This is a genomic window from Actinomadura madurae, from assembly GCF_900115095.1.
GTDB lineage: Bacteria > Actinomycetota > Actinomycetes > Streptosporangiales > Streptosporangiaceae > Spirillospora > Spirillospora madurae.
In genome coordinates this window covers 1-55,732 of record NZ_FOVH01000031.1, presented here as the reverse complement: position 1 = coordinate 55,732, position 55,732 = coordinate 1, and the positions used below count along the sequence as shown (strand labels likewise).

The following is a 55,732-nucleotide window of genomic DNA, read 5'->3' as shown; positions in this document are numbered from 1 at the left end:
CCTTCTTCTCGACCCGTCCCTCGGCCTCGGACCCGTGGCTCCGCCAGGTGACCTCGTCCCCCGCCTTGAACTCGTCCTCACGTTTCGTCATGCACGCCCACCTACCCCCCGAGCCGCCGCATCCGACCAAACCCCAGGTCAAAAGCGACAAGCGACAGGGCGCGGCCCCGCCGGGGCCACGCCGTGCCTGTCGGTGCGGGTCGGTGCGGGTCGGTGCGGTCAGTCGCGCGGGCCGGTGTAGCCGAGCCGACCGCGGGTGACGATCAGGAGCACCAGCGCCACCGTCCCGTAGCCGATGCTGCCCGCCACCAGGATCAGCGAGGGCTCGGTGTCCTTGAACATCTCCGGCAGGACGAGGCTCGCGACGTTGTTGTTGGTCGCGTGCAGCAGCAGGGCGAGGGGCAGGCTCTCGTTGGTGTGGTTGAAGACCCAGGTGATGATGAAGCTGATCGCGACGCACATCACGAGGAACGTGCCGACCATGCTCCACCAGCCGGCGGTGTCCGGCCGCGTCCCGCCGAGCGACCAGGCCGTGAAGAACAGCGGAAGGTGCCAGAAGGCCCACACCACACCGAGGATCAGGGTGCCTACGGCGGCCCCGTGGCGGCGCTGCAGCAGCGGGAGGGCGAGGTCGCGCCAGCCGGGCTCCTCGGCGAGGCCGGTCGTCAGGATCTGGACGACGAGAGCGGGGACGAAGGCCACCAGGACCAGGACGGAGGGCGTCCGCAGGTCGCCGGCCGCGCCGGGCAGCGCCAGGGTCCCGCCGATGAGCATCGCCGTGACGCCGAGCACCACGAGCGGGTACCAGTACCAGCCGACCCGCATCCGCAGCAGCCGCCGCTTCCAGTCGCGCAGCCCCGCACGGCCGCCGGTGACGAGCGTGACGAGCAGCGCCGCGCCGAGCGGGCCGACGTACGCGCCGGGGAGGATGCCGAGGAGCTGGGCCTCGTCGGTGAACCCGGGGAAGCGGAAGTCCAGCACCCCGAGGCCCTGAGCGGACAGCAGGTACGGCAGCCAGCACAGCCAGCTCGCCGCGAACGCCACGGTGAAGAACGACAGGAGCGGGTGCCGCTGGACGAGTCCGAGCGGTCCGCGGCGGCGGGGGACGGGCGCCGGGGCGAACTGGACGGTGTCCGGCCGCGTGGGCGTGCTCATCGGGAGCCTCCATCGGGGTGGGGGTCGTGGTGCGAACACGACCTATCGCACCATCGGCGCACCCTCCGGATCACTCCCGTCACCTGCTCGAACGTCCGTCCAGCGCTCTGCCCGCCGGGTGGTACAGCAGGCTGGACCGCGGGCGTCAGGCGTGCCCCTGGGTCTCCTCCAGGTAGCGCAGGACGGCGGCGACCCGCCGGTCCGCGCGGTCGGTGGGCGCCAGGTCGAGCTTCGCGAAGATGTTCCGGATGTGCTTGTGGACGGCCCCCTCCGTCACGACGAGCCGTTCGGCGATCGCGGTGTTGCCGAGCCCTTCGGCCATCAGGGCGAGGACGTCGCGCTCCCGGGCCGTCAGCCGCTCCAGCGCGCTGTCGTGCCGGGTGCGGGTGAGCAGCTGCGTGACGACGTCGGGGTCGATGGCCGTCCCGCCGCCGGCGACGCGGTGCAGGGCGTCCAGGAACTGCTCGACGCGGCCGACCCGCTCCTTGAGCAGGTAGCCGAGCCGTTCGGCGCCGGCGGTCAGCAGCTCGGTGGCGAACGACTGCTCGACGTAGGCGGACAGGACGAGCACGGCCAGCCCGGGATGGCGGCGCCGCGCCTCCACCGCCGCCTTGATCCCCTCGTCGGTGTGGGTGGGCGGCATGCGGACGTCGACGATCGCGACGTCCGGCTCGTGGTCGTCGACGGCCTTCAGGAAAGACTCGGGGTCCTCGGTGGTGGCGACCACGTCGAGGTCCTCGGCGCGCAGCAGCAGCGCGACGCCCTCGCGCAGCAGGAAGTCGTCGTCGGCGATCACAATCCGCATGGCAGCTCCACCTGTACTGTCGTCGGCCCACCGGGTGGGCTGGTCACGGCGAGGGTGCCGTCGTGCGCCTCGATCCGGCTGCGGATGCCGGTGAGCCCGGACCCGGCGCCCGCGTCCGCGCCGCCGACCCCGTCATCGTCCACCCGCACGACCAGCCGGTCGCCCTTGAGGCGCACGGCCACGGACGCGTGCCGCGCCCGGCTGTGCTTGGAGATGTTGGTGAGCGCCTCGGCCGTCACGAAATAGGCGGTGGCCTCGACGGACGCGGCGCAGCGGCCCGGCAGGTCGACGTCGACCTCGCAGGGGACGGCGCAGTCGGCGGCGAGCCCGGCGAGGGCGCCCTCCAGGCCCCGGCCCTCCAGGACGGGCGGCAGGATGCTGCGCACGACCGTCCGCAGCTCGGCCAGCGCCTGCTCGGCGACGTCCTGCGCCTGCCCGATCAGCTCGTCGGCCTTGGCCGGGTCGCGGGCCAGCGCGCGGCGGGTCGCGCCGAGCAGGACGGTGACGGCGACCAGCCGGTTCTGCGCGCCGTCGTGCAGCGAACGCTCGATGCGCCGCAGTTCCGTCGCGTGCGCGTCCAGCGCCGCCGCCCGGGTCGCGGACAGCTGCGCGATCCGCAGGGACAGGTCGGCATCGGCGTCGGGTGTGAGGAGCCGCCGGCCCGGCCACGCCTGCAGCCGGGCCAGTCCGGGCCCGACGATCACGAAGACGACGCCCAGGACGACGCCGAGGACCCCGACGGCCAGCGCGGTGGCCTCGTTGTGCACGTCCCAGAACACGAAGGTCGGCTCGGCCGACTCCCGGGGCAGCACCCGCCACCATGCCGGATAGGTCACGTACTGGAGGGCGTTCACCGACAGCAGCACCCCGGCGCCGCCGGTGAGCAGGCCGAGCGTCGCGTGCACCGGCAGCCACAGCAGCTCGCGCCGGACGGACGGGTCGCCGAGGGCGGGACGCAGCGCGGCGGGCGCGGGCCCCGGCCCGAGGATCTCCGGCCCGGACCGCGACAGCCGCCCCCGCTCCCGGTCGGCCACGGCCCGGACGGCGCGCGGCACGGTCGCCGCCAGCGGCAGGCCCACGACCAGGGCGCACAGCAGGGCGACGATGACGAGCCACATCAGCACGGCGAACGCCAGCAGGGCCGTCCCGAGGCCGCCGACCAGGCGCTCGACCGCTTCGAGCAGGGCGCGCGCCCGTCCCCGCCCGGCGGCCCGTCCACGATTCTTCACGGGCATGCCACCTCCAACGCCCGCGACACTAGGGCGGCGTGCTGATCTCCGTCCCGTGATCGGACGTGAAGTACAGCCTGCTGTACCAAGGAAGACACGCCCGCTGGATCGTCTCCCGCCGTCGCCGTTCCTACCGTGATCAGTGTCGATCGGACCTCTTCACGAAGGAGCATGACATGACGAACACCGGCGGCGTTCCGGCCACCCAGCGCGACGGCGGAATCCTGCGCCCGATTCTGTGGGCGGTGCTGGCGATCGGCGTGGTGGGCAACATCTGCTTCTCCGGCGCCGGCCTGCCGATGGCAGGAAACATCGCGTTCAGCACGGTCAGCCTGGTCGGCACGGTCGGCCTGATCGTCCACCATTACCGGACCCGCCGCTGAGCGCCCTCGCCCGGCCGTGGGTACACCAGGTGGGGTGAGCACGGAAGGAGGCTGTGATGGGAATCGTCTCACGCGGGTTTCACGGCCGGCGGCGCGAGTCCGCCGAACTGCCGCCCGGACAGTACCTGACCGAGGACTTCCCGGTGCTCTCGGCCGGCCCGACCCCGCGGATCTCGCGGGACGACTGGGAGTTCACCGTCACCACGGAGACCGGGCAGCGGCACCGGTGGACATGGCGCGAACTGCTCGACCTGCCGTCCGAGGCACCGCATGTGGACATCCACTGCGTCACCAAATGGTCCAAGCTGGGCACGGACTGGCAGGGGGTCTCGCTGGACGTCCTGCTGGCCGATGTCGAGACCGCGGCCGACTTCGCGCTCGTGTCGTCCTACGGCGGGTACACCACGAACCTCCCGCTGGAGGACCTGCTGGACGGGCAGGCCTGGATCGTCCACGGCTTCGACGGTGACGATCTCGCGCCGGAGCACGGGGGCCCGGCGCGACTGCTCGTGCCGCACCTGTACTTCTGGAAGTCGGCGAAATGGGTGCGCGGCATCGACCTGCTCACCGAGAACGAGCCCGGCTTCTGGGAGACCGCCGGCTACCACGACTACGGGGACCCATGGCGCGAGCAGCGGTACCAGGGCGACTGACCTGGCGCGTCGCGCGGCTCGCCGAGTCCCGCGCCGAGACGGCGACGGCCCGCACGCTGGTCTTCGACGTGCCCGACTGGCCGGGGCATCTGGCCGGTCAGCACGTCGACGTCCGGCTGACGGCCGATGACGGGTACACCGCGCAGCGCAGCTACTCGCTCTCCGCACCCGACCGGGTCGAGTTGACCGTCCAGCGGATAGCGGACGGCGAGGTCTCCCCCTACCTCGCCGACGTGCTCGACATCGGCGACGCGGTCGAGCTTCGCGGCCCGGTCGGCGGCTGGTTCGTGTGGCGGCCGGGCACGGGACGTCCCGTCCTGCTGGTCGCGGGCGGCTCCGGCGTCGCACCGCTGATGGCCATGATCCGGGCCCGCCGCCGCGCCGGGGACGGCACCCCGTTCCGGCTGCTGTACTCAACGCGCACGCCCGGCGATGTGTACTACGCCGACGAGCTGCGGCGCCCCGACCCCTTTCTGGACGTCACCCACGTCTACACCCGGGAGGCCCCGGACGGCTGGCCGCGCCCGCCGGGCCGCCTGACCCCGTCCGACCTGGACGGCGGCCCCGCCGACCCGGACTGCTTCATCTGCGGGCCGACCGCCTTCGTGGAGGCGGCCGCCGACCTCCTCGTCGACCGCGGCCACGACCCCCGGCGCATCAAGACCGAACGGTTCGGCTGAGCGGAGGCAGACATGACCGTGCCCCATCGAGACTCCCCGGGCGCACCCGCCCCGGTGGACGGCAACGCGCTCGCCGGCCCGCTGGGCGAAGTGTTCGCCGTGGACGTCACCGCGGCCATCGGCCGCTGCGCCAACTGCGGCCTGACCGGCCCGGTCGCCGCGCTGCGCGTCTACGACCGGGCGCCCGGCATGGTCGCCCGCTGCCCCGGCTGCGACCACGTCGTCCTACGCCTCGTCCGAACCCCGGACGCCGCCTGGCTGGACCTGACCGGCGCGGTCTCCCTACACATCCAGCTTCCGCCCGCCGAAGCGACGTAGCCCTCAAGCATTCAGGACGCGGACCGGTCGAGGTCGGACAGGTCCAGCACGAACCGGTAACGGACGTCGCCCCGGTCCAGACGTTCCAGCGCCTCCTGGACGCGCGACGAGGGGAGCACCTCGACGTCCGCGGCGATGCCGTGCTCGGCGCAGAAGGCGAGCATCTCCGCCGTTTCCCGGCGGCCGCCCGTGCCCGACGAGGACAGCTTCTTGCGGCCGATGGCCAGCTCCATGATCCGCACCGATGTCGGCATGGGGTAGCCGAGCACGGACAGCGTGCCGTCCAGTCCCACCATACTCAGCAGCGGAGAGAGGTCGTGCGCGGCCGAGACGGTGTCCAGGACGAGGTCGAACCGCCCCCGCGCCTGCCGCGCCCGCGCCTCGTCGGTGGTCAGGAGCAGGTCCGCGGCTCCGAGCCCGCGAGCGTCGGCGGCCTTGCCGGGGATGCGGCTGAGCACGGTGACCTCGGCGCCGAGAGCGGCGGCCAGCTTCACCCCGAGGTGCCCCAGCCCGCCCAGTCCGGCCACGGCGACCCGGCTGCCCGGTCCGACCCCGGCCGCCCGCATCGGCTCCCACATGCTGATCCCGGCGCACATCAGCGGCGCGGCGGCGGCCGGGTCGAGCCCGCCGGGCAGCCGATAGGCGAACTTCTCGCGCAGGACGTACTCGCGGCTGTACCCGCCTCGCGTCTTCGTCCCGTCGACACGGTCGGTCCCGCCGTAGGTGGAGACGGGGCCTTCGTAGCAGTAGTTCTCCTGCCCCACCTGGCACATCGGGCAGGTTCCGCAGGAGTCGACGAGGGTCCCGACCGCGACCCGGTCACCGGGCGCCAAGCCGGTCACCGCGGTACCGGCGGCGGTGACCGTGCCGGTGAACTCGTGGCCGGGGACCACCGCGCCCTCACCGAGCATGCCGCGGATCCTGTGCAGGTCGCTGTGGCAGACGCCGCAGTAGTCGACGCGCACCGCGATGTCGTCGTCGCGCAGATCCCGGCGTTCGATCGCGACCCGCTCCAGGACGGTCGAGCCGTCGTCGACGCTCTGCCAAGCGGTGGTGGGACGCATGCTTCCTCCAAAGACAGACTATTCGGTCTGTTTCGACCGTAGCCTGATCCGGACGCAGAAACAAACCAACTAGTCTGTCTGCTACAGTGGTCCCGTGCCCGAACTGCCGACGACGACGCGCGGCGCCGCGACGAGCCGGCGCATCCTCGACGCGGCCGCCGAGGAGTTCGCGGAGCGCGGCATCGCCGGCGCCCGGATCGACCGCATCATCGCCGCGGCGCGCACCAACAAGGCCCAGCTCTACGGCTACTTCGGCAGCAAGGACGGCCTGTTCGACGCGGTGATCGCCGACCGCGCCGACCGCCTGATGAGCGCCGTCCCGATCGACGCGAACGACCTCCCCGGCTGGGCCGTCGGGATGTACGACGAGAACGTGCGCCACCCCGAGCTGGTCCGCCTCATGGCCTGGCTGCGACTGGAACGGCGCTCCCAGGGCCGGCTGTCCGACGCTTCGGACCACGAGCCGAAGATCGCCGCCATCACCCGCGCCCAGACGGAAGGCCGGATACGCGAGGGCGACCCGTCCGACCTGATCGCCATGGTCGTCGCCATGGCCTGCGCCTGGTCACCGGTCAGCGGCGTCCACGTCGCCACCTCGGACGAGCCGACCGCCGATCACGACCGCCGCCGCGCGCTCCTGCGCGACTGCGTCGCCCGCGCCCTGACCCCATGACCGCTCGTCCTCCCCGGACGCCACACCTCCCTCTCGCCCCCTACGCCGAAGCCCCCGGGGTCGTCGACCTGGCGGTCGCCGGCATGCTCCTCATGGAGCTGTGACCTGCTACAACACCGTCCGCAGAGTTACCGACACGCGTCGGCCGCGGGGCACCCGTCCGTCCGGGCCCGGGTCGGACTTGCGCGCCGGGATGGCGTGCCGCCAGGTGAACCGTGCCGGGCCGGTCATCACGCACAGGCTGCCGGGTTCGAGGCGCACCGGCACGCGCGTCTTGTCCTGCGGGTGGGTGAACTCCATGACGCACCCCGACAGCAGGCTCACCGAGGCGACGACCGGCCCGAAGGCGGGCACGCGGTCGACGTGGGCGCTGATGCCCTGACCGGGCAGGTACTCGTTCACGATCACCTGGTCGGCGGGCCGCTCGAAGTGCCCCTCCTCGTGCAGCCGCCGGACCAGCGCCATCGCCCAGCCGGGAAGCGGCGGGGCCGGGGCGCCGCCCACCCCGCGGCTGCCGTAGTCGTAGCGGTGCCCGTAATGCTGGACGCGCCGCCGCAACTGCGACGACCAGGGCGCGGCATCGACCTCCGCCACCACCCGCCGCTGACCGTCCTCGTCCAACCATCGATCAACGCACACAAGCCCCGGCACCATTCTCGAAAATATATTCGACCATTACCGGCCCGGTCCAGGCTGCCGTGGGAGATCCAGTGGCCCGGCCCGAACCGGACGTGCACCTTTCAATTCTTGAACCGATTCTGCGCGCGGTACGTGGGTGGTGTGACGGCGCCGTCGACGTGCGTCGGCTCGATGAACACACAGGGGAGGTTCCATCATGCGACGACTCGCTCGTGATCGGGTGGCGATCGACGCGGCCATCGGCCTGCTCACCGCCGCGGCCGTGGTCGCGCCCTTATCCGAGGCCGGACCGGCTGACGCGGCAGCCGATCCGAGCCGGGCGACCGAGAACCGGAGCGCCGCGTCCCCTGGCGGGCGCACGGCCTACGTGACGAACAGCGCGAACGTCGGCGGCACCGCCAATGTCACTCGCTTCTCGATCGGCGCGACCGGCGCCCTGACACCGGTCGACGCGGTGGCGCTGGGCGACCGCGGCGGGGCGCGCAGTATGGTCTTCACCCCCGACCTGCGATTCGCCTACCTGGCGAACACCCGGGTCGACCGGGTGGTGAGGTTCCGGATCGGGCCCGGCGGCGCGCTCGAACGCCTCGGTGAGGTCGAGACCCCGGGGCCGTTCGCGATGGCGATCGCCCCGGACGGAAAGACGATCTATGTCAGCAACGCGGGCACCCGCATGCTGTCGCCGTTCACGGTCGGGAGAGGGGGCGAACTCAAGCCGCTGCGCTCGGTGGACACTGGGGCGGAGGTCGCCAAGGGAGTCTCCGTGACGCCCGACGGCCGCTTCGTGTACGTCAGCCACGGCTCGCCAAGCGACACCACGCCGACCGTGATGACCGGCTTCGCCCTGCGATCGAACGGCTCCGTGGGACGCGAGGTCGCACGGAAGAAGATCGGGATCTCCGGCGCGGAGACCGTCATCACCCCGGACGGCCGGTTTGTTTACGTCGTGAACCAGGGCTCGAACAACGTGCACGGATTCCGCATCGGCGTCGACGGCGCGCTCACCCCCGTGCCGAACTCACCCGTCGACGGCGGCGACTTCCCGGAGGGCGCCGGAATAAGCCCGGACGGACGCGGACTGTACGTCGCTGCGGTCGGCGTCGAGGGGAACGACCCGGATGCGCGCGCGGGCCAGGTGCTGAGTTTCACGATCGGCGACGACGGGAGGCTCACCGAAAAGCCTCGGCGCGTCACGATGGCGAGTCCGATCGGCATCGGGTTCTCGGCGGACGGGCGCCACCTGTACGTCAGCGATTACACCGAGAGCATCGTCAACGCGTTCGCGGTAGCGCCGGACGGCACTCTCGACCTCATCCAGACGGCTGCCTCGAATGGCCCGCGCCCTGCCTTCCACTCGATCAACGTGCTGCCCTCGCGCGGGACTGCCTCCGCGCGATAGGCCATCAGAGCATGCCGGCCTCTGGGCTTCTCCCGCTGACGCAAGTGCACGCACAGCGGACCCCAACCGCGGTGAGCACGGTCCTGCGGGCGGCCGTCCAGACCGCCGTCCAGACCCGTACTGAACACGCCGCTGGCTGACCACTCCCACAAGCTACTCACCTCCCTCAACGCGGGACCGCACGGCGGCCTGTCCTTCACCAATCCATATCAAGGGACACCGGAAGACGTGTGACGTGTCCGGCCGGGGTGGGTCAGGGCCTGGTGGGGAGGACGGTGCGGGCGATGGCGGCACGTTCGGCGGCTTCGCGTTCGGCGGCGGCCTTCTCGGCGGCGGCGCGCCTGTCGTAGGCGGAACGGGCCGCGGCGATGGCGTTCTGGTGCTCTTCCGTCCAGACGACGAGGGCGCGGATGGTGCTGTGCAGGGTCGCGCCCATGGGCGTCAGCTCGTAGTCCACGCGCGGCGGGACGGTCGGGTGCACGGTCCGGCTCACCAGGCCGTCGCGTTCCAGGTGCCGCAGGGTCCGGGCCAGCATCCGCTGGCTGACCCCGTCGATCGCGCGGCGGAGCTCGGTGAACCGCAGGCTGCGCTTGTCGAGCAGCGCGATGACGAGGAGCGACCACTTGTCGGCGACGCGGTCGAGGATCTGCCGCACCTCGCAGTCGGCGCGCTGGTCCCACTGGAGAACGTCCTCGTCGAGGTCGGTATCCCCGCAGTAACCGGGGGACTCGAAAGTTCCGTCTTCCATGGTCACCGATGGTGCCTGACGATGCTGTCGGTTACAAGAGGGAACCGGCAGGCACTCGGGGAACCATCCCGGGGCCGGTTCCCGATGGAGAGGGTCGGGCACCGATGTCCAATTCCGTCACCGGACCCGCCGGTGGGTCATCCCACCTGACGGGCCGCTCGCTGGGTCTGCTGCTGGTCCTGTGCGGCGCGATCTTCCTGGAGGGGATCGACGTGGCGATGCTGAACGTGGCACTGCCGTCGATCCGCGCCGACCTGGGCCTGTCCACCGGGATGCTCAGCGGCGTCGTCAGCGCCTACGTGCTCGGCTACGGCGGGTTCATGCTCCTGGGCGGACGCGCCGCCGACCTGCTGGGCCACCGCCGGATGTTCGTGCTGTGGCTCGTCGTCTTCCTGGTCTTCTCCGGGTTCGGCGGGCTCGCCACCGAGGGCTGGATGCTGCTGGCCGCCCGGTTCGTCACGGGCGTCGCGGCCGCGTTCATGGCACCCGCCGGGCTGGCACTGATCACGTCCAACTTCCCGGAGGGGCCCGCGCGCACCAGGGCACTCGGCGTCTACGCGGGGACGGCGGCGGGCGGCTACTCGTTCGGCGTGGTCGCGGGCGGCGCGCTCACCTCGCTCGGCTGGCGCTGGGTGTTCTTCGCACCGGTCATCCTGTCGGCGCTGATCCTGGTGGCGGCCCTGGCACTCGTCCGCGACACGGGCGGCGCACGTCCCTCGGGGGGCTTCGACCTGGCGGGGGCCTTCACCATCACCGGAGCGATGCTGCTCCTGGCGTACGGGGTGGTGCGGCTGGAGCATCCCGGCGACGGCACCGGCCTGACCGCCGGAGTGTTCGCCGGCGGGCTGGCCCTGCTGGGGCTGTTCCTCGCGGTCGAGCGGCGATCTTCGTCACCGCTGCTGCGGCTCGGGATCCTCCGCTCGGCGCCGCTGGTGCGCGTCAACGTGGCCGCGCTGCTGTTCCTGGCCGCGTTCGCGGGCTTCCAGTTCCTGGCGACCCTGTACTTCCAGGAGTTGCGCGGCTGGAGCGCGATGCAGACCGGCCTGGCCCTGCTGGTGATCAGCATCGACGCCGTCCTCGCGCCCGTCCTGACACCGCGCCTGGTGAACCGCTTCGGCAACATCCGCGTCCTGTTCTGCGGCCTCACGCTCGCGGCGGTCGCGTACGCGCTGTTCCTGCCCCTCGGGATCGACTGGGCCTATGCCGCCATGCTCCCGGCGCTGATCCTGCTCGGGCTGGCGTTCTCCCTGGCGTACGGGCCGCTCACCATGGCCGCCACCGACGGCGTCGCCGAGGACGAGCACGGCCTGGCGGGCGGCCTGCTCTACACCTCCATCCAGTTCGGCACGGCGCTCGGCCTGTCGACCGTCACCGCCGTCAGCGTCTCGGCGGGCTCGGGACTGGACGCCCTGCGCACCGCACTGGTCGTGCCCGTGACGGCGTCCGCGCTCGGCGCCGTCGTCATCGCCTTCGGCCTCCGAAGCCCGCGGCGGCCCGGCGACCCGATCCAGGAGCCCCGGGCCGAGGCCGCGACCACCGTCTGACGGGCAAAGAAGAATTCGCCGTCCGTCATCCGAGCCTTTCCGAACTTAAGGTTACGAGTTTCCGCGCAGGGGGGAGGGAGTTACGGGTTTGGTGTGGCGAGTTGCGAACTCCGGACGGGGCCGAGGTGTGCTACGGACTCGGACGAGACCGGCGGTGTCCCCGTATCGACCCGCCTTTCGCAGGGAGCAGATGCCATGAGCACGATCAAAACGCGCGACGGTACAGAGATCTACTACAAGGATTGGGGAAAGGGCCCGGTCGTCACGTTCTCTCACGGCTGGCCGTTGAGTTCTGATGCGTGGGACGGCCAGATGCTGTTCCTCGTCCAGCACGGCTACCGGGTGATCGCGCACGACCGGCGCGGGCACGGCCGGTCCAGCCAGGGCTCCACGGGAAACGACATGGACGGGTACGCCGACGATCTGGCCGCGTTGATCGAGGCGCTCAACCTCGACGATGTGACGCTGGTGGGCCACTCCACCGGAGGCGGCGAGGTCGCCCGCTACATCGGCCGGCACGGCACGAGCCGGGTCGCCAAGGCGGTCCTGATCGCCGCCGTGCCCCCGATCATGGTGAAGACCGCGGACAATCCCGAGGGCCTGCCGATCGAGGTGTTCGACAAGATGCGCGAGGACCTCGTCAACGATCGTTCGCAGTTCTACAAGGATCTGGCCGTCCAGTTCTACGGCGCCAACCGACCCGGCGCCACCGTCTCCCAGGGCGTGCTCGACCAGTTCTGGATGTGGAGCATGCAAGCGGGTCTCATCAACGCCTACGAGAGCATCAAGGCGTTCTCCGAGACCGACTTCCACGACGACCTCGCCAAGTTCGACGTGCCGACGCTGGTGCTGCACGGCGAGGACGACCAGATCGTCCCGGTCAAGGACTCGGCGGTCAAATCGGCCCGGCTGATCAAGGGCGCCAAGGACGTCTATTACCCCGGGGCCCCTCACGGGCTGACCGCCACCCTCCAGGACCGGGTCAACGCAGAACTGCTGACCTTCCTGCAAAACGGCGCCGAGGCCTGATTCGAGACCGGTCGGATACGAAGGAGGCGCGCTATGGCGTCCATTTCCGAAAGAGAGAACCGGGAGATCGAGGCGGCCAACGCCTCGGGCAAGACACCGGTCGTCTTCATCCACGGCCTCTGGCTGCTGCCGAGCAGCTGGGACAAGTGGGCGGACTTCTTCGAGCAGGCCGGCTACGCGCCGCTGACGCCGGACTGGCCGGACGATCCGGAGACAGTGGAAGAGGCTCGGGCGAATCCGGATGTCCTCGCCAAGAAGACCTTGAAGCAGATCGCCGACCACACCAGGGAGGTCGTCAACGCCTTGGACAGGAAGCCGGTGCTGGTAGGGCACTCGACCGGCGGCCTGCTGGCGGAGATGCTCGCGGGGGAGGGCCTCTCGGCGACCACGGTCGCCATCGACCCCGGGATCTTCCGCGGTGTTCTGCCGCTGCCGGCCTCCGTGCTCCGAGGTGTCGGCCCCTTCCTGATCGACCCGCGCACGCGGGGCCGTGCGATCACGCTCACGTTCGACCAGTTCGTCTACGGCTGGGCGAACGCGCTGGACGAGGAGGAGGCGCGGAACCTCTACGACACCTTCCACGTCGCCGGTTCCGGGATGGCGCTCATGCAGATGGGCAACGCGAACCTCAACCCGTGGACGGAGGCGAAGGCGGACACGAGGAACCCCGACCGCGGTCCCCTGCTGATCATCGACGGGGAGAAGGACCACACGGTGCCCTGGGCGATCGCGAACGCCGCCTACAAGCGGCAGAAGCACAATCCCGCCGTGACGGAGATCGTGAAGATGCCGGACCGAGGCCACTCCCTCACCATCGACCACGCCTGGCCCGAGGTAGCCCAGACCACCCTCGACTTCGTCGAGCGCTGCGCCTGAAGGGCCGAAGTCTGGTTAGCGCGGCTTCCGCGCCTCGAACAAGGTGCGGGTGCTGTGCGCCACGAAAGGCCCTTCCGCCACGATCTGCTCGTGCAGCTCCTTGAGCTGGGGAAGGTAAGCCGCCACCGTGAAGCCCGGCACCATCCAGATCACCTTGCGCAGGAAGTGGACGACCGCTCCGACGTCGTAGAACTCCATCCGCAACCGTTCCGTTCGCACGTCTACGACCTCCAGCCCGGCAGCGTCCGCCCGCGTCCGCTCCAGATCCGGGTGGCGGCTGTTCCTGGTCTCCTCCGGCTGCGGGCCGCGGAAGTACTCGACGAGCTCGAAGACGCTCGCCGGGCCGACATGCTGGGCGAAGTACGTCCCACCAGGACGCAGGACGCGCGCGATCTCCTCGAAGTAGGGCTTCACGGGATGCCGGCTGACCACCAGGTCGAACGCATCGTCCGCGAACGGCAACGGCGGCTCCTCCGGTGCGGCGACCACGACCGTACCGAGCGGGTGCAGCAGAGCCGTGGCCTTGGCGACGTTGGGCGGCCAAGCCTCGGTCGCCACACACAGCGGCGGCCGCTCGGGCACGCCGGCGAGCACTTCACCCCCACCGGTCTGGATGTCCAGCGCGGCACTGGCCGAGGCCATGCGCTCCCCCATCGACCGCTGATACCCCCAAGAGGGCCGCGCCTCGGTGGCCCGCCCCTCGAACCACGAGAAGTCCCACCCCTCGGTAGGGACGGCCTCAGCCTCCGCGACCAACTCCTCAAACGAACGCACGTCACCCATGCCCCCAGAGTCCCAGGGTGGTGAGGCCCCTCCCACAGGTTTTCGAGCTCCAGCCGACCACGTGGCCGCACCCTCCCCCCACCATCTGCTGACCCGCGCGACCCTCGGTCGGCCACCCGACCCACCGGCGGCAGGGCAGCCCGCCGCCGGTCTTCAAACTGGGTTGAGGACGGCGAAGACGACCTTGCCGACGTTGCCCGCCAGCGGCCGGACACCCCAGCACCGGCAGAACTGATCCACGATGAACAGCCCCCGCCCCGCCTCGCTGATCGTGTCGGACTCCTGCATGTGCGGCAGGTCGCAGGTGGCGTCCTGAACCTCCATCCACAGCGCACCGTCCTCGGTCCGCCCCAGCCGGAACCGCACATCCTCATCCGACGCCGACGCATACCGCAGGGCATTGGTGACCAGCTCACTCGCCACCAGGCACGGGACGAAGTCGTCCATGCCCCACCGCCCGATCACCAGCCGCACGAACCGCCGCACCTCCGCGACGACCTTGAGGTCCTGCTTCACCACCATCTCGTCCTCGCCCTCTGCCGCCTCGCCCACGATCTCTCCTCACCATGTGTGTTCGACGCCACACGTTTAGCAAGGTTCCGGGGTATCTTGGTGTTACCAAGAACCTCTGGTGACTTCTGGCGACAGGCAGCTCTTCCAGGCGAGATACCGAGGAGAGGAAACTCCGCGCTAATGTCCCCACGACCCCAACGCCCCAAGGAGTCGCCCGCCCTTGTCGCTTTCGGTGGCCAGATGCGCCGGATGCGCGAGGCCAAGGGAATCACCCAGCAGTCCATCGCTGATCACACCAACATCAGCAAGGCTCAGGTGAGCCGCATCGAGAACGGCACCCGGCGCGCCACCAGGCCGTTCGTGGAGCAGGTGGACCGAATCCTCAGAGGCGACGGGGCACTGATCAAACTCTGGGAGGACCTGAACAGGAACGGTCACCCGGTCCCGATCTGGTTCGACTGGCCCAAAATTGAGGCGGACGCGGCGTCGTTAGTCTCCTGGGAGCCGATGCTGATCGCGGGCCTCGTTCAGACCCCTGGTTACGCCTCAGCTCTGCTTCGCGGCAACGCAGAAGCCGTAGAAGCACGGCTCAACCGCCAGGAGATTCTCACAGAGCCCAAGGGACATGTCCCACCGGCCCTGGTGCTCCTGATCGATGAACAGGCACTGCGTCGCCCGGTCGGCTCGCCCGAGACGGTGAGGGAGCAACTGGAACACCTGGTGGACTTGAGCTTGTTGCCCCACATCACGGTTCAAGTAGTGTTAGAAAGCGGCGAGCACGACGGCAACATGGGCGCGTTCACCATCGCCACGATGGACGATCGAAGTGAGGTCGCGTATATCGAGACGGCGATTCACGCCATCACAACCGACGACCCCACGGACTTGTCCGTGCTGACGCGTACTCTCATCGCCCTTCGTTCACGGGCACTCACCGAGGAGATGTCACGCGAGCTGATCAGAAAGGTGGTCCAAGAAAGATGGACCTGAAGAACATCAGGTGGCGCAGGAGCAGTTACACCGGCTCCAACGGCGGCAACTGCGTCGAGCTGGCAGACGCGACCGGGACGACGGCGCGCGCAGTAGCGGTCCGAGACAGCAAAGACCCAGACGGCCCCATCCTCCTACTGACCCGCGCGGCCCTGCGAACGTCCATCCAGTCCATTACCGCCACACACTGACCGCCCGCCACCAACCGCTCCGCCGTCCCCAAGCAGGAAGGTGGTTAAAGAGATGGACCTGATGAACGCCAAGTGGCGCAAGAGCAGCCGCAGCGGCGAGAACGGCGGCGACTGCGTCGAGCTGGCGAAGGTGGCCGGTGCGGTAGCGGTGCGAGACAGCAAGGACCCGCACGGCCCCATCCTCCTACAAACCCGCGCGGCCCTGCGGACGGCCGTGCAGTCCGCCGCCCGGACGCACTGAGCCCGCCCCCTCGCCGTGGCGACGAGGAAGGCCGCCAAGGGCCGCGTGCTGGTTTCCTCGCCACCGCGGCGCCGCGCAGGCGGACGACGAAACCGCGCCCCACACACGCACGCGGCCGTGGTCGCCGTCCCGTCCAGCACCGCCATGGCTGCGTACGGCGCCATCGCCCTCGGCCGTGGCACCCTACGCGTTGGCTCATGACAGCATCCGCAGGTCACGCGCAGCCCCAGCGTTTCGGTCAGCTCAGTGCCGGGGAAGCGCTCATGCCGTGGCTGACGAGCAGCCCGTCCAGGTAGCCGAGCGCCAGGCCAGCGTCGGCGGCGAGCCGCCGCCGACGCTGATCGATGTGTCGCGTGCCCAACCGATCGACCTCATCGCCGGCGCCCAGCGCGGGTCCCGCGCGGCCGGGTGGGCCTCCTGGTTGTACGGGTTGGTCGCGAGTTCGAGATCGGCTTCTCCCCTCGTCCGAGGGCTTGACCCGACCCTGGGGCCGTGACGGTGATCGGCGGCGGGCGGAAGAAGTCCTCAAAGTTTTTCCGCGGCGGTGTCGGATCGGGGTGGTCGTGTTCGTGGAGGTAGTGAAGCCGCCCAACGGGGGCGGCGCAGAAACAGGGAGTTGCGCCATGAGCACCACCTTCACTGTCGACTTCTTCTGCAGCCTGGACGGCTACGGCATGGCCCACGGTTGGCCCGGATACTGGGGGAAGGAGGGTCCCGAGATCCGCGAGGACCGGGTGCGCACCTTCGCGCAGGAGCAGGTGCTCGTCTTCGGCGCGACGACGTTCCGAGAGTTCCGCGAGTTCGTCGTCGAGTACGACGAGCCTTACTACGACAGCCTGAACGAGTTGCCGAAGATCGTGTTCTCCAGCACGCTCGAAGAGCCGCTCGGTTGGCAGAACTCGACGGTTCTCAACGAGGACGCGGTGACGGCGATCGAGCGCCTCAAGCGCACCACGGACGTCCCGATGCGTTCGCACGGCAGCATCTCGCTGAACCGCGCCCTGCTCGCCGCCGGCCTCGTCGACCGGCTCGAAGTCATCATGTTCCCCGCCATCTCCGGCCGCGCCGGCGGATCGGCGCTTCTCCACGACGGAGCGGAGTTCGACCTGGAACTCATCGAGTCGACCGTGCTCGACGGTCGGACGCACAAGCTCGTGTACACCCCGCACCTTCACGGCGAGATCCCCGAGGGTGTCGGGCCGCGACGCCGAGACGTGGGCTAGGTCCCAGGGCTTGCGCTCGACCTGACTAGAGACCACAGGAGACGATCCTCAGATGCAGTACCTGCTTTCCGTGATCCACGACCAGGCCGGCCTCGCCACCCCGGACGAGGACGCGGCGATCGATGTGTTCAATGACCGGCTCCAGGCCGAGGGCCACTGGGTTTTCGCCGGCGGTCTCGCCTCGCCCGACACGGCCACCGTCATCGACAACCGGGGCGGGAAGGCGATGGTCACCGACGGGCCGTTCTTGGAGACGAAGGAGTACCTCGCCGGCTTCTGGGTCGTCGAGGCGCCCGACCTGGACGCGGCGCTCAAGCTGGCCGCCGAGGGGTCGAAAGCCTGCAACCGAAGGGTCGAGGTCCGGCCGTTCCGGGACGCGTAAGCGCGGCCGCCGCCCGCCCGGCGCTGCCCACGAGACGGTTCTGGGGTCAGCGTTCGCGTACGGCCTTCAGTTCGATGTCGATCTCGAACGGCACGCTGACGGTGATCCGGTCATGGTGGACGCCGGTTCCGACGTATCCGCCGGTCGCGTCGTCCAGCTCGTAGGTGTAGATCGCGAATGCCGGCGCGGTCTGGTCGGTTTCGACCCGCCAGAAGTGCCGGATTCGAGCCTCCGCGTACAGAGCCGGCTGTATCCGCCGATCCTTGCGCTTGGTGGACGGTGAGACCACCTCGACGACGAGAGCAACCGAATCAGCAAGTACCGGACGCTCGTTGACATCGTGGTCGACGGAGTACACGACGATGTCAGGGGCAATCTCGACCGGCTCTACCGCGTCGTCGTCCAAGAGAACATCCAGGTCGAGGTCGACCTGCCAAGTGGCGGGGGCCGCGTCCTCGATGCAGTTCGCCAGTCGCCGAGCGATGCGCTGGTGGATCGGGCGAGGACGCGGGTTCACGACGAGTTCTCCATGGATGAGGCTTACACGTACCGGAAGGTCTTCCGGCAGGGCCTCATAGTCTGCCCGAGTCCAGGTATCGCCGGATGGCAATGGGAGAGTCACCGCATGCATGGCTCGTCGCGCCTCCGGTCTGGCGGATATGAGTATGTGGCCAGACTACCTGCAGCGCGATCCCGAGCCTCTGATGGTCGCCATCGAACGTGAACTCCAGCGCCTCGACGACCGGGACCCGTGTGCACGGTGTTGGCCGGCGGGACGGCAGGGGCCCGTGTGCAGGTTAATTGGAAAGAGTCTTGACAGTAGTGGAACGATCCGGGACCTTGGACTACAGCTCCCCTGATACGCGCGTTTCAGACAACGGCAACCGAACCCTCCCCCCGCCAGGAGTTCCCGTTGGTCACCCGCAGATCATTCCTCGCCGCGGCCGGAACGGCCGCTCTCGCCATCCCGTTCGGGCGCGACCTGCTCGGCAGGCCCGCGTTCGCGGCGCCGTCGACGTGCGCGCTCACGCTCGCCAATCACGGTTCCGCCCCGGTCAAGGCCTACATCACCGGCCGCGAGCAGGGCACGAACCGGCTCGTGCTCCTCCGCGCCGACAGCTCGCCGTACTATCCCCCGTCGCCCTCGGCGCCGGTGACCCCGCTGGGCGCGGACTGCTCGATCCCGATCGGCGCCGGCGGCTCGGCGAACCTCACGCTCCCGCAGATGTACGGCGCCCGGATCTACTTCGTGAAGAACGACTCGCTCGACTTCTTCGTGAACCCCGGTCCGGCGCTGGTCGAGCCGGCGTTCGCGAACCCGGCCGACCCGAACTACCAGAGGACCTGGTCGTTCTGCGAGTTCACCTTCAACCCCCAGCAGATCTTCGCGAACATCTCCTACGTCGACCTGCTCACCGCGCTGCCGATCGGGCTCGACCTGGTCGGCGACTCCCGGCACACGGTCGAGGCCGCGCCCGCCGGGGCGGTGCAGGCGGTCGCCGACGGTCTCGTCGCGCAGAAGAACGCGGACGGGCAGCCCTGGGACCAGCTCGTCATCCGCAACGGCGGCGGCGTGCTGCGGGTCGTCTCACCGCAGGGCCACATGGCGTCCAATCCCGGTGCCTTCTCCACGTACTGGGACGGCTACGTCAACCAGGTGTGGGACAAGTACGCCGGAACCGACCTCAAGGTGGATCTCCAAGGCGGGCGCGGCGTCTACACCGGGCGCGTCAGCGGCGGTGTGCTCAGGTTCAACGACGGGAGCACGTTCGCGCGGCCCTCGTCCAAGGACATCTTCACCTGCAACGACGGGCCGTTCGCCAACAACCCGAGCGACTCCGACATCAAGAAGGGCCTGCTCGCCCGCATCGCCGCGGCGTTCAACCGCAGCACGATCCTGAGCAGCGCCGACCAGCCGAACGGCACGCCGCAGTCCGACTACTACAAGGACCCGACCACGAACCACTGGGCGCGGATCCTGCACGCCAACACCCCGATCGGGTACGCGTTCCCGTACGACGACGTGTGTCCCGACGGGGCGCCGGACGTCTCCGGCGCCGCCGCCGACGGCAACCCGCAACGCCTGACCGTCAACGTCGGCTGAGACCTCGCCGCGTCCGTCCGCGCGCGTCGGCTCAGGCCGATGCGCGCGGGCGGGCGCCGGGCGGGGTGAAGGCGCAGGGCAGGCGCTTGTAGCCGTTGATGAAGCCGGACATCAGCCGGTCGGGCTCCCCGGCGGTGATGTCGGGCAGGCGGGTAAACAGCTCGCGGAACATCACGGTGATCTCGCGCCGGGCCAGGTTGGCGCCCAGGCAGAAGTGCGGGCCCGGACCGCCGAACCCGACGTGCGGGTTCGGCGAGCGCAGGATGTCGAAGCGCTCGGGGTCGGTGAAGACCGCCTCGTCCCGGTTCGCGGACCAGTAGAACAGCGTCACCCGCTCGCCCTTGTGGTAGGTGTGGCCGTTCATCTCGTAGTCGCGGGTCAGGTTGCGGCGCATGAAGATGACCGGGCTGCTGTACCGGACGATCTCCTCGACCGCCCCGGCGATGCGTCCGTCGAAGTCGGCCAGCAGCAGGTCGCGCTGGTCGGGATGTTCGGTGAACAGCTTCAGGCCGTGCGCGATCGCGTTGCGCGTGGTCTCGTTCCCCGCCACCACCAGCAGCAGGAAGAACGCGGCGAACTCGCGCGGGCTCAGCCGCTCGCCGTCGACGTTGGCGTTCACCAGGGCCGAGGTCAGGTCGCCGGTGGGCGCGGCGCGGCGCTCCCGTCCGAGCTGGAAGGCCAGCCGGTGCAGCCGCCACCCCGCCGACGCCACGGTGCCCAGCATGCGGAGCGTCGCGAGCCGGCCGAGCTTCGGGCCGTCGCCGCCGTACTCCACGGTGGCGCCCACGTACTCGGGGTCGCTGTAGCCGACGATGATGTTGGTCAGGTCCACCACCCGCCGGTGCTGCCGGACGGGGATGCCGAGCATGTCGCAGATGACCTCGACCGGCAGCCGCGCCGCGGCCTGGGACACGAAGTCGCCGCCGCCGGACTCGATGAGCCCGTCCACGATCCGGGTGGCCCGCCGCGCGATGTCGTCCTCGGCCTTGGCGAGCATCTTCGGGCTGAACGCCCGGGACACGATCCGGCGGATCTTCGCGTGCCGCGGATCGTCCATGTCGATCATCGAGTTGAAGTACTTGTCCATCCAGCGCGGCATGTCGGCCGGGCTGGTGGCGCTGGGCTCGCTGCTGAACACCTCCGGACGGCGGCTGGCCTCGGCCACCTCGGCATGGTGGGTCAGCGCCCAGGACCCCGGGCTCTGCGGAAGGAACGGCAGCTTGGGCAGGGTGAAGAACACCGGTCCCGGCTGGGCGCGGAGCACCGAGAACGCCTCCGCCCGCTCCGGCAGGGGACGGGCCCAGAACCGCAGATCGCTCAGATCGATGTCCGCCGGCTGTGGCGGGTTCTCCGTGGCCACGCGCCTCACGCTCCCCTCGTCGCGACCGCGAATTCTGGTGAAGCGTTGCACCAGAATATCTGGTGATCAGCGTCCCCAGATCTGCGGACGAAGTCAAGGGATGCGGCACAATCGGGCTGTGACCTCCGAGCCCCCGCGCACACGTCCCTACCGCGGCGTGCCCGCCGACCAGCGCCGGGCCCGCCGCCGCGCCGCGCTGATGGAGGCCGGGCTGGAGCTGCTCGGCACCCGGGGATGGGCCGCCACGACCGTCCGGCAGGTGTGCGCCGAGGCCGGGCTCAACGACCGGTACTTCTACGAGAACTTCCCGGACCGGGACGCCCTGCTCCTGGCGATCATCGACGACCAGGTCGCCCAGGGCACCGACGTGATCCTGTCCGCCGCCCGGCAGGCCCCCCGCCGGCCGCAGCCCCGCACCCGCGCCGTGGTGACCGCGATCCTCGACTTCCTGACCGGGGACCCGCGCCGCGCCCACATCCTCACCCACGCGTTCCCCGCCTCGCCCCTGCTCCAGCGGCGCCGCGTCGAGATCATCCGGACCATGACCGCGATCTTCGCCGCCCAGACCCACGAGACCCTGGACCAGGTCCTCCTGCCGGACGTCGACGTGGAACTGACCGGCCTGACCCTCACGGCCGGCCTGTGGGAGCTGTTCACCACCTGGTTCCGCGGCGACCTCGGCATCGACCGCGACCACCTGGTCGACTACACGGTCGCCCTGGTCCTGAGCACCACCGAGCTGGCCACCCCGCTCCACCAACGCCTCCACTAGGCCGGCGAGCGTGCGGGGCGGCATGTCACGCCGCGGCTTCCCGGACCCTGGTGATCGCGGCGGACGTGCTCAGGGTGATACGGCGCCGAGGGTTCGCGCGACGGAGCGGCGGGCCGCCATGCGTGCGGGTACGGCGGTGAGCGCCGCCGTGGCCAGGACCGCCGCGACCGCGGCGGCGAGGAGCCACCACGTGGGCGGCTTGGGCACGTCCCCACGGCTGAAGGACAGGACCAGGGCAATCCCGAGCGGGACACCGGCGAAGGCGCCGGACAGGGCCGGCAGGAGCTGCGCCGCCGACAGTCCGGCCGCGGTCTGCCCGGGTGTGGCGCCGAACGCACGGGCGATGGCCATGGTGGGACGGGCTTCCATGGCGAGGGTCCAGGTCACCGTGATGGTGTTCACGAGGGCGAGCGCGATCACCGCGATGGTGACGCCCAGCAGCAGGTGGCGGTCCTGAGCGGTCCGCGCGTGGGTCGCCATGGCCGAGCCCGGATAGCCCCGGTCCGGCTGGACGTAGACCATCAGCAGTGCGGTGACCGCGAGCAGCGTCGTCGCGATGGTGCACGCGTACAGGACGGCGCGGCCGGGCCGGCGGGCGATCAGGCGCAGCCCGAGCAGGAGCGAGGTCGGCAGCGGCGCCGACACCCTGTTCAGCCAGGCCCGGCGCCTGGGCCGGCGGGCGGTGTCCGCCAGGGCGGAGACGGTGCCGGTGCGCAGTGCCCGCAGCGTCGGGCCCACGGTGGTGAGGACCGCCGCGAAGACGGCGGCGACGGTCGTGAACGCGATCGTGTCGCCGCTCGGGCCGATGGCGGTGCTGACCAGGCTCGCGGAGGGGTTGACGACGGTGGGTGCGGCCAGCCCGGCGATCGCCAGGCCCAGCGCGTCCGCGAGCAGCGCCAAGACCAGGTATTCGGCGAGCAGGACGGCGGCGATGAGGCCGGGTGTGGCGCCGACCGCCTTGAGCAGCCCGACCCTGCGGGTCTGCCTGGCCGCGCGTCCCGCCGCCAGTGTCGCCACGCCGCCGACGGCCAGGAAGCTGAGCAGCCAACTGCCGATGACCAGGATCGGCTGGCTGTTCCGGAGCATGACGAAATCCTGCTCGGCGATGTGCTGCCAGGTCTTCATGTTCACCCAGGTGTTCTCGAACGCTGGAGCCACAGCGGGGTCATGCCTGTTCAGCAGCCGGGCCTCGTCGGGGTCCCGCAGCTTCAGGTTGATGAACGAGGTCACCGGGACATCGGGCGATTCCAGTGCCCGGGTGTCCCGTTCGGCCAGCCAGACCAGGCCGCCGCCGTCGCTCGGCCCGCCGCCCGGCCCGATCCCCAGTGCCCACGGGTAGACCGAGCGGGCCGCGGTCACGGCGACCCCGACGACGGGAAGCGAGCGGCCGGCGACGGTGACGTGGTCGCCCACCCCGGCGCCCATGGCGGCGGCGAAGCCGCGTTCGAGGACGGCGCCTCCCGGACGCACCCAACCGCCCGAGGTCACCAGCGGGCGGTCGACCGGGCCCGGCGTCATGTCGGCGACCTGCACCACCGCGGCTCCCGTGGAGCCGTTCGCCGTGAGGCTCGTGTAGTACTGGCGGTACGGCCCGCTGTGCGCGACCACCCGTGGCGCGTGCTCCAACGACTTCAGAGCCTTGATCGTTTCCGGGTCGGTGCCCGGGGACAGTGCGACCACGTCCGGCCCCGCCGTGACCTCCCGGGTCTGCCAGTAGAGCTTCTCGGTCCCCCCGCGCAACGATAGACCGAGGGCCAGCGCGGCGGTGGCCGCGGTGACCGCGACGACGAGCATCGCGGCCTGGGCGGGATGCCGGCGGACGTCGGCCAGCACGAGGCGGAACACGAGCAGGACGCGGCCCACGGGGTCAGTCCCCCATCTCGATCAGGTCGCCGAGCCGCCCGGCACTCCCCGCCGCCAGCCGGGTGTCGTCGACGAACGCCCCGTCGCGCATCGAGACCAGCCGGTCCGCGGTGGCCGCGATCCGCGCGTCATGGGTGACGATCACGACGGTCTGCCCGGCGGCGCGCAGGCCCTCGAAGAGCCTCAGCACGTCGGCCGTCGCCGCGCTGTCCAGGTTCCCGGTCGGCTCGTCGGCCAGCAGGACCGGCGGCTCGTTGGCCAGGGCACGGGCGATGGCCACCCGCTGCCGCTGTCCCCCCGACAGCTCCCGGGGCAGATGCCGGGCGCGCTCGGCGAGCCCCACCCGCTCCAGCAGGAAGGCCGCGCGGCGCCTGGCCGCACGCGCCGAACGTCCGGCGAGCAGCGCGGGCAACTCCACGTTCTCCGCCGCCGACAGCTCCTCCACCAGGTGGAACGACTGGAAGACGAACCCCACCGACCGGCGCCGCAGCCGGGCCAGTTGCCGCTCGCTCACGGTGTCGATCCGCCGCCCGGCCAGCCACACCTCCCCGCGGGTCGGCCGCTCCAGGCCGCCCAGCATGTGCAGCAGGGTGGACTTGCCGCAGCCGCTCGGCCCCATCACCGCCAGCATCTGCCCCACAGGTACGTCCAGGTCGACGTCGTCGACCGCCCGGACCAGGGCCTGCCCCTGGCCGTGCTCCTTGCACAGGCCACGGACCTGCAGCACGTCATCGTTCATTCGTCATCAGCCTTTGCCCAGACGCGTTCGCAGGTTTCCAGCCAGCGCAGGTCGGCCTGCAGTCGCAGCGCGACGCCTTCCAGCAGCAGCCCGGCGGTCGAACCGTCCGGCTCGGCCAGCGTGGCGCGCTGCACGTCACGCAGACGTCGCAGCAGCTCGCGGCGCTGCGCGTCCACCAGCTCGACCGGATCGGCGAGCCGGGCCGCGGCCGCCGCGGCGAGCTTGAGATGGAACTCCGCCAGGTTCGGTTTCGGCCAGTTCACCTCGGCCAGCCAGGCCGCCACCCGCTGCTGCCCGGACGGCGTCAGCGCGTACACCTTGCGGTCCGGCCGGTCCGGCAGCCCGTCCGCCCGCTCGGAGACGACCAGGCCCGCCTTCTCCAGCCGGTTCAGGGTCACGTAGACCTGGCCAGCGTTCATCGACTCCCCGAGCGGCCCGAGAGCCTCCCGCAAGCGCGCGCGCAGCCGGTACCCGTGCGACGGCTCCTTCGCGAGCATCGCCAGCACCGCGTCCTGCATCCGATCACCCCCTAACGGCTAGCCAAATAGATAGCCGTTATCTATCGGCTCCGTCAAGCGGATCTCCGGCCTCCCGTCGAGAGCACGCCGGGATCGACCGGCGGCGCGGGATTCGGCGTCGCAGGCACGCACCAACGCCCCCAGAAACCAGCGGGGGGCCGGTGTCAGGAGACGGCGGCGGCGAGGTACTCGGCCTGGCGGGCGCGTTCGCGCTTGGTGATCGTGATCGGGAGGTTCAGGAAGCCGTGGGTCGCGTCCGCCACGACCTCCAGCTCGGCGACGTTCCCGGCCGCCCGCCAGCGGGCCGCCATGAAGAGCGAGTCGTCCAGGAGCGGATCCTCGGTGCCGGCCACGAAACGCGCGGGCGGCATGCCGCGCAGGTCGGCGTAGAGCGGGGAGACCGCCGGGTCGCGCCGCTCCTCGGCCGAACGTCCGGGCAGGAGCTGGTCCCTGAACCAGGCCAGCACATCGGTCGGGACGAGCAGCTTGTCGGTGCCGAGCCGCTGGCTCGGCGTCATCGACAGGTCGTACGCGCCGTAGGTGAGCTGCGCGGCGAGGAACGCCCGCGCCCGGTCGCTCAGGCGCACCAGCGTGAGCGCGGCGAGGTGCGCGCCGGCGGACTCTCCGGCGATCGCCAGCCGGTCCGTGCCGAACTCCGCGGACGCCGCCGTGATCAGCCAGCGGGCCGCGTCCTCGACGTCGTCGGCGGCGGCGGGATGCGGATCCTCGGGCGCGCGCCGGTAGCCGACGCTCACGACGGCCAGCTTCGCGGCCTCGGCCAGTTCCCACAGGCGAGTGTCCTGACCGTCTGCGCTGCCGAACGTCCAGCCGCCGCCGTGCACATGCAGCAGGACTCCCCGGACGTCGGCTGGACGCAGGACCCGGACGGGCACGTCACCGGCTCGACCCGGAACCGTCCGGTCGAGGCCCTCGGGAAGCCTCACCGGCACCGAGTGCAGCCCCTCGCCCTGCTCCCGGCGGCGCCGCGACTCGGCCACGCCGATGTCGTACGGCTTGGGCTCGGCGGCGAGAGCCGCGGCCAGCTTGACGTTGAACGCCCGTGTCTCCTCGACGACGTCACTTCCGGTCGTGACCACAGAGTCCGTCATGTCCCCGATTCTCCCGCACCTCCCGGCCGTCGCCACCGACCGCGAAAGCGAGACGACAGCATGTCTGCATGCAGAACGGTTCCGTAGACAACGGCGAGCATTACGCTGGTACGAGAATGGCGCGGGATCCAGGCGTGCAGCCAATCCTGTGTTGCGATCGAGGCCACCGCGGACCCCCAAAGCACCAGCATCCCGATTGCGGGCCCCACCAGGGTCTCAGTGATGGACTCACTCATTTCTCAGCCGGAGTCACTCCCCCCGTGTCGGCGTTCGGGTGGACGCCAATTCAAAAGCGGGACGAGGTCGCCCCTCTGTCTCCGTGCTGTCGCGACGCGTCCGGGAAGTCATCCGGCGACCCTCGTTCGCGAGTGCGTCGGAAGACGCATATGCGGATGATCACCGCGGGTACCCTTATTGCAGACAGACGGTGGTGTTCGACAGACGTGAGGCAGGGCGGATGGCGGGCGCGGGACTCGGGTCGCTCAAGGCCGCCGACCCGGCGAGAATCGGGCCCTACCGGCTGCTGGCACGGCTCGGGGCCGGGGGGATGGGGCAGGTCTACCTGGGCCGCTCCCCCGGACGGCGGCTCGTCGCGGTCAAGGTCGTGCACCCGCACTTCGCCGACAACACGGTGTTCCGGCGCCGGTTCACCAAGGAGGTCGCGGCGGCGAGAAGGATCGGCGGCTTCTACACCGCCCAGGTGATCGACGCCGACCCCGACGCCGACCCGCCCTGGCTGGCGACCGAGTACATCGCCGGGCCGTCGTTGCAGGCCGCCATCGACACCAACGGCGCGCTGCCCGAGGTGTCGGTGGCGGCCCTGGGCGCCGGGCTCGCCGAGGGGCTGCTGGCCGTGCACGACCAGAACGTCATCCACCGCGACCTCAAACCCGGCAACGTCCTGCTCGCCCAGGACGGGCCGCGGATCATCGACTTCGGCATCGCGCGGGCGACGGACGCCACGTCCCAGAGCATCACCATGGTCGGCACGCCCGGCTACATGTCGCCCGAGCAGTACCTGGGCGGGGACGTCGGGACCGCCGGCGACGTGTTCTGCCTGGCGGCCGTGCTGGTCTTCGCGGCGACCGGCCACCACCCGTTCGGGGAGGGGCCGCCCGACGCCCTCGGGTACCGCGTCCGGCACGAGGAACCGGATCTGACGGGCGTTCCGGAGTCGTTACGGCCTCTCGTCGCGGCCGGGTTGGCGAAGGACCCCGACGACCGCCCGCCGGCCCAGGAGTTCCTGGAGCGGTGCTCGGCGCTGTCGGCGGACGAGGGCATGACCCTGCCCGAGAAGTTCAGCCGGATGATCGCCACGCGCGTCGCCGAGACCGAGGTCTTCGCCAAGGACACGGGCGGCGGACGGAAGAGGCGCCCTGAGCAGGCTTCTCCGCCGCCGCCGTCCGGCGACCGGGCCCAGCGGCCCAAGTCCGGTGACCGGACCCAGCCGCCCAAGTCCGGTGACCGGACCCAGCGGTCTCCGCAGCCCTCGCAGCGGCCTGCCCAGCAGAGCACCCGGCCCAAGCCGAACGCCGCGGTCGTCGCCGGGGTCGTGGGAGTCCTGCTGGTCGCCCTGATTCTCGCCATGGCCAACAACGACTCCAACGGCTCTTCCAGTAACGCCGGCTCCACGTCGACGCCGTCCGCGACGCCCCGAACGAGCGGTGGGCCGAGCAGCACGCCGTCCAGCAGCCCGACGCCCGATCCGACCTTCAAGGCCTTCGAGGCCATCAGGCGAGGTGACTGCCTCGACGCGCACAAGGACCCCTACGACTCCGACGGGTGGAGCGAGGAGGAGCCGAACGTGGTCCCCTGCGGCGCCCCCAACGCCTACGTGAAAGTGTTCGGCATCCAGGACTCGGCCTCCGACTGCGGCTACGAACCGCTGGACGGGGAGTCCTACTGGAAATCCCCCGTGCACGACGGGGAGGCGATCTACCTGTGCGTGCGCCGGGAATTCCACATGGGGGAGTGCTTCCTGGGCTCGAAGAAGAGCGGCCAGCCGGGGAGGATATTCATCAACGGGCACGGTCTGATGACCGCGTGGGGATGCAGCAGGGACACCGTTCCGAAGAAGTTCGACTACGTCCTCAAGTACACCGGCTACTACGCGACCAGATGCCCGGAAGGCTCGCACAAATGGAGCGACTTCCGGGAGGGCGTCCTCTGCGCCCGAGTTGCCTGAAAGAGCGATTTGACCGGCTTTGAGGAGGTCGTGGCCGTAGGCTGTCCGCCGTGACGTCTGGGCGGATGGTGATCGACGGCCGTTTCGAGCTGCGGGACCGGCTCGGCAGCGGCGGGATGGGCACGGTCTGGCGCGCGTTCGACCTCGCCCTGGAGCGCGAGGTCGCGCTGAAGGAGGTGCGGCTCTCCGACACCGAGACGGCGGACCTCGATCCGGACGTCGCGCGGATGCTGCGCGAGCGGGTGATGCGCGAGGCCCGCGCCCTCGCCCGGCTCGATCACCCGAACGTCGTGACCATCCACCACATCGTGGACTCGCCCGACATGCCGCATCCATGGCTGGTCATGGAACTCGTCCGCGGGCGGTCCCTCCAGGAGCGGCTGGCGGGCGGGCCGCTCTCGCCGCCCGAGGGCGCGGCCGTCGGGCGCGGGATCCTCGCGGCGCTGCGCGCGGCCCACGAGGCCGGGATCTGCCACCGCGACGTCAAGCCCGCGAACGTCCTGCTGCGGACGGACGGCACGCCGGTCCTGACCGACTTCGGCATCGCCGTCCTCCAGGAGGCGTCCCGCGTCACCGTCACCGGCGGGCTGGTCGGCTCCCCCGAGTACATCGCGCCGGAGCGGCTGCACGGCCAGGAGGGCGAGCCCGCCTCGGACCTGTGGTCGCTCGGCCTCCTGCTCTACACGGCCGTGGAAGGCCGGAACCCGCTGCGCCGCCCCAGCACCGCGGCGACGCTGGCCGCCGTGATGACGGCTCAGATCCCGCCGTCCCACCGCGCGGGTCCCCTGGCGCCCGTGCTGCAGGCGCTGCTGGTGCGGGAGCCGGCCGCCCGCCCCTCCCCGTCCCAGCTGGACCAGATGCTCGCCCAGGTGGCCGGTGCGAGCCCGACCGGCATCGTGTCGCCGCCTCCCCCGATCGCCCCCATGCCGGGCCCCGGGACGAACCCGGTCCCGCCGACCGGTCCCGTCCCGCCGACCGGTCCCGTGCGGCCGACCGGTCCCGTGCGGCCGCCGCGGCGCCGCGGGCTGACCGGGGTCGCGATCGGCGCCATCGCGGCCGGCATGGTCGCCGCGGTCGTCGGGTCGGTCGTCATCGTCCTCCCCAAGGTGCTGGACGCCTTCGCCACGGCGGAGGACAGCGCCGGCCGCCTGCAGACGCCGGAGGACACCCCCGGAACCTTCGACACCGAGGGCGGCGGCGAGTCCGGGGAGGTCAAGAGCCTGCTCGCCCCCGCCGCCGTCCGCACTGTGATCAAGGAGTTCGAGGCGGCGTCCGGCAGCCGGGAGTTCGCCGAGCTCACGGTGCACGAGGACCGCGCCTCCGCGGACGCCCCCGTGTCCGGACGGCGCGGCGCGTTCGACAACTACACCTACGAGAAGGGCGCGGAGGCGGCCGTCCGGAGCCGTCCCAGCATCGCCATCACGACCGGCGACGCCAAGGTGAACATGCGCACCTTCAACTGGGAGGCCCTGCCCGCGCTGATGCGCCGCGCCGAACGCACCCTCAAGGTGCCGAAGCCGACCAGCCGGTACGTCATCGCCAAGGCCGCCTGGACCTTCAACGGCGACCGGCCGACCATGATGGTCTACCTCAGCGACGACTACGGCGGCGGCTACCTCGCCGCGAACCTCAAGGGCAAGGTCGTCAAGACCGTTCCCGCCGACTCGTGACGGGCGGCCGGGCCCGGGTCTCACCGTCCGACAAGGCTGATAGATCCCTGTGTATGAGCGTTGACGAGTTCCTGAGCATCGTGCTCGGCCTGCCCGAGGTCACCCGAAACGACGGGCATCCCGAGTTGACCGGCTTCCGGGTGCGGGACAAGGGGTTCTGCTACCTCCGAGACGCCGACGAGGTCGTCATGCTCAAGGCCACCCGTGAGGAGCAGGCCGCCCTCATCGCCGAAGACCCGGAGACGTTCTCCGCGTCGTGGGCCACCGGCGGCCGTTTCGCGTGGGTCGAGTTCCGCCTGGCGAACGCCGACCCCGCCGAAGTGAGCGAGCTGGTCACGGAGGCCTGGCGCCTCTCGGCCCCCAAGCGCCTCGCCGACACGATCCGCCCGGCGGAACCCGGCTGATCGCCCGCCACCTAAGCGACGCTTGGTTGACGACCGAGCAGGCAGCCGGGCCGCGGGCTCCGGAGCGGGGGTACGGGCCGGCCCGCGCGCCGGGACGCCACGGCCGGGCGGCCGCCGCTATGCCGAGGGTCCGCCCGGCTCCAGCATGGGCACCAGGAACCGCCGGGCCACCTCGGCGACCTGCTCGTCGTCGTCGAGGTCGACGAGCTCGCTCGGGATCGCCAGGAAGGAGGCGGAGACGCGGACCATCATCTCGGCCACGAAGTCGACGTCCAGGTCGTCCGGGACGGTCCCGGCGCGCTGCTCGCGGCGGAGCTGGCCCGCGACGAACCGGCGCACCGTCGCGAGCGTCCGCCCCTCGTCGTTGATCATGGTGGGCAGGACGGTGTCCGGCTCGGTGGCCATCAGCCCGCCGATCAGCGGGTTGCTCCGGATGGCGCGCATCGAGCTGACGAAGCCCAGTACCACCCGGTCCGCCGCGGTCTCGGCCTGCTCGATCTCGACGAGGAACCGGTCGAAGTACCTGCGGAACTCCCGACGGATCACCTGCTCGACGAGCGCGTCCTTGGTGGCGAACCGCCGGTAGACCGTGATCCGCGAGACCCCCGCCCGGCGGGCCACGTCCTCCATGGTGGACCGCTGGATCCCCAGCCGGGAGAACTGGTCGTAGGCGGCGTCGAGGACGCGCGACCGGGCCTCGTCCAGGTCCGCCACCTGTTCGACGGCGTCGACGTAGGCGCGTTCGAGCAGCGACTCCGGGTTCGAGGACGGCACAGGTTCCACGATCTCCTCCTGACGCGACCGATTCTGTCCCAATCGCGAATGTTCGTCACGTTAGGTCTTGTGATGGCCGACACGGTGTGCTGTGATGAAGAGCATCTGATACATGGATGCAGGATGTGTTTCATCGTATCAGAACCGCTCTCGGCCCCGAGGAGGAGCGAAAGCATGGAGAAACCCAGCAGGCGGAACGTGCTGATGGCGGGCGGAACGCTGGGCGCGCTCGGCGCGCTGAGCGTCGCGACGCCCGCGAACGCGAGCTCACTGTGGACGTGGTCGCCGAAGGGGTCGGTCGCGGGCGCGGGGAAGGGCGCCGACCCGAAGTGGGTCTGGGACGAGGAGGCCGACCCGCTCGTCGCCTCACTCCTCGACCGGGGCGCCGTCCCCGAGGTCAACAAGCTGCTGCGGACCTGGACCAAGAACGGCCAGGCCCTGCCCGCGGGCCTGCCGGCCGACCTGCGCGCGTTCATGGAGAAGGCCCGGCAGCTCCCGTCCTGGGCCGACCAGGGCAAGCTGGCGAAGGCGTTCGAGTTCAACCAGAAGCGCGGCCTCTACCTCGGCGTCACCTACGGCTTCGCCAGCGGGATGATGAGCACCGCCATCCCCAAGGAGGCGCGCGCCGTCTACTACTCCCAGGGCGGCGCGGACATGAAGGACCGCATCACCAAGACCGCCAAGCTCGGCTACGACGTCGGGACGGAGAACGCCTTCGACCCTGACGGCGAGATGATCGTCACCTGCGTCAAGACCCGGCTGGTGCACGCGGCCGTGCGGCACCTGCTGCCGAAGTCCCCGTACTGGAGCAAGGTCGCCGACGAGGAGATCCCGATCAGCCAGGCCGACATGATGGTCACCTGGCACAGCCTGCCCACGACCGTCCTGCAGAACCTGGTCAAGTGGAAGGTGCCGATCCCCGCCGCCGAGTCCGCGGCCTTCCTGCACTCGTGGCAGGTGACCGCGCACATGCTCGGCATCCTGGACGAGTACATCCCCGCCTCGTGGGACGAGGCCGACTCCCAGGCCGAGCAGGTCCTGGACCCGATCCTCGCCCCCACCCCCGAGGGCATCAAGCTGGCCGACATCCTGCTCAACCTCGGCTCCGTCATCGACGGCGGCCTGCTCACCAAGCCGACCCTCGGCGCCCTCACCCGCTTCATGCTCGGCGACGAGATCGCCGGCTGGCTGAAGATCCCCAGGGAGCCGCTCTGGGACAACCTCCTGAAGACCCTCTGGCCGCCGTTCATCGCCGTCCGCGAAGGCCTGCTCGACCTCACCGACGCGCCGAAGGCCCTGCGCGACCTCTACTGGACGTTCGACGAGATCCTCCGCCAGGCGGCCCTGATCTTCCTCTCCGAGGGCGACTTCCCGATCAGCATCGAGATCCCCCAGACCAACAACCCGCACTACTGACCGTCCCGCCATCGGGCTCGGAACCCCTCGAATTCCGGGCCCGGTGCGCCCCCGGTCTCACTCGACGGCCGGGCTGCGCCGTTCGAGCAGGACGACGTCCCGCCACCGGCCGTTCAGGCGGCCGATGCGCCGCCGGGTTCCGACGGTTCGGAACCCGGCCCTGGCGTGCATCCGGAGGCTCGCGGCGTTCTCCGGGAAGATGCCGGCCTGGACCGTCCAGATGCCGCCGGCCTCGGTGGCGGCGATGAAGGCGTCCAGCAGCGCGGCGCCGAGGCCCAGCCCGCGGGCGTCCGGGCTGATGTAGACGCTGTGCTCCACCACACCGGCGTAGCAGCGGCGGGCGGACACACGGCCGGCGGCGATCCAGCCGAGCACGTCACCCTCCGCGCCGGTCGCGACATACCGGTACCGGTCGAGCTTGGCGGCATCGAACTCCTCCCAGGTGGGAGCGGTCGTCTCGAAGCTCGCCTCACCGGTGTCCAGGCCGAGCTGGTAGATCTCCAAGACTCGATCCGCGTCCTCGGCCCGCATCTCCCGGATGCCGATGCCGCGGCGCCGGTGATCCGGCCCGGCGTTCCGGTCGAGCGGCCACTTCTTCTCCCCAGTCATCGCTCATCGACGATAGACGGGCGGCGCGCGGCACCGGTTGCCGGCCCGTTCGGGGGACGGACGGTCCTGTCCCTGAGCACACGCACGGTGGGCTCGGGCGAGACAGGAGTCACCCGCGTGACGAGCAACCTGGTGACGGCGAGCGGCCGCTCTCGTGAGTACACGGTGATAGGCGGGGTCGGGGCCGCGATAGCGCTCCTCTACGTCATGACCATGTCGACCTGGCCGTCGAGCGGCACGAACCCCGAGAACCCGCCCCTGTGGGCGAGCGGCGCGGGGTGGGGCGCGGGGACTCTGGCAGTGGCGGCCGCAGTCGGTCCGCTCGTGATGATGGCGGTCAGGGACGTGCGTGGCGTCCGGCACGACGGCATGCCGACACCGGTTCGGGGCCAGAGTCTCAGCGTCGCACTGGGCACGGCGGCGTGGTTCGTCGGCGGTCTGTTCTCGCTTCTCCGGTTCGTCCATGCCCAGGCCGACGTCTGCGTCGGAGGCGGTGCCTGGTCGTTCGGCTGCCAGAACCGGTCGGGTGTGCTCCTCAGCGTGCTCGGCCTGGGGTTCACCGCGTCGGCGACCCTGGTGCTGGTGACCCTGACCATCCCGGACGACCGGTCGCCGGTCTCCAGATGGCTGTCACCGGTCCTCATCCTCGGCCTGTACCTGCTGGCGCTCAGGATGTGGATGCCTCATGTGGGTCTCGGAGTCCCGTCTCGTTACCAGCCGGTGCCGTGACCGGACAGGCGCACCTGGAGACCCGGTCGCCCCCTGTTCCCGCGGACTCCCCGTCGCGCGGACGGACGAAGTGCACGGACGCCCCGTTCACTCCCCCGGTCACCGCCTGGGCCGTCATCGCGGGGATGTCGCACACGTCGCCGATCGGGAAGAGCGACCTGGTCTCGTTGATCACGGCGTGGTCGCCCGCGCGCAGCACCACGCGCAGGTCCGGCACCAGCGCGAGGGCCGCGATGGCCGCTTCGACGTTGTCCAGGTCGTCGGCGCCCATGGCGGCGAAAGCGCGGGCCCGGTGCAGGCTGAGCCGCTGGAGGACGTCCCGGTCCTCGGCGTGCGCGATCAGGACGGGGATCCCGGCCGCCCTGGCGAGCCGCAGGTTGGCGGCCCGCGGGTCGCGTTCGACCGCGAGCACCGGGATGCGCAGGTGCCGCAGTGCCATGCACAGCCGAAGGCTGACCTGCCCCAGCCCCACCACGACCACATGGTCACGGGTGGGAAGCGTACGCGGGCCGACGATGTCGACGCTGCGGCCGGACAGGAACCGGTTCACGATCCCCGCGGTGAACAGGGCACTGAAACCGATGGTCAGCAGCATCCCGGTGCCCGACAGGACGAGGAACCAGCCGGGCGCCGGATGCTCCCCGGAGCCGACCGTCGCGACCACACGGGTAGCGGTGTAGAACGCCGCGGCGGCCGGCTGGTGCAGGACGAGGACGGCCAGCGCCCATTCCAGGAGCAGCGTGACGGCCAGTCCCGCCAGGCCGGTGAGCAGGATCCTGCTGGTCAGGTCATGGGGACGGAGCTGGCGGGTGAAGCCGCGCATGATCCTGCGGGGCAGGCGGTCGGGACGCCAGACGTCGGCGGCGACCCCGTCGGCGGTCTCGACGAACACGGTGGCGGGCGAGCTGCGGACGTCGACGGCGAGGACCGGCGGGCCGAGGCAGGCCCCGACGATCGCGGGCACCGCGATGTCGGCCGGGGAGGTCACCTGGCAGTTGGGGACGGCCCTCAGCAGCTGGTCGGCGACGGTCCGGTCGAAGAGCATGACCACGAGGCGGATGCCGGGGCGCAGATGCTCGGCCAGCAGCGCGTACCGCAGCGCGACGACGTCGCCGCGGACGAGGACCGCGACCGCGTCCACGTCACCTAGCGCGCCGCGCAGGTCGTCCTCGTTGGGCCGGAGCAGATGGGTGACGTCGTTGCCGTGCCGGGTGAGGGACGTGCATGCGAGCCGGGCTATCTCGATGTCGCCGATCACCAGGACGCGTCGCGTTGCGCTCATGCCGCCTACCGTGCGCGTTCGGGCGGGCTCGGCAGCACGTCCGCCTCTCGACGTCCGCCGGCACGCGTCCCGGACACGTGCCGGCGGCCCGGCGCCGGCCTCGCTCAGTCGCCGGCCGTCCGGGTGACGGCGTGCGTGATGACCAGCTGGTCGGCCCGGTCGCCGGCCAGCTCCCGGATCTCGTCCTCCAGGTGGCGCGCGCACCGCTCCGCGCCGGCCTTGGCGAGATGCCAGTGTCTACACGACCGCATGTATTTCTTCTGCTCGCCTCGGACGACGGTGACGGCGGTGGCGGAGGCGGTGTACACGACCCTCACCCCTCGCTCGTCGCGGGGGCGCGGCCGGTGGTGCCGCAGTACTGGTCGCTGCAGGAGCCGGTGGTCCCGCCGGTCAGCCGGTGTGCGCGCAGAAGCCCATCGCACCCGAAGCGACCGCACCGGTTGTAGGTGGCACCGCAGGAGGGGCACTCGAGTTGCGCTCGTCCCGAACTGGCATTCCTGACAACCCCGCTGCACCGGTTCAAGCACTTCATCTCGGTCCTCTCCAGGGAGACTCAACTGTGTCGGGCCGAAGACGACCGTCAGGACCGGATGCCCGTCGGCCACTGCCGAACCGGCCACAAAATGGTCACCGGCCGCCCCGAGGCACTCCCGCACGACGAAGGCGGAACGAGCAGGCCAGAGGGGCTTGCGCTTCCGGAAGCCCGCCGGACTGTCTACTCCAGCGTCGCAGGAGGTGAGCCATGCCCGAAAAGCCGCCGACGCACCTGGCCAGGTCGATCACTCGGCGTCCCCACGCCCAACGATCCCGGCCGCCCTGCAGGAGCGCTCGCCGCCCTCGCACCGGGCGGCGGCCCGGCCCTGCCCACGGCGATCCCGTCGGCGGAGGACGTGACGACCTCGTCGCCTCGAACATCACCTGATCAGGTGTTCGGGGCCATTCGACGCGAGGGCTTCATCTGCCGACCGCGTCCGCCGTTGCGACAAAAGGAGAAACGGGCGATCCACTGCCGGAGGGCAGGGATATGCGTCAGCCATGGCCCGCGATTCATCGGTGCAGCGAAACAACCGTCCGACAGCAGGAACTCAGGACGATTTTCGGTGAGTTCCCCGGCAGCCGGGCGTCATCCAGGAGGTCAGCGTGCGAAGGAACCCCATGGTGTGGTGGTTGCTCACCATGATCTTCGGGAGCGGCACCATGACATTGGTGGTGGTCACCGCGGTGGGCCTGTCGGTCATGTCGCAGCAGATGGGACCACTGGGGCAGTTCGCGATGCAGGCATGTGCTCCGAGCGGCTCGACGGGGAGCACGGGAGTGGTACAGGCGAGCGCGAAGAAGAACTCCATTCCTAAGAACTATTTTGAATACTATAAACGGATCGGCGAAGAAGAGAACATCCCATGGCAAGTGCTGGCCGCCATCGGCAAGATTGAGACCGATCACGGCAGGACCACGCTGAAGGGCATGCGTCGCGGCGAGGAGAACTACGCGGGGGCGGGCGGCCCCATGCAATTCCTCCAGACCTCGTGGGCGGGAGCCGCCGGCGGGAGCGGGTACGGGGACGATGGCAACGGGGATGGAAAGGAAGACCGTTACGATCCGCAGGACGCGATTCTCGGTGCCGCCAACCACCTTCGGGGCAGTATCGGCAAGGCGAACCCCAAGGACGGCCCTCCGCGAGGACCACTCAGCGAGAACGACATAAGAAACGCCGTCCATCGCTACAATCCCGGAAATTACACCCCGCAGAGCAATCCGTACGTGAGAGACGTGCTGGCGGTACGGGACAAGTACCTCAAGGGCGACTACAGCCTGGGAGCGCCCAACTATGTGAACATGCCGCGCTGTGCCGCCGGATCGGGCCTGGCGGCCGGATCGTTCGGCCAGCAGATCGCCTATGCCGCCGCGAGGTGGACGATGGAGGACAGCAGCGCGCCGACGCCACCCCAGCGCGTGGGCGGAAAGACTCCCTACTCGTGGGGCGGTGGCACTGAGAACGGCCCCTGGGACCCGGGGAAGGGCAGAGGCGCGGGCTTCAAGGGGTTCGACTGTTCGAGCCTCGCGATGTACGCGGTCTACCAAGCGTCCAAAAAGAAGATCAAAATCGCCCGGACGACGCAGGCGCAATGGAGCCAGGGCATCGGCAAGAAGATTCCCCGTAGCGGTCCGTTCGCCCCTGGCGATCTACTCTACTTCGGCGGCCCCCCGCCCACGCACGTGGCGATCTACTACGGCCAGGAAAACGGCACGCACTGGATGGTCGAGGCCAAGAAGACCGGCACCTTCGTCATGTTCTCCAAATTCACCCCCGGCAGCAATTTTCTGGGGGCCCTTCGTTTCAGCGGGCAGAAGTCTTCCGGGACCATCCGCGCGATGGCTCCGGCCGGGGCCGGCGCGGACACGGGTGCGGCGTGACCGGGCGACGGGCCACGGCGTTCCGCTCCGCCGGCTGCGTCATCGTGGCCGCGGCCCTCGCCGCCGGCTGCGGCGGCGGCGACGGAGGACGGCCCGATGCGCGATCATCCGGACGAGGTGGGGCGGCCGGCACTTCGCCGTCCGCTGCCGTCTCGTCGGTGCCGTCACCGAACGGGCTGCCCGATGATCTGCCGATCCCCCGCCAGATCTTGGAGCAGGACCCGACGGCACTGTCGAAGGGTGCCCTGACCCTCATGTACACGGCCGACAGCACCGTCGACACGGGATTGCGCGACGCCAAACTGCGCGCGGAACGCTACTTCACCGCCGACTACGCGGCCGAGGTCAAGGCAGAAGTACGGCAGTACGTCCCCGCTGAATGGCGGCGGCACCGAGCCTATCTCGCGGTGCGTCTCGAACCGCTCGCGAAAGAGGAGGGAGCTCCGCCCGATGGACCGACCGCCGCTTACCGGCAATGGGAGATGATCGCGACCCCCACGGGGCGGGATAAATGGCGCGGGGATCCCAGAAGGTCCGTGGTCTATGTGGGGCTTACCAGGTCGTCGGCGGAGGCTCCCTGGCGGATCTCCAGCGTGACCGTAAGCGACGAAGACTAGCCCCGGGCAGAGAAACATCGCGACCGGCGATACAGACTTGAGGAGTCATAGGTGAGCAGTGGAGATGATGACGACGTTTACGCCTTCTTGTTCGGTATCGGCGTCATCGTCGTGCTGCTGGGCGGTGTGTTCAGCTTCCTGATCTGGCTGGCGGGCCAGCTGTCCGGCCTGCTGGCGGGAAAGGGCTGGCCGGATTCGGATCCGCTGGACTTCCCGGAGATCGCTTTCAACTTCATCCGGAACCCCGGCGACCCGCACGCCGCGTGGCCGCCGGCGGCCGCCGCCGCCATGGGGGCCGGCCCGCTCTTCTTCTTCCTGCTGATCCTGCTCTTCGTGCTGGCGTCGGTGGGGGTCTACGCCGGCGTGCGGCTGTTCCTGAACTTCCGGCGGCACCGTCCGGTCCGGCGGCTGCGCCTGGGCTTCGCCTCCGGCTGGGAGGTCCGCAAGCTGCTGAGCGCGCGGACCGTCCTGAGCAAGGCCCAGCAGGTGCGGCCGTCCACCGCGAACCGGCCGGCGAGCGAGGTGAAGCCCGAGGAGGTGGGCTTCTACCTCGGACGGGACATCAGATCCCGGCGCAAGCTGTACGCCTCGATCGAGGACACGGCGATCATCGTCGCGGCGCCGCGGCAGGGAAAGGACGTGCACTTCGTCACGCCCTTCACCATCGACGCGCCCGGCCCCTGCATCGTCACCTCCACCCGGCGGGAGACGTTCGTCAACACCGCGATGGTGCGGGCCCAGTACGGCGAGGTGTACGTGTTCGACCCGTTCAACTGGACCGGGTGGCCGAACCGGATGCGCTGGTCGCCGTTGCAGGGGTGCGAGGACCCGAACGTGTGCGCGGTCAGGTCCGCGACGCTCGTCCAGTCCAGCCATTTCCAGATCGGAGAGGAAGGCACCTACCTCACCGGAGTGCTCACCATCATCCGCTGCCTCCTGCACGCCGGCGCGATCGGCAAGGTCAACTTCCGCGAGGTGATGCGCTGGGTCTACGAGGCGAACGGCGACGAGGCGCTCGACATCCTGCGCCAGGGCGAGCGCGATGGCACAGCCGCCCCGGGATACGCGTCGCAGTTCGAGTTCGTCCGGAAGGACGAGCGGTCCTGGACCAACACGATCCAGATCATGCACTGCTTCTCGCACCCGAACGTGCTGGAGGACTGCTCGCCGCCTCTGGGCGAGGAGTTCGACTTCATCAATTTCCTCAAGGGCCGCAACACCCTCTACTTCGTCGGCAAGCAGCAGCCCGACTGGGGCGGGATCGCACCGGTCGTCACCACGATCATCGAGCAGTACTTCAGGTCCGCCCGCGGTACGGCGATGAAGAACCCGACGGGGCGCCTCGATCCGCCGCTGACCTTCGAGTTGAACCAGGCGACGGACATCTGCCCGATCGGCGGCCTTCCCGTGTACATGGGCGAGTCCGGTGGCTACTCGATCTCGGTGCACGTCTACCTGACGTCGCTGGCGGACGCTCGCGCCAGGTGGGGATCGGACGGCGCCGCACGCCTGTGGGAGAACTCATCCATCAAGATCGTTTCTGGTGGCGCCGGGAGTACCAAGGACCTCGACGACCTCTCCGGTCTCATCGGCAAGGAGAACGGGAGGCACATCATCAGTCCCGAAGAGCTCAGGACCATGCCGTTCGGCCGCGCGGCCGTCGTGGCGGGGACGGCCCGCCCGGTCGAGATGTGGCTCACGCCCTGGTGGAAGCGCAAGGACGCCGACACCGTCGCCCAGGGCAAGCGGATCGTCGAAGAGAAGATCGCGAAGCAAACCGCGGGCGGGTCCGCCGCGACCGCCGCCCCTGATCCAACCGCCGCGGAATGACGTGGTCGGAATTCGTTCGAACGAAAGCCCAACGTGGAAACCGCATTGTTGACCACTACCCGGCTCTCGATCGAGCTCGGTCATCAGCGGTGAGGCGCTCCGTGAGGGCTACGGCGGCTTCATCCTCGCCCGAGGCCTGGCGACGGGCTGACGGCAGGCACGGTCGTCGAGTTGGTCCAGCGCTTGTTGGTGTCGTTGACGTCGCGTTCGACCGAGGTGAGTTCCACTCTGAACGGGATGCCGGGGCGGCCGCCGACCTTGACCAGGAACCGGCCCCGCCCCGGCGGTTCGCTGTCCTCGCGGGCGTCGGGGTTCCAGGACGGCGGGGTGGACCAGTCGACGATCATGCGCTGCTCGATACCCGACATCCGCACCACCTCGTTCACCAGTGGCATCTCCGCCTGCGGCAGCCCGCCGCAGATCACCATCCCGGCGCGCTCGGCGAAGCCTTTGGCCTTGAGCCGGTCGGCCTCGTCCTGCAGCGACAGCAGGTCGGCCATGGTGTGGGTGATCAGCACCTGGCCGGCACCGCGCTGCCGGTTCAGCCGGGTCAGGGCGTCGACCCGGTCGACCAGGCCGCGCCCGGAGCGCAGCACTCGCCATAGCTCGTCCAGGACGACGAAGAAGTGCCGTCGTGGTTCCAGGCCCTCGTCGGCCAGCGCGTGCGCGGCCTCCACCGCGCCGAACCCGTCCGACCAGCAGGCCAGGAGCACGGCGGCCTGTAGTTCGGCGTCGGAGTCGTCGATGCCGCTGATGTCGATGCAGACCCCGCCGGGGTTGTCCAGGTCGATCTTGGTGGTGGTGTGCCGGGCGAACGTCTCTCCCATGGGTCCGTCCAAGACTCCGAGCAGTGAGGCGTGCAGCGGGTCGACGGCGGCGCGGTACTTGGCCTCGTCTCCTCGGGCCAGGGTGACCGAGCGGAGCCGTTCGGGGCCCTCGTCGATCACCTTGATCAGGTCGGGCAGGACGGGCACGCCGGGGTGGCGCTCGTCCAGTACCCGCAGGGCGGCGTTGAGGACGGTGCGTTCGGTGTCGGCGATCGGCCCGCCGCGCAGCACCGTCAGCAGCGCCGCGACCATGTTCAGGCGGCGGCCGTGCGCGTCGGCGACCAGCTTGGTCCGCGCCTGCTCGGGCAGCCGCGCCGCCGCGGCCGCCGTGGCGCCAGGGTCGAGCACGTTCAACGACCCGAGCCCGCGGCCGAGTTTGATGATCTGCCCGCCCAGCGCCCGGATCAGGTCGACGTAGTCGGGTTTGAGGTCCCCCAGCACCATGGGGAACACGCCCTGCCCGACCAGCCCCAGCACCATCCGGCGGATCAGGGTGGATTTGCCCAGCCCGGGTTTGCCCAGCACCAGCGCTGAGGGGTTGTGGATCAGGTTGGCCCGCTGGAACCAGGAGATCGGATCGCAGCACAGCGCGGCGCCGGTGGTCAGCTCCCGGCCCAGCGGCACACCCATCATCGGTGTCCCCGACCCCGCCCCGAACGGCCACAGCCCGCACACCTGCACCGTGGTCCCACGCCACTCAGCCGGCATCTCCACATAGGAGGCACGTCCCCCGCCGCGGCGGGTGAACCCCCGAAGTCCGGGTTTGGGTTCGGGCCGGCCGGACTTCTTCTCCTTATCCTTCTTGCCCTTCTTCTTGCCCTTCTCGTCTTCTGACGGGCCGTTCACAGGGACTCCCTCACCATCGCCGGGACCTGAAGGTGATCGGGCAGGACGATGCCCACCGGAAGCGCGGCCGCGAACGCCGACGCCTGCGACCCGTACATCCGCCGCAACCGCAGGCGCGCGGGAGCCGCGAGCGTGTCGACTGCGGCGGCCGCGACCGGGAGCTGCTCGGCTGTATGGACGGTCGCGGTGACCAGGACGGTGAACCGGGTCACCCCCGCCCCTCTGGCCTCTTCAAGGGCCGATTGGTCGCTCTTCATGACGTCGAGTTCGTTGCGGGCGGCGTTGGTGGTGCCGTCGAGACGGAACCGCGAGTCCCTGCGGTCGCGTTCCACGATCCGGGCCGCCGAGGCCGGATCATGCGGCCGGTAGAGAAAGGTGACGCGCTTGCGGGCGATGTCGTGATGCGGGGACACCAGACTGGTCATCACGCTCGACAGCACTTCGCCACGGGGCGCCTCGGTCATGCCCCAGGTGATGGAACGGCCGCTGTCGTGGACGTAGTGGTCCCATGATTCCTGCGCCGCGACCGGACCGACGTCCTCCCACCGCGCCGGCCCGTCGCCGGTCTCCATGTCCGACTGCGCGCCCGGGTCGTAGGCGGTCCGCACAGCCCGGGCGAGCTGGTCGGCGGTCATCGGACGCGCCGAACCCGCACCGGTCATCTCCAGCCCCGCGATCAGCCCCGGGATCCGCATCCCGATCTCCCGCACCATCGCGTCCTGGTCGCGGCGCTTGCCACCGGGATGCGGCAGTGCCGCGAAGGTGACCGCGATCCGGGTGGAGACCCTGGCGCTGCCCACCGGATAGTTCCACACGATCTCCTCCAGCGCCGCCCGCGCCAGATCCGGAGCGTTCGGATCGGTGTTGGCGTGGACCTCGTCACGAAGGCGGTGCCCGAGGTCGGGGGCCGTCTCGACGGTCGCGCTCGCCGCCACACACCCCGGCTCATAACCGAGCGAGGCCAGCCAGTGCCCCCAATGCGCGACCCACGCATCGACCTGTTGCTGGTCGACCAGCGCCGCCCCGTCGGCGTTGCACTCGAACACGACGGTGTAATGCCTCGTGGACGGGATCACGACCAGGGCGAACGGGCGCCCGTAGGAGTCGCGGCCCTCCACCAGCCGGGACGCGGCGAGCAACCCCGGAAGCTTGTGGGAGCCGCGCGAGACGACGCTCAACGGCCCCGACCGGTACAGATGCCAGCCCTGCGAACGCCCCCACCACCAGGTCAGCCGGGCCGTGATCGCCTGAAGCGCCGTCCGCCCGTTCCGGTCCTGGAGCACCAGCGGCAGCATGACGACCCCCAGCAGCACGACGCCGATCACGGCGGCCCGTGTCGACACCATCGCCACCAAGGTGAGGATGACCAGCCCGAACATGAGGATCAGGGTGCCGACCAGCCCCAGCCGCCCGATCCCCGGAGACACCGGTTTACGCCAGTTCCCGTATGTGGGCTCACGATACTCAGACGCCATTTCAGCTCACCTCATTCCCCGGGCCTACCGGCTGCCGTTCGCTTTTCCATGATCGCTGCTGCTTCACCTGCTGCCGATCGCCGTCACTCGGGCACGCTGTCGTCACGGGGATTGGGATCCGCTCCCGAGGGACCAGTGGAGGGAGGGGTGAGCGGCCGGGTTGCGCCGCCCGAACTGGGAGGACCGCTCGAACCGCCCGGAGCGAACCTGTCGACTGCTCCGGCAGCACCCTTGACAGCTTGATCCGCAGCGCCAGACGCACCTTCGAAGGCCCGTTCGGACGCCAGACCTGCCGCCTGAACGGCACGAGCGATATAGGCGGCCCCCGGCGCACCGCTCGGGTCGCCACCCGAATCGGTACCCGAACCGCCGACCGGACCCGTCCCGGGCCCGCCGCCCCCGGAGCCACTCGGGACACTGGCCGGAGCGCCACTGGCCGGGGAATCACCACCGCCGGTCGTCCACCAGTCCGTGGTACCGCCACTGGCCGGGCTACCGCCGCCGCCCCCGGTACCGCCACCACCGGTCGGGACGCCGCCACCGCTCCCGGTGCCGCCACCACCACCGGTACCGGTGCCGCTCCCGGTGCCGCCACCACCGGTCAGGCCACCGCCTCCAGACCCGGTACCGCCACGGGTCGGAGTACCTCCACCGGCCGGGCTACCGCCACCCGGCCGCCCGACATAGGTGATCGAGTTGCCCTGCCCGGTGCCGCTGCCGCCGCTTCCACGGCGAAGCCGGTTCCTCAGCAGAGACTTTCCGTCGGCGTAATTCATCGCGGAACCGCCGAACCAGAAGTGTCCGGCCTGACGTATGCCGAACGAGCTGGTGTCCTGGGTGATCGCCGGCATGATGGCGGAATTGACCGTGGGATAGACCACGACCATGGCGACGATCCATGCCAGGCCGACAAGGTGGTCTGTCGTGTAGTCGGACTTCAGGAACTGCTTGCCCGCGGCGAGGCCCGTCGCGCCGAGCGGCGCCCACAGGTAGATCGAGACCAGGATGGCCAGGGCCCGCTTGTAAGCATAGTCTCCATATGAGGTGAACCTCGCTGCGGCGAAGGTGGGCAAAAGTGCAACGAGAATCACCATGGCGGCGGAGCGGAAGAGCATGAGCATCCACTGGATCACCGCGGACACCGTGGCAAATACCGCAAAAACCGCAGAGACTACCATCATGCCCATCGTGCCGGGCACATCAGTGCCACCACCGACCGTTTCGAAATCCTTCATGATGTTGTCGGTCCAACTGTCATCGCCCGACAGGATCCACCTGCAGTACCCATCGGCGAGCACGTTCGCCACATGGACCACGGTGGCCAGGCAGAGAACCAGGATCGCCAGCTCGAAGAACTGGGACATGAGCGCCCGAAAAGGTTCGCCACTGCGCTTTATGGCAAGCCGGAAAGCCGCAACGAGAAAGCCGCATCCCTGCGCCATCGCGGTGATCCAGTTGGCATGCTGGCGAAGCGTCTGAAGCACGCCGCCCGCACCGTTCGGGGTGTTCATATTCAGGTCATATGCGCCGTTGATGAACCAGCTCGCGAACAATTTAAGGGCGAACGCCGCAGCTGCCAAGAAGATCTCGCCTACGCCTTTAAGAAGCTCGTCGAGAACCAACGGTCAACACCCCCAAAGGGTAAAACCAACAACATCATGCGTGCGAGCGTCACCGAGCCCGGCCGAGGGCGGACCGAGTGCTCCTTCCCTGGAAGCCCTCAGAGTCAAGAGAAGAGGAGGGAAATGAAGCCGAGGGCCGTGCCTCCGGCCGATACGATGCAGGCGACCATCACCCAGGTCAGCCCCGTGGCATGCGCACCGGCCTCACCCCTCTTGTGCCGGAGCGCCATGTTGCCGCCGACGAGCAAGAACCCTGCGACACAGCCACCCAACGCGAACCAGCGCAACCACCCGAGCAACAACTCCGCCGGCGGAGTGACCTTGGAGACCTCGTCCGCGTGACCACGCAGTTTGAGGGTCTCATCCGGGCGGTCTCTGTAGTTCGCTTTAGGCGGCCTATTTCCGGGAATTTCCGCGTTACCAGGGACACCACCACCGCCAGCCCCAGAAGGGGGAGCGCCAGGAGCGCTGATGATATTGACGCCATAGGAATCACAGTATTGCTTTGCCTTTGCAGGCACGTCGCACTTTTCTATCGAACCCATCATGCAGTAATCATAAGCGGGGCCATCTATAAGATGGCATGAAGACTCCGGATTGGCTTGAGCCTTGAGGCAGTTGACCTTCGCGTCACCGCCCAGCGTCATACAGCCGCCCGCGCTTTTGTCTCCGTCGGGCCATTTGGCCAGGGTGGCCGTGTTGCACCATTCCACCACTTCCCTCGGAGGAGGCACCGGAATGTCCTGTCCTGGGGGGGTGGGATCTTGCCTCTCCAGTTTCTGCGTATAAGCCAAGCAAACCAAGAATCCGTATTTCATCTTCTTGGTCTTCTTGTTCCGCTGGTAAGAGCCAACATCAGGGATCTCGGCCTCGTCGCAGCGGCCCTTGCCATTGGCGCGTAGTGAGATCGTCTTGCTTCCGAGAGATACCTGGGCGAACACGTCGCGGTTGTCGGCCTCGACATCGCACACTCTCGCCCGGCCGCTTTTCGGATCGAACTGGAGCCTGCCGCCGGGATCACCGTCGACGGTGTGGATGTCGCTCATCCGGTCCCAGTACTCGTTGTCCCTCGGCTCGGCGAAACCGGCCGGGACCACCCGCCCCGCCGCCTGGGCCGGAACGGAACCGGCCGAGCTCGCGGGGCGTGCGGCGACTTCATCCACCGATTCCCGGGGCAGAGCGATATCCGCCGCGAGCCGTGCGGTTCCCCCCTTCGGTCCGGGCCCGCCCTGACCGTACGTCCCCGGGGCGACGGCGCCCACGCAGCAGGTCACGCCCAGGACGATCCCTGTCACGATGAGCGCGGCAGCCCTCGGGCCTTTCACGCCAGGCCTCTCATCCGCCTAGGACCCGGCGAATTTCTCAACGAAGAGAACCGCGGACGCCACGATGATGCAGGCGGCGCTTGCGATGGCCAGACTTCCCATGTGGCCGCCCGCCTCGCCCCGCTTGTGCTGGTACCCCATCCGGGCGCCGATGACGAGGAAGCCGGCCACGCAGCAGAAGAGCGCACCCCATTTGGCCCATCCGAGCATGGTCTCGAACTTCTCCGCTCCCGGCGGCCGCACCCCGTTTTCGGGCTGGGGGATGCCTCCTCCTCCGGAGGGCGTCGGCGTGGGATCCGCCTGGACCAGGTCGTGAAGCCCCGAGTGGTGCACCAGGTCGCTCGTCCACGTGATCATCGCGTCAAGCATGTGCGTCCTCCGAGATGATGCGATTGAGGTCTTGGGTCAGCCGTGCGTAAGGGGACGGCAACCTGACCTGCGTCGGGGGGTCACCGAGGCGGAGGGCCTCGACCCAGGGGAGTTCCCAGACCTGCGGGACGCCTCCGGAAATGAGGCGCAGCAGTTCCTTCAGCGGCTTGGGGCGCTTTCCGGGGGCGTCGGCGACCGCGACCAGTCCGAGCAGCCGGACGCCCGGCAGCACACCGGCCGCCCACTGCCGGGCGGCGGCCTGGGCCGCGATCAGGCCGGAGGCGTGAGTGCGCGCGACGAGCACCACGCGGGCTTGCCCCGGAGGCTCGGGCACCGGCCAGTACCGTCCGGCGCAGGTGCCGCCCGGGTAGAGCTCGGCCAGCGTGGAGGCGCCGGTTCCCCCGTGGCAGGAGGTGAACCAGACCGCGGGGCCGGGGCCGTTGAAACGGGCGAGCCCCAGCGAGCTGGTGGGCGGCGGCGCCAGGCGCGCCGGTGTGACCGCCCGCGCCTGGAACCGGCCGGCTTGGGGTCCTGCCTGTCCGGGGCCGGGGGCGTACCCCGCCGGCGGGCCCGGTGGGCTCGGCGGACCCGCAGGGCCAGGTGGCGACGGCGATCGGGCCACGTCCGCCATTTGCATGTGTGTTCGACCCCCTTCCACGAACGGTCGCTCGCCGGCCAGGACTGAACCGGCGGGACGAGCGCCTCGGCATAGCTCTGGCGCTTTGCTCTGGACGGTCCGGAAACCGGCGTGATCGTCAACCGGTCGTTGCGGGAATAAGCCCGGCGGTCCGGGCAGGCCGTCTCGGCATCTGGGAAGTCGCAGGTCATTGGAGTGCTCGACGCTCAGTGATGAAGACGACACCGTGCTGGATGACCGCGCAGGACGAGGCGCGGCCGAAGCGGTGTCAGCGCCGCTTCGCGGCGGACGCCGGCCGGGTCGTTCGCAGGGCCCAGAGCGGTGGGCGGGGGTTCCACCACCAGGACAGGCGGCGGGGCAGCGGGCTGGAGCGGCGCAGGCCGGCGGCCAGCAGGCGGACCTGCTCGAACGTGAAGGCGGCGTCGTCCGCCGTGACCGGGCCGCCGAAGCCGGCCGCGTTCACCAGCGTGTTCAGCCGGCGCAGCCGTCCGGGATCGGAACCCGGCAGCTCTGTCGCGAGGCGCGCCGACACGTCCGTTGCCGTGGCGGACGCGGGCACCGCCGAGCCCGCGAGCCGTAGCGCCACCAGGAGTTCCACCCACGCCGCCAGGATCCGGTCGGCCGGCGGGCCTCGCCGGGACCTGCGCCGGCCCGGCAGCCGCAGCAGCGGCGCCGCGACCAGGAAGAGCAGGAGGAACAGGAGGAGCGCCAGCGGAAGGACGGCCAGAAGCAGGGCGGACCCGCCGCCTTCCGACGACCGCGCGGCACCGCCCGCGCCGCCCGCCGCCGCGCTGGGGGCGTCCTTGTCATAGTGCGTCCCCTTGTCTCCCGGCGACTGCGACGAGGGCGGGGGCACCGCCGAGCGCTTCCGCGGGTTGGGGTCGTAGGGCACCCACCCGAGGCCCTCGAAGTAGACCTCGCCCCAGGCCACCGCGTCCCCGGCACGGATCAGGCGGGTGTCGCCGCCGCTCCCCGGTCCGAACCCGACCACCACCCGGCTCGGCAGCCCGGCCGCGCGGGCGAGGACCGCGAACGCGCTGGCGAACTGCTCGGAGGTGGCGCCGCCGCCCTTGCGGCCCGGCGCCACCAGCAGCTCGGCGAGGTCGGCGTAGCCGTGCCCGCCCGGCGCTCCCGGCGCGAAGGTGTAGGAGTCGCGCAGGTACTCGGCGATCCGGGACGCGCGCTGGTGCGCGCTGCCGTCCCCGGCGGCCGAGCGGGCGATCCCGGCCAGCTTCGCCGGCGCGCCCGGCGGCAACCGCAGGTAGCGCTCGAACCCCGGACCGGAGGCGGCCGCGGCGCCGGTGCCCCGCCATCCGCGCCAGTCGGGGACCGCCCCGGTCGCCGTGTACGACCGGCCGGTCACCGGGCCGTCCGCGGAGAGCAGCGTGCCGGAGGCGGTGTCGTGCCCGACCGGGATCCCGTCGACCCGGGTGGGGACCCCGGGGACGGGCACCCAGTCGCCGGGCAGGTCGCGGACCGAGACCCGCACCGTGGTCGAGACCGACCCCGGCGGCACCGGGCCGGCGGGCGGCAGGACCGATCCCGCCGGACGGTAGGTGCTGTCGGGCAGCCACACCGGGCCGGTGAACTCCGCGAGGGCGACCCAGCGGAGATCGGTGCGCGGTCCCGACACCGTCATGAGCGGCACGTCGGGGGCGGCGGCCCATCCCGACAGGTACGCGAGCGGGTTGCGCACCTCGCGGGGCCTGTCGGGGACGTCGCCCTGCCCGCGCGGATCGTCCGCCCGCACCGGCCATCCGCCCAGCATCCCGGGCATCGCGACCGCCGCGCCGACGCCGGGAAGGGCCACCGCGCACGCCACCGCCGTCCCCGCCGCGGCGACCCGGGGAAGCGGCCGCCGTCGCGGACGCGCGGCGGAGGGCGTCCTCACCCGCAGCGCGAACCCGGCCCGGGAGGTGTCCGGCGCGGTCTGCGGGGCGGAGGCCAGCGCCGGCGCGGCGGCGCCTCCCAGCAGCCCCACCGACAGGTATCCGGCCTCGATCGCCTCCGGGTTGAGCGCGGCGGCCCCGCACAGGAGCAGCGCGCAGGGGAACAGCGCGGGCAGGACCCGCCCGTCGCGGCGCAGCGCGGTCGCGACGGCGGCGGCGAGCCAGACCGCCAGGACGGGGAACGCCAGCAGGTCCACGGTCGCCGGGGGGTGCGGCGCGGTGGTCAGGATGCGGGGCCCGGAGTGCAGCACGGCGTCCACCACCGCGGGCACCGGCGCCTTGACCGGTCCGGGCGACCAGGCGGCCAGCGCGAGCAGCACGACCGCCGCCGCGGGCAGCCCCGCCGGCACGGCGACGGGCCCCCGCAGCAGCCGGTGCGCCGCCGCCGTGACGGCCGCCGCCGCGATCGCCGTGCCGACGAGGACGGCCGCCACCGGTGCGGGCCGCTCGTACCCGGCGGCCAGCAGCGGTGCCGGGGCCGCCGCCGCCATCGCCACCGTGACCGCCGCGAGGACGTCCCGTCCGCGGCTCACCGCGTCCACCAGCGGCTCTGGTTCCAGCCGGCGGCGAAGTCCTCCGGGGTGTCGGCGTGCAAGAGCCGGACCCCGGACGGGAGCACCGGCGCCGCCGCCCCGGCCGCGGGGCCCACCAGCCCGACCAGGGACAGGACGCGGCGCGCTGAGAGGGCCTCCGCCGCCGCGGCGACGTCCGCCGGAGCCGCGGCGGCGGGCAGCAGCACCACCGCGCGGCCGCGGGGGCCGGAGCGCAGCCGCGCGCAGGCCGCCGGGAAGTCCGCGTCCGGGCGGGCCGCAGCCTCGGCGAGCAGGTCCAGGTGCGCGGTGACGCCCGCGTCGGCGGGCGAGCGGCCGCCGCCGGCCAGGGCCAGGTCGACCGGGACGTCCGGGGCGGCCAGCACGATCGACGCCGCCGCCTCGGCGAGGTCGTCCAGTTCCGCCGGGCCCCGGCGGTCGTCGACGAGGACGCTGACGCCGGGACGGGCCGAGTCGGCGTGCTCGCGCACCATCAGGCGGCCGCGGCGGGCCGACGTCCGCCAGTGGATCTGGCGGATGTCGTCGCCGGGCGCGTGCTCGCGCAGCCCCGCGAAGGCGCCCTCGGTCGCCCGGATCACGGCCGACGAGGTGTCCCGGCCGCCGGAACCGGCCGCGGGCGGCGCGGCGAGTTCGTGGTGCCGGGGATGGACGAGCAGCCGCACGGTCTCGTCGTCGGCCCGCCGGACGGACCGGACGAGCCCGAGCGGGTCGGTGCGCACCAGGTCGAGCGGGCCCACCTCCAGAGCGCCCCGCCGCTCCGCGGACAGCTCGTAGCGGATCTGGGCGCGGGCCCGCCCCAGCGGGAGGACGAAGGCGCCGGCGGGCGTGGTGACGCGTTCGGCGGCGGTCACGCGCCCGGCGTGCCCGCCGCCGGTTTCGAGGGTGACGGTGACGGACCCGCCGGCGCGCACCCGCGCGTTGGTGACGCGGCGGTGCACGCGGGTCGCTCGGGGGCGCCGGGCCAGGGCCGCGGCCAGCGCGACCGTGGGGAACGCCATCACGCCGAGTGCGGCCGGCGCCAGGTAGCCGAGGGCCAGGCCCCCGCCCGCCAGGACGGCCCCCGACGCGAGCAGGCCCCAGCCGCGGCGGGTGGGGCGGGGCGAGCCGCCTCCCATGTCTAGCGCCGGTTCTCGTGCGGGCCGGGCACCGGGACCTCGTCCAGGACCTCGTCCAGCAGCAGGGCGGCCTCCTGCGCGGTGGCGGCGCCCGACAGCGGCACCAGCCGGTGCCCCCACACCGGCCCGGCGAGGGCCTTGACGTCCTCGGGGGTGACGTACACGCGGCCGGCGGCCAGCGCGTACATGCGCGCCCCCTCGCACAGCGCGATGGACGCGCGCGGCGAGACCCCGGCCCGCAGCCGCGGATGCCGGCGGGTGTGCTGGGCCAGCCGCAGCACGTACTCGTAGACCGGGTCGGCGACGATGACCCGGTCGGCGGCGGCGGCGAGCCGCGCCATGCCCTCACCGTCCAGCACCGGGTCCAGGTCCTCGGGGGCGGTGCGGGACGAGCCGCGCATCAGCGCCAGCTCGGCCTCCTCGGCGGGGTATCCCAGCGACAGCCGCATCAGGAAGCGGTCGAGCTGGGCCTCCGGCAGCGGGAACGTGCCCTCCAGGTCGAGCGGGTTCTGCGTCGCGACGACCAGGAACGGGCTCGGCGCCGGATGCGCCGTCCCGTCCACGGTGACCTGCTCCTCCTGCATGACCTCCAGCAGCGCGGACTGGGTCTTCGGCGAGGCCCGGTTGATCTCGTCCACGATGACGACGTTGCCGAAGACCGGGCCGGGGTGGAACTCGAACTCCCGGGTCCGGTCGTTGTAGATCGTCACGCCGGTGATGTCGGACGGCAGCAGGTCCGGGGTGCACTGCACGCGGCGGACCGTCCCGCCGGTCACCGCGGCCAGCGCGCGGGCCAGCGTCGTCTTGCCCATGCCGGGCAGGTCCTCCAGCAGCACGTGCCCGCCCGCGGCGAACGCGGTGAGGACCAGCCGCACCGTCGCGGGCGCGCAGCGGGCCACCGACCCGACGCCCGCCGCCATCCGCTCGAAGGCGTCGGCCGCCAGCACCGCCTCCTCGCCCGTGGGCGCGGCGGAATCGACCGTGGTGATGCTCAACGTCGTCCCTCCCGGTCAGCCGCAGTTGCCCCAGCCGGCCGACGCGCTCGCGCCGGACGCGCCACCGGAGTAGCGGACGCAGATGCCGGACGCGTTCACGTACACCGGCCCTGCGTAGTACTTGAACGTGCCGCTGTCATAGCCGTCGGCGCCTCCGGTCTGCTTCTCCAGCCGGACCCAGACGCTGGTGCCCTTGCCGACGTTCGCGGTCTTCATCGTGACCGCGCAGTTCTTCTTCGTGCTGGGGCTGTAGAGCTGGTAGACGCGCCCGCCGGAGAACGACGACGACCGCTGCACGACGTAGTCGCCGCCGCTGCCGCCGCTGTTGCACACCTGCTGCGGCGTGTACGGGTTCTTCGTCGGCTTCGGCTTCGGCTTCGACGTGGGCTTCGGCTTCGGTTTGGAGGACGGCTTCGATGTCGGCTTCGAGGAGGGCTTCGACGTCGGCTTCGACGATGTCGGCCCAGGCCGCGGCTTCGACGTCGTGGGTCTCGGTGCGGCGGACCCGCCACCGGGGGACGGGGGGCGTGGCTCGCGCGTCGTGGGCGCGGTCGAGGGCCTGGTGCCCCGCTCGGGCCCGGGAGGGGTCGGCGTGGGAGCCTCCGTCCGCGGCGGCGCGGGCGAGATGCGCGTGGGAGGAAGGTCCGGGAGCACGGGGTCGGGGAACCGCGGATCCACCGGGGGGGCCTCCACCAGGGGCGGGCCGTCCCCGGGGGGCGTCCGTCCCGGCCGGTCGCCTCCCCGCCCCGGGCCGACGGGGTACTTGCCGATCATCCTCACCCGGCCGCCGGCGTCCACCACCTGCGCGTTCGGGCTGCCGGGCGCGTTGACGAACAGGTTGTTCTCCCGGACCTGCAGGACCAGGTCGCCGCGTCCCTCCGGCATGGAGAGCACCCCGGTCTGCCGTCCGGTGGGGTCCTGGATCCGGACCTGCCCGGTCTCCCGGACGGGGATGTACACCTTGCCCGCGAACGGCACGGCCGGCTCCTGGACGGGATCGCGCAGCGGCGACGACAGGACCGGGCCGCCCTTGCCGACGTCGCCCAGCGTGACCAGCGCACCGGCGGCCGGGACGGTGACGACCGCGAGCGCGCCGTGCGTGCGGTCGGGCACCATCGCCCCGGCGAGCGGGACCGGCGCCGTGATCCGGCGGGCGCCGCTTTCGGTCGCGACCACCAGGTCGCGCCCGCCGCGGTCGACCGCGAGCGCGCCCTGGTCGAGCACGCTCAGCACGAGGTCGGCGCCGGGCTTGGCGACCTCCACGGTGCGGGAGACGGCGACGCCCTGCGCGGAGACCTTCAGCGCCGCGACCGTCCCCTGGCCGGGCACCCCCACCCACAGCAGCCCGGCGGAGTCGAACTCGCCGCCGACCAGCGGCCCGGGCAGCCGCAGGACGGGCCCCACGGGACGCAGCGTGGCGGGATCGAGCGCGCGCACCTCGCCGGTGGTGCGGCCGACGATCGCGGCCACGGACGAGCCCATCACCAGATGCTGGTCGTCCTTGGTCCCGACGTTCAGCCGTCCCGACAGGCCGAGGCCGCTCAGGTCCAGGGAGGACACGCGGCCGGTGTCGAGGTCGTGGATGAGCAGGTGCTGGTCGTTCTGGGTGACCTGCACCCGGTGGCCCTTGGCGTCGGTCACCTCGCGGCGCTGCTCCACCTTGCCGCTGTCGGGGTTGACCCGGTCCACCTCGCCGGCCGTCCGGCTCCAGAGCCAGGCGCTGCCGTCGAACGACTCGACGGCCTGGCCGACCCGGCCACCGCCGAACAGCGTCGCCGCCAGCGCCACGACCGCCAGGCCCGCCGCGCCCCAGCCGCCGAGGCGCGAGCGCCCCTTCGCCTCGGTCCTTCCACGCGCCATCGGAGGCACTCCTTCGTCTTCTTCCACGCTGTGCACACGCATGAGGGATCCCCAGGGCTGACAGTCCGGAGCGGCGCGCGATGCGCATCTCGAAATCGGGGACGGATCCGCGACGCGCGCCGCGAGCGCCGAGGGCCCGCCGATTCCGCCGCAGGGTGGGGATGGCGGCGAGGCCTTTTGCCTGGACTGTCATCAGTGGAAACCGGATTCGTCCCAGTCCGGCCGACGACGACAGCACTGAGGACACGTGTGATGACTACTGCGCCCGACCTCGTGGTGGCGGGAGACCGGGGCCTGTCAGGGAAACTGCGCGGCACCGGACGGTTCCGGACCGTGATCGACGTCGCCTCCGCCACCGAGCTGTGGGAGCTGCACGAGAGCGGCCATGTGGGGCCCCCGGCCGCGTTCGTGTTCGGGCCGGAATTCGACGAGAACCTCCCCGGGGCGGGAGTCCCGCACCTGGCCGGCGACCTGGCCGCGCGAGGCTCCACCGTGCTCGTCCACGGCTTTTTCACCGAACGCGGCGACCTTTTCGGTCCAGAAGTGATCGCGAACACCGGGCCGCTGTCCTTGTCGGATCTGATGACGATGCTCGGCGCCCCCGAGCCCGCCGGCGGCGCGGAGCCTGACCTGCTCCCCGAGCCGCCCCCGGAACCGTGGGCGCTCCCGACGGCGGTGCCCTCCGAACCGGTCGCCCGTCCGGACCGTCCGGGAGACGCCCCGGAGCGACCGCGTCCGGGAGACCTTCCGGAACCGCCGCATCCGGGCGAAGCCGCGGAGCCGCCGCCGGACAGGTCCGTCGCTCCGACCGACAAACTGGTCGCTTCCTGGCGGACATCCCGGGCTGCCACCGCCCCCGAGGCCGCCCCCGACGCCGCCCCCGCACCCGTTCCCGCGCCCGGCCCTGTCCACGTGCCCGGCGACGGCGACGCCCCGGTCGAGCCCGTGGAGCCCTCTCCCTCCAACGACTGGGAGAACCTCACGGGATGGTCATGGGAGGAGACGGCACCCGAGCCGGGTGACACCTTCGACCCCCGGGAGGCGGCGGCGGCCCTGGCCGCGCCCGCGGCTCCGGTCCACCGCCGCGGGCGCCGCAAGCCCGTGCTGGCGGCGGCCCTGGCGGTCCTCGTCCTCGCCGGGACGGCGGTCGGTGTCACCACCCTGACGGCCGGGAGCGAGACCACCGGGCGGCCGACGCGAGCGGCGTCCTCGCCGCCGGCCCCTTCACCGGCGCGAACGCCCGGGACGCCGGCCCCCGGGACGCGGACGTCCCAGGCGAAGCCCTCCCGGCCTCCCGCGTCCGCCCCGACGTCGCTGAAGCCCGTCCAGGAGTACGTGCCGGGGCAGGTGCGGATCGTCGACGGCAGGATCTCGATCGAGGTCACCTGGACGGACCGCAGCGGGGGGCGGGCCGCGCACTATGTCGTCGGCGGTCCGTCGGGGCGCCCGCCCTCGACGCTCGCCAGCGCCGCGCCGGGGACCGCGAAGGTCACGGTCACCGCCCTGAACCCGAGCGTGGACTACTGCCTGACCGTGGTCGCCGTCATGGACGTCGACCGGGTCTCCCAGGCCAAGCCCGTCTGCACCCACCGCGTCCCGCGACGCGGGTGACAGCAAGGAGTACCAACACGTGACACTGGTGAACGACGCGGCTCCCGCGGTGGGATCCACCGGTCGCAAGTTCCGTGCCTTCACGGCCAAGCACCTGGAGGAGTTGACCGCTCGGGCGGGGTTGTCGCCCGAGCAGCGGCTGGCGACCCGGGCGGTGGCCACGGTGCTGCCGTTTCGGACCAACGCCTATGTGGTCGAGGAGCTCATCGACTGGTCGGCGGCGCCCGATGATCCGATGTACCGGCTGGTGTTCCCGCAGGAGGACATGCTGCCGGCCGAGGATGTGGCGGTGTTGTCGGATCTGTTGCGGCGCGATGCGCCCAAGGCCGAGGTGGAGGCGGCGGCGCATCGGGTGCGGATGAAGCTGAACCCGCATCCGGCCGGGCAGATGGAGCTGAACATCCCCAGCTTCGGGGACGGCAAGATCCCCGGGATGCAGCACAAGTACGACGAGACGGTGCTGTACTTTCCCAAGCAGGGGCAGACCTGTCACGCGTACTGCACCTACTGCTTCCGGTGGGCCCAGTTCGTGGGCGAGGCCGATCTGAAGATGGCCGGGGACCGGCCGGCCGCGTTGCGCGACTACCTGCTGGCGCATCCGCAGGTGACCAGTGTGCTGTTCACCGGCGGCGACGC

At 71.0% G+C, this 55,732-nt stretch carries 55 protein-coding genes and 1 pseudogene (1 of these 56 cut by a window edge); 26 read left to right on the top strand and 30 right to left on the bottom strand.

What is annotated here, in order from left to right; all coding sequences use genetic code 11:
* The 4 genes from BM339_RS45680 to BM339_RS45665 all read right to left on the bottom strand — a co-directional run.
* A protein-coding gene (locus BM339_RS45680) for a hypervirulence associated TUDOR domain-containing protein (protein WP_075024905.1) crosses the window boundary here: on the bottom strand, positions 1-91 show its start. Its footprint begins 134 nt before the window's first position; only the first 91 of its 225 coding nucleotides appear in the window; the start codon lies at positions 89-91; its stop codon lies beyond the left edge, outside the window.
* Positions 92-219: 128 nt separating this feature from the next.
* The gene (locus BM339_RS45675) at positions 220-1,155 is read right to left on the bottom strand and encodes a CPBP family intramembrane glutamic endopeptidase (RefSeq protein WP_075024904.1); all 936 of its coding nucleotides are present in this window, start codon (positions 1,153-1,155) and stop codon (positions 220-222) included.
* Between the two features lie 145 nt (positions 1,156-1,300).
* Positions 1,301-1,960: a response regulator transcription factor gene (locus BM339_RS45670; RefSeq protein ID WP_024935958.1), complete on the bottom strand. Its 660-nt coding sequence runs from the start codon at positions 1,958-1,960 to the stop codon at positions 1,301-1,303.
* Entirely contained in the window at positions 1,948-3,195 is a 1,248-nt protein-coding gene (locus BM339_RS45665) for a sensor histidine kinase (protein ID WP_075024903.1), read from the bottom strand. The genes BM339_RS45670 and BM339_RS45665 overlap by 13 nt, the downstream gene beginning before the upstream one ends.
* Positions 3,196-3,254: 59 nt before the next feature.
* Here BM339_RS45665 and BM339_RS45660 point away from each other — a divergent pair, with 59 nt between their 5' ends.
* Genes BM339_RS45660 through BM339_RS45645 form a run of 4 tightly spaced genes read left to right on the top strand, consistent with a single transcriptional unit; the run spans position 3,255 to position 5,223 of the window.
* Positions 3,255-3,572 (top strand): hypothetical protein, encoded by a 318-nt coding sequence (locus tag BM339_RS45660; protein ID WP_143118861.1) that lies wholly within the window; start codon positions 3,255-3,257, stop codon positions 3,570-3,572.
* Between the two features lie 56 nt (positions 3,573-3,628).
* A complete protein-coding gene (locus tag BM339_RS45655) occupies positions 3,629-4,225 on the top strand; it encodes a sulfite oxidase-like oxidoreductase (protein ID WP_075024902.1) in 597 nt (198 codons plus the stop codon).
* Positions 4,195-4,905, top strand: coding sequence for a ferredoxin reductase (locus BM339_RS45650; RefSeq protein WP_021592149.1), 711 nt, complete (start codon positions 4,195-4,197; stop codon positions 4,903-4,905). Before BM339_RS45655 ends, BM339_RS45650 begins: the two co-directional genes overlap by 31 nt.
* A gap of 12 nt (positions 4,906-4,917) precedes the next feature.
* The gene (locus BM339_RS45645) at positions 4,918-5,223 is read left to right on the top strand and encodes a DUF6510 family protein (RefSeq protein ID WP_052357751.1); all 306 of its coding nucleotides are present in this window, start codon (positions 4,918-4,920) and stop codon (positions 5,221-5,223) included.
* An 11-nt stretch (positions 5,224-5,234) separates the two neighbouring features.
* On the opposite strand, the gene BM339_RS45640 is transcribed toward BM339_RS45645, so the two are convergent.
* Positions 5,235-6,287, bottom strand: coding sequence for an NAD(P)-dependent alcohol dehydrogenase (locus BM339_RS45640; protein ID WP_075024901.1), 1,053 nt, complete (start codon positions 6,285-6,287; stop codon positions 5,235-5,237).
* A 94-nt stretch (positions 6,288-6,381) separates the two neighbouring features.
* Between BM339_RS45640 and BM339_RS52405 the strand changes: the two genes are divergently transcribed.
* The gene (locus BM339_RS52405; protein ID WP_021592152.1) at positions 6,382-6,960 is read left to right on the top strand and encodes a TetR/AcrR family transcriptional regulator; all 579 of its coding nucleotides are present in this window, start codon (positions 6,382-6,384) and stop codon (positions 6,958-6,960) included.
* A gap of 108 nt (positions 6,961-7,068) precedes the next feature.
* On the opposite strand, the gene BM339_RS45630 is transcribed toward BM339_RS52405, so the two are convergent.
* Entirely contained in the window at positions 7,069-7,581 is a 513-nt protein-coding gene (locus BM339_RS45630; RefSeq protein ID WP_218163939.1) for an alpha-ketoglutarate-dependent dioxygenase AlkB, read from the bottom strand.
* Positions 7,582-7,819: 238 nt separating this feature from the next.
* Between BM339_RS45630 and BM339_RS45625 the strand changes: the two genes are divergently transcribed.
* Complete coding sequence (locus BM339_RS45625; protein ID WP_075024899.1) at positions 7,820-8,998, top strand: lactonase family protein; 1,179 nt, start codon at positions 7,820-7,822, stop codon at positions 8,996-8,998.
* Between the two features lie 253 nt (positions 8,999-9,251).
* Here BM339_RS45625 and BM339_RS45620 read toward each other — a convergent pair whose 3' ends face one another.
* A complete protein-coding gene (locus BM339_RS45620; protein WP_075024898.1) occupies positions 9,252-9,746 on the bottom strand; it encodes a winged helix-turn-helix transcriptional regulator in 495 nt (164 codons plus the stop codon).
* Positions 9,747-9,850: 104 nt separating this feature from the next.
* On the opposite strand from BM339_RS45620, the gene BM339_RS45615 reads away from it, so the two are divergent.
* The 3 genes from BM339_RS45615 (at position 9,851) to BM339_RS45605 (ending at position 13,195) form a co-directional block, all read left to right on the top strand.
* Complete coding sequence (locus BM339_RS45615) at positions 9,851-11,290, top strand: MFS transporter (RefSeq protein WP_075024897.1); 1,440 nt, start codon at positions 9,851-9,853, stop codon at positions 11,288-11,290.
* A 195-nt stretch (positions 11,291-11,485) separates the two neighbouring features.
* Positions 11,486-12,319: an alpha/beta fold hydrolase gene (locus tag BM339_RS45610; RefSeq protein WP_143118860.1), complete on the top strand. Its 834-nt coding sequence runs from the start codon at positions 11,486-11,488 to the stop codon at positions 12,317-12,319.
* A 33-nt stretch (positions 12,320-12,352) separates the two neighbouring features.
* A complete protein-coding gene (locus tag BM339_RS45605; RefSeq protein WP_075024895.1) occupies positions 12,353-13,195 on the top strand; it encodes an alpha/beta hydrolase in 843 nt (280 codons plus the stop codon).
* Between the two features lie 15 nt (positions 13,196-13,210).
* Here the strand turns inward: BM339_RS45605 and BM339_RS45600 are convergent, their stop codons facing one another.
* Positions 13,211-13,978 (bottom strand): class I SAM-dependent methyltransferase, encoded by a 768-nt coding sequence (locus BM339_RS45600; protein WP_075024894.1) that lies wholly within the window; start codon positions 13,976-13,978, stop codon positions 13,211-13,213.
* A 153-nt stretch (positions 13,979-14,131) separates the two neighbouring features.
* Positions 14,132-14,530, bottom strand: a complete 399-nt coding sequence (locus BM339_RS45595; protein ID WP_083598564.1) for an ATP-binding protein — start codon at positions 14,528-14,530, stop codon at positions 14,132-14,134.
* A gap of 141 nt (positions 14,531-14,671) precedes the next feature.
* Between BM339_RS45595 and BM339_RS45590 the strand changes: the two genes are divergently transcribed.
* Genes BM339_RS45590 through BM339_RS45580 form a run of 3 tightly spaced genes read left to right on the top strand, consistent with a single transcriptional unit; the run spans position 14,672 to position 15,913 of the window.
* Positions 14,672-15,481: a helix-turn-helix domain-containing protein gene (locus BM339_RS45590; protein ID WP_075024893.1), complete on the top strand. Its 810-nt coding sequence runs from the start codon at positions 14,672-14,674 to the stop codon at positions 15,479-15,481.
* Complete coding sequence (locus BM339_RS45585) at positions 15,472-15,672, top strand: DUF397 domain-containing protein (protein ID WP_075024892.1); 201 nt, start codon at positions 15,472-15,474, stop codon at positions 15,670-15,672. Before BM339_RS45590 ends, BM339_RS45585 begins: the two co-directional genes overlap by 10 nt.
* A gap of 52 nt (positions 15,673-15,724) precedes the next feature.
* Complete coding sequence (locus BM339_RS45580) at positions 15,725-15,913, top strand: DUF397 domain-containing protein (protein WP_075024891.1); 189 nt, start codon at positions 15,725-15,727, stop codon at positions 15,911-15,913.
* 238 nt (positions 15,914-16,151) lie between these two features.
* Here BM339_RS45580 and BM339_RS52150 read toward each other — a convergent pair whose 3' ends face one another.
* A complete protein-coding gene (locus tag BM339_RS52150) occupies positions 16,152-16,274 on the bottom strand; it encodes a hypothetical protein (RefSeq protein WP_256255859.1) in 123 nt (40 codons plus the stop codon).
* A gap of 262 nt (positions 16,275-16,536) precedes the next feature.
* Here BM339_RS52150 and BM339_RS45570 point away from each other — a divergent pair, with 262 nt between their 5' ends.
* Positions 16,537-17,136 carry a dihydrofolate reductase family protein gene (locus tag BM339_RS45570; RefSeq protein WP_075024889.1) on the top strand — a complete coding sequence of 200 codons (600 nt, stop codon included), beginning with the start codon at positions 16,537-16,539 and terminating at the stop codon, positions 17,134-17,136.
* A 52-nt stretch (positions 17,137-17,188) separates the two neighbouring features.
* A complete protein-coding gene (locus tag BM339_RS45565) occupies positions 17,189-17,518 on the top strand; it encodes a YciI family protein (protein WP_075024888.1) in 330 nt (109 codons plus the stop codon).
* 46 nt (positions 17,519-17,564) lie between these two features.
* On the opposite strand, the gene BM339_RS45560 is transcribed toward BM339_RS45565, so the two are convergent.
* Positions 17,565-18,149 (bottom strand): Uma2 family endonuclease, encoded by a 585-nt coding sequence (locus BM339_RS45560; protein WP_075024887.1) that lies wholly within the window; start codon positions 18,147-18,149, stop codon positions 17,565-17,567.
* Positions 18,150-18,431: 282 nt separating this feature from the next.
* Between BM339_RS45560 and BM339_RS45555 the strand changes: the two genes are divergently transcribed.
* Positions 18,432-19,622, top strand: a complete 1,191-nt coding sequence (locus tag BM339_RS45555; protein ID WP_075024886.1) for a glycoside hydrolase family 64 protein — start codon at positions 18,432-18,434, stop codon at positions 19,620-19,622.
* Positions 19,623-19,653: 31 nt separating this feature from the next.
* Here BM339_RS45555 and BM339_RS45550 read toward each other — a convergent pair whose 3' ends face one another.
* The gene (locus BM339_RS45550; RefSeq protein ID WP_075024885.1) at positions 19,654-20,982 is read right to left on the bottom strand and encodes a cytochrome P450; all 1,329 of its coding nucleotides are present in this window, start codon (positions 20,980-20,982) and stop codon (positions 19,654-19,656) included.
* 118 nt (positions 20,983-21,100) lie between these two features.
* Between BM339_RS45550 and BM339_RS45545 the strand changes: the two genes are divergently transcribed.
* Positions 21,101-21,754, top strand: coding sequence for a TetR/AcrR family transcriptional regulator (locus tag BM339_RS45545; RefSeq protein ID WP_021592171.1), 654 nt, complete (start codon positions 21,101-21,103; stop codon positions 21,752-21,754).
* A 69-nt stretch (positions 21,755-21,823) separates the two neighbouring features.
* Here the strand turns inward: BM339_RS45545 and BM339_RS45540 are convergent, their stop codons facing one another.
* The 4 genes from BM339_RS45540 to BM339_RS45525 form a co-directional block, all read right to left on the bottom strand.
* Positions 21,824-23,617, bottom strand: coding sequence for an ABC transporter permease (locus BM339_RS45540; RefSeq protein WP_075024884.1), 1,794 nt, complete (start codon positions 23,615-23,617; stop codon positions 21,824-21,826).
* 4 nt (positions 23,618-23,621) lie between these two features.
* Positions 23,622-24,356 (bottom strand): ABC transporter ATP-binding protein, encoded by a 735-nt coding sequence (locus tag BM339_RS45535; RefSeq protein ID WP_021592173.1) that lies wholly within the window; start codon positions 24,354-24,356, stop codon positions 23,622-23,624.
* Positions 24,353-24,874, bottom strand: a complete 522-nt coding sequence (locus BM339_RS45530) for a PadR family transcriptional regulator (protein WP_075024883.1) — start codon at positions 24,872-24,874, stop codon at positions 24,353-24,355. Before BM339_RS45530 ends, BM339_RS45535 begins: the two co-directional genes overlap by 4 nt.
* 164 nt (positions 24,875-25,038) lie before the next feature.
* Complete coding sequence (locus BM339_RS45525; RefSeq protein WP_075024882.1) at positions 25,039-25,983, bottom strand: alpha/beta hydrolase; 945 nt, start codon at positions 25,981-25,983, stop codon at positions 25,039-25,041.
* A gap of 457 nt (positions 25,984-26,440) precedes the next feature.
* Here BM339_RS45525 and BM339_RS51040 point away from each other — a divergent pair, with 457 nt between their 5' ends.
* From BM339_RS51040 to BM339_RS45510, 3 genes are read left to right on the top strand one after another with little or no spacing between them, the layout of a single operon-like run.
* Entirely contained in the window at positions 26,441-28,168 is a 1,728-nt protein-coding gene (locus BM339_RS51040) for a serine/threonine-protein kinase (protein WP_075024881.1), read from the top strand.
* A 50-nt stretch (positions 28,169-28,218) separates the two neighbouring features.
* On the top strand, positions 28,219-29,838 hold the full coding sequence (locus BM339_RS45515) for a serine/threonine-protein kinase (RefSeq protein WP_256255856.1): 1,620 nt from the start codon (positions 28,219-28,221) through the stop codon (positions 29,836-29,838).
* A 53-nt stretch (positions 29,839-29,891) separates the two neighbouring features.
* Positions 29,892-30,242, top strand: coding sequence for an MmcQ/YjbR family DNA-binding protein (locus BM339_RS45510; protein WP_075024879.1), 351 nt, complete (start codon positions 29,892-29,894; stop codon positions 30,240-30,242).
* Between the two features lie 117 nt (positions 30,243-30,359).
* Here the strand turns inward: BM339_RS45510 and BM339_RS45505 are convergent, their stop codons facing one another.
* Positions 30,360-31,025, bottom strand: a complete 666-nt coding sequence (locus BM339_RS45505) for a TetR/AcrR family transcriptional regulator (RefSeq protein WP_083598562.1) — start codon at positions 31,023-31,025, stop codon at positions 30,360-30,362.
* A gap of 165 nt (positions 31,026-31,190) precedes the next feature.
* Here BM339_RS45505 and BM339_RS45500 point away from each other — a divergent pair, with 165 nt between their 5' ends.
* Positions 31,191-32,432: an oxygenase MpaB family protein gene (locus tag BM339_RS45500; RefSeq protein WP_075024878.1), complete on the top strand. Its 1,242-nt coding sequence runs from the start codon at positions 31,191-31,193 to the stop codon at positions 32,430-32,432.
* Positions 32,433-32,489: 57 nt separating this feature from the next.
* Here BM339_RS45500 and BM339_RS45495 read toward each other — a convergent pair whose 3' ends face one another.
* A complete protein-coding gene (locus BM339_RS45495; RefSeq protein ID WP_244938520.1) occupies positions 32,490-33,041 on the bottom strand; it encodes a GNAT family N-acetyltransferase in 552 nt (183 codons plus the stop codon).
* A 117-nt stretch (positions 33,042-33,158) separates the two neighbouring features.
* Between BM339_RS45495 and BM339_RS45490 the strand changes: the two genes are divergently transcribed.
* Positions 33,159-33,770 (top strand): hypothetical protein, encoded by a 612-nt coding sequence (locus tag BM339_RS45490; RefSeq protein WP_024935966.1) that lies wholly within the window; start codon positions 33,159-33,161, stop codon positions 33,768-33,770.
* Here the strand turns inward: BM339_RS45490 and BM339_RS45485 are convergent.
* Entirely contained in the window at positions 33,709-35,052 is a 1,344-nt protein-coding gene (locus BM339_RS45485; protein WP_143118859.1) for an NAD-binding protein, read from the bottom strand. The two genes, BM339_RS45490 and BM339_RS45485, sit on opposite strands and share 62 nt — an antisense overlap.
* Positions 35,053-35,156: 104 nt before the next feature.
* On the bottom strand, positions 35,157-35,369 hold the full coding sequence (locus tag BM339_RS45480; protein ID WP_021592184.1) for a hypothetical protein: 213 nt from the start codon (positions 35,367-35,369) through the stop codon (positions 35,157-35,159).
* An 838-nt stretch (positions 35,370-36,207) separates the two neighbouring features.
* Here BM339_RS45480 and BM339_RS45475 point away from each other — a divergent pair.
* From BM339_RS45475 to BM339_RS45465, 3 genes are read left to right on the top strand one after another with little or no spacing between them, the layout of a single operon-like run.
* Positions 36,208-37,467: a C40 family peptidase gene (locus BM339_RS45475; RefSeq protein WP_075024876.1), complete on the top strand. Its 1,260-nt coding sequence runs from the start codon at positions 36,208-36,210 to the stop codon at positions 37,465-37,467.
* Positions 37,464-38,084: a hypothetical protein gene (locus BM339_RS45470; protein WP_143118858.1), complete on the top strand. Its 621-nt coding sequence runs from the start codon at positions 37,464-37,466 to the stop codon at positions 38,082-38,084. Before BM339_RS45475 ends, BM339_RS45470 begins: the two co-directional genes overlap by 4 nt.
* A gap of 51 nt (positions 38,085-38,135) precedes the next feature.
* Positions 38,136-39,914 carry a type IV secretory system conjugative DNA transfer family protein gene (locus tag BM339_RS45465; RefSeq protein WP_143118857.1) on the top strand — a complete coding sequence of 593 codons (1,779 nt, stop codon included), beginning with the start codon at positions 38,136-38,138 and terminating at the stop codon, positions 39,912-39,914.
* Positions 39,915-40,033: 119 nt separating this feature from the next.
* Here the strand turns inward: BM339_RS45465 and BM339_RS45460 are convergent, their stop codons facing one another.
* The 10 genes from BM339_RS45460 to BM339_RS45415 form a co-directional block, all read right to left on the bottom strand.
* Positions 40,034-41,587: an ATP/GTP-binding protein gene (locus BM339_RS45460; RefSeq protein WP_075024874.1), complete on the bottom strand. Its 1,554-nt coding sequence runs from the start codon at positions 41,585-41,587 to the stop codon at positions 40,034-40,036.
* Positions 41,584-43,014 (bottom strand): SCO6880 family protein, encoded by a 1,431-nt coding sequence (locus BM339_RS45455; RefSeq protein WP_256255855.1) that lies wholly within the window; start codon positions 43,012-43,014, stop codon positions 41,584-41,586. Before BM339_RS45455 ends, BM339_RS45460 begins: the two co-directional genes overlap by 4 nt.
* Positions 43,015-43,145: 131 nt before the next feature.
* Positions 43,146-44,684: a hypothetical protein gene (locus BM339_RS52145; protein ID WP_075024872.1), complete on the bottom strand. Its 1,539-nt coding sequence runs from the start codon at positions 44,682-44,684 to the stop codon at positions 43,146-43,148.
* Positions 44,685-44,788: 104 nt separating this feature from the next.
* Positions 44,789-45,847: a hypothetical protein gene (locus tag BM339_RS49380; RefSeq protein WP_143118855.1), complete on the bottom strand. Its 1,059-nt coding sequence runs from the start codon at positions 45,845-45,847 to the stop codon at positions 44,789-44,791.
* A 180-nt stretch (positions 45,848-46,027) separates the two neighbouring features.
* Positions 46,028-46,378 carry a hypothetical protein gene (locus tag BM339_RS45440; protein ID WP_083598561.1) on the bottom strand — a complete coding sequence of 117 codons (351 nt, stop codon included), beginning with the start codon at positions 46,376-46,378 and terminating at the stop codon, positions 46,028-46,030.
* Complete coding sequence (locus tag BM339_RS50495) at positions 46,371-47,015, bottom strand: DUF6668 family protein (RefSeq protein ID WP_177287932.1); 645 nt, start codon at positions 47,013-47,015, stop codon at positions 46,371-46,373. Before BM339_RS50495 ends, BM339_RS45440 begins: the two co-directional genes overlap by 8 nt.
* 268 nt (positions 47,016-47,283) lie before the next feature.
* Entirely contained in the window at positions 47,284-49,497 is a 2,214-nt protein-coding gene (locus BM339_RS45430; protein ID WP_143118853.1) for a transglutaminase domain-containing protein, read from the bottom strand.
* The gene (locus BM339_RS45425; protein WP_075024871.1) at positions 49,494-50,630 is read right to left on the bottom strand and encodes a DUF58 domain-containing protein; all 1,137 of its coding nucleotides are present in this window, start codon (positions 50,628-50,630) and stop codon (positions 49,494-49,496) included. The genes BM339_RS45430 and BM339_RS45425 overlap by 4 nt, the downstream gene beginning before the upstream one ends.
* 2 nt (positions 50,631-50,632) lie before the next feature.
* Entirely contained in the window at positions 50,633-51,550 is a 918-nt protein-coding gene (locus BM339_RS45420) for an AAA family ATPase (protein ID WP_081842963.1), read from the bottom strand.
* Between the two features lie 90 nt (positions 51,551-51,640).
* On the bottom strand, positions 51,641-53,485 hold the full coding sequence (locus BM339_RS45415; protein ID WP_075024870.1) for a hypothetical protein: 1,845 nt from the start codon (positions 53,483-53,485) through the stop codon (positions 51,641-51,643).
* A gap of 252 nt (positions 53,486-53,737) precedes the next feature.
* Between BM339_RS45415 and BM339_RS45410 the strand changes: the two genes are divergently transcribed.
* Together BM339_RS45410 and BM339_RS45405 are read left to right on the top strand one after the other, a co-directional pair.
* Complete coding sequence (locus BM339_RS45410) at positions 53,738-55,096, top strand: hypothetical protein (RefSeq protein WP_143118852.1); 1,359 nt, start codon at positions 53,738-53,740, stop codon at positions 55,094-55,096.
* Positions 55,097-55,115: 19 nt separating this feature from the next.
* Positions 55,116-55,732, top strand: a pseudogene (locus BM339_RS45405) (lysine 2,3-aminomutase); the annotation flags it as partial.

What these genes read in the sequence shown, in the direction of transcription:
- BM339_RS45675 (WP_075024904.1), bottom strand. Translation starts at nt 1,155, where the DNA reads ATGAGCACGCCCACGCGGCCGGACACCGTCCAGTTCGCCCCGGCGCCC.
- BM339_RS45670 (WP_024935958.1), bottom strand. Translation starts at nt 1,960, where the DNA reads ATGCGGATTGTGATCGCCGACGACGACTTCCTGCTGCGCGAGGGCGTC.
- BM339_RS45665 (WP_075024903.1), bottom strand. Translation starts at nt 3,195, where the DNA reads ATGCCCGTGAAGAATCGTGGACGGGCCGCCGGGCGGGGACGGGCGCGC.
- BM339_RS45655 (WP_075024902.1), top strand. Translation starts at nt 3,629, where the DNA reads ATGGGAATCGTCTCACGCGGGTTTCACGGCCGGCGGCGCGAGTCCGCC.
- BM339_RS45650 (WP_021592149.1), top strand. Translation starts at nt 4,195, where the DNA reads ATGGCGCGAGCAGCGGTACCAGGGCGACTGACCTGGCGCGTCGCGCGG.
- BM339_RS45645 (WP_052357751.1), top strand. Translation starts at nt 4,918, where the DNA reads ATGACCGTGCCCCATCGAGACTCCCCGGGCGCACCCGCCCCGGTGGAC.
- BM339_RS45640 (WP_075024901.1), bottom strand. Translation starts at nt 6,287, where the DNA reads ATGCGTCCCACCACCGCTTGGCAGAGCGTCGACGACGGCTCGACCGTC.
- BM339_RS45620 (WP_075024898.1), bottom strand. Translation starts at nt 9,746, where the DNA reads ATGGAAGACGGAACTTTCGAGTCCCCCGGTTACTGCGGGGATACCGAC.
- BM339_RS45615 (WP_075024897.1), top strand. Translation starts at nt 9,851, where the DNA reads ATGTCCAATTCCGTCACCGGACCCGCCGGTGGGTCATCCCACCTGACG.
- BM339_RS45610 (WP_143118860.1), top strand. Translation starts at nt 11,486, where the DNA reads ATGAGCACGATCAAAACGCGCGACGGTACAGAGATCTACTACAAGGAT.
- BM339_RS45605 (WP_075024895.1), top strand. Translation starts at nt 12,353, where the DNA reads ATGGCGTCCATTTCCGAAAGAGAGAACCGGGAGATCGAGGCGGCCAAC.
- BM339_RS45600 (WP_075024894.1), bottom strand. Translation starts at nt 13,978, where the DNA reads ATGGGTGACGTGCGTTCGTTTGAGGAGTTGGTCGCGGAGGCTGAGGCC.
- BM339_RS45590 (WP_075024893.1), top strand. Translation starts at nt 14,672, where the DNA reads ATGTCCCCACGACCCCAACGCCCCAAGGAGTCGCCCGCCCTTGTCGCT.
- BM339_RS45585 (WP_075024892.1), top strand. Translation starts at nt 15,472, where the DNA reads ATGGACCTGAAGAACATCAGGTGGCGCAGGAGCAGTTACACCGGCTCC.
- BM339_RS45580 (WP_075024891.1), top strand. Translation starts at nt 15,725, where the DNA reads ATGGACCTGATGAACGCCAAGTGGCGCAAGAGCAGCCGCAGCGGCGAG.
- BM339_RS45570 (WP_075024889.1), top strand. Translation starts at nt 16,537, where the DNA reads ATGAGCACCACCTTCACTGTCGACTTCTTCTGCAGCCTGGACGGCTAC.
- BM339_RS45565 (WP_075024888.1), top strand. Translation starts at nt 17,189, where the DNA reads ATGCAGTACCTGCTTTCCGTGATCCACGACCAGGCCGGCCTCGCCACC.
- BM339_RS45560 (WP_075024887.1), bottom strand. Translation starts at nt 18,149, where the DNA reads ATGCATGCGGTGACTCTCCCATTGCCATCCGGCGATACCTGGACTCGG.
- BM339_RS45535 (WP_021592173.1), bottom strand. Translation starts at nt 24,356, where the DNA reads ATGAACGATGACGTGCTGCAGGTCCGTGGCCTGTGCAAGGAGCACGGC.
- BM339_RS45530 (WP_075024883.1), bottom strand. Translation starts at nt 24,874, where the DNA reads ATGCAGGACGCGGTGCTGGCGATGCTCGCGAAGGAGCCGTCGCACGGG.
- BM339_RS45525 (WP_075024882.1), bottom strand. Translation starts at nt 25,983, where the DNA reads ATGACGGACTCTGTGGTCACGACCGGAAGTGACGTCGTCGAGGAGACA.
- BM339_RS51040 (WP_075024881.1), top strand. Translation starts at nt 26,441, where the DNA reads ATGGCGGGCGCGGGACTCGGGTCGCTCAAGGCCGCCGACCCGGCGAGA.
- BM339_RS45510 (WP_075024879.1), top strand. Translation starts at nt 29,892, where the DNA reads ATGAGCGTTGACGAGTTCCTGAGCATCGTGCTCGGCCTGCCCGAGGTC.
- BM339_RS45500 (WP_075024878.1), top strand. Translation starts at nt 31,191, where the DNA reads ATGGAGAAACCCAGCAGGCGGAACGTGCTGATGGCGGGCGGAACGCTG.
- BM339_RS45495 (WP_244938520.1), bottom strand. Translation starts at nt 33,041, where the DNA reads ATGACTGGGGAGAAGAAGTGGCCGCTCGACCGGAACGCCGGGCCGGAT.
- BM339_RS45485 (WP_143118859.1), bottom strand. Translation starts at nt 35,052, where the DNA reads ATGAGCGCAACGCGACGCGTCCTGGTGATCGGCGACATCGAGATAGCC.
- BM339_RS45475 (WP_075024876.1), top strand. Translation starts at nt 36,208, where the DNA reads ATGGTGTGGTGGTTGCTCACCATGATCTTCGGGAGCGGCACCATGACA.
- BM339_RS45440 (WP_083598561.1), bottom strand. Translation starts at nt 46,378, where the DNA reads ATGCTTGACGCGATGATCACGTGGACGAGCGACCTGGTGCACCACTCG.
- BM339_RS50495 (WP_177287932.1), bottom strand. Translation starts at nt 47,015, where the DNA reads ATGCAAATGGCGGACGTGGCCCGATCGCCGTCGCCACCTGGCCCTGCG.
- BM339_RS45425 (WP_075024871.1), bottom strand. Translation starts at nt 50,630, where the DNA reads ATGGGAGGCGGCTCGCCCCGCCCCACCCGCCGCGGCTGGGGCCTGCTC.
- BM339_RS45420 (WP_081842963.1), bottom strand. Translation starts at nt 51,550, where the DNA reads ATGGCGGCGGGCGTCGGGTCGGTGGCCCGCTGCGCGCCCGCGACGGTG.
- BM339_RS45415 (WP_075024870.1), bottom strand. Translation starts at nt 53,485, where the DNA reads ATGGCGCGTGGAAGGACCGAGGCGAAGGGGCGCTCGCGCCTCGGCGGC.
- BM339_RS45410 (WP_143118852.1), top strand. Translation starts at nt 53,738, where the DNA reads ATGACTACTGCGCCCGACCTCGTGGTGGCGGGAGACCGGGGCCTGTCA.